Source organism: Pseudoalteromonas sp. GW168-MNA-CIBAN-0100, assembly GCF_040309225.1.
Taxonomy (GTDB): domain Bacteria; phylum Pseudomonadota; class Gammaproteobacteria; order Enterobacterales; family Alteromonadaceae; genus Pseudoalteromonas; species Pseudoalteromonas arctica.
Genome location: NZ_JBEOOL010000030.1, coordinates 1 through 53,364, shown reverse-complemented (window position 1 = coordinate 53,364; position 53,364 = coordinate 1). Strand labels below are relative to the sequence as shown.

Sequence of the window (53,364 nt, the reverse complement as noted above, 5' to 3'; positions counted from 1 at the left end):
CGCCTGCAAAATTGATGCAGGATCACTTGGCGGCTAAAGCCGCCTAAACGTTATGCACTTCAGATTTGAATCCGCGTAATAAAAAGTAGTTATAAACAACTAAAAAAAATAAAACCAAATTATAGGCAATAAAAAACCCGCAACATGTGCGGGTTTTTTTAAAGAGTTAAAGAGCTAATTACTTAGCAGCTTTTTTCTCTTTTTCTGCAGCGATTACTGTATCAGCAACGTTTTGCGGACATGCAGCGTAGTGTGAGAACTCCATAGAGAACTGACCACGACCAGATGTCATTGTACGTAGTGTACCGATGTAACCGAACATTTCTGATAACGGTACGTCAGCTTTAATACGGCTGCCTGTTAAACCAGCTTCTTGGTCTTTCATCATACCACGACGACGGTTAAGGTCACCGATTACGTCACCAACGTGATCTTCTGGAGTGAACACGTCAACATTCATGATTGGCTCAAGAAGTTGTGCGCCCGCTTTAGGGATCGATTGACGGAAAGCGCCTTTAGCAGCGATTTCGAACGCGATTGCAGATGAATCCACGGCATGGAAACCACCGTCGAAAAGTTCAATTTCAACGTCAAGTACAGGGAAGCCAGCTAGAACACCAGTACCCATCATTGACTTGAAGCCTTTCTCAACTGCAGGCCAGAATTCTTTAGGTACGTTACCACCAACAACTGATGATTTAAACGTGAAACCTGAAGCAACTTCGCCTGGCTTGATGCGGTAGTCGATTTTACCGAACTGACCAGAACCACCAGATTGTTTCTTATGCGTGTAGCTATCTTCAATTTCTTTAGTGATAGTTTCACGGTAAGCAACTTGTGGTTGACCAACAATAAGGTCTACGCCGTAAGTACGCTTAAGAATATCTACTTTGATATCTAAGTGAAGCTCACCCATACCTTTAAGGATAGTCTCGCCTGAATCTTCATCAGTCTCAACTTGGAAAGATGGATCTTCTGCAACCATTTTACCGATAGCAACACCCATTTTCTCATTACCGCCTTTATCTTTAGGCTGTACAGCAATCGAGATTACTGGAGTTGGGAATACCATTGGCTCAAGTGTTACTGGGTGCTTAGGATCACATAGAGTGTGACCAGTTTGCACGTTTTTCATACCTACGATAGCAATGATGTCACCAGCTTGTGCGCTAGTTAATTCGTTACGATCATCTGCTTGCATCTCAACCATACGGCCAACACGCTCAGTTTTACCAGTAAACGAGTTAAGGATAGTGTCACCCTTGTTTAGTTTACCTGAGTAAATACGTACGAATGTTAATGCACCAAAACGGTCATCCATTATTTTGAATGCTAACGCTTTGAAAGGTTCGTCAGTAGATACTACTGCGAACTCGCCATTTTCGTTACCTTCTTCATCCATAAGAGGTTGAGGATCAACTTCTGTAGGACATGGTAAGTAATCAACAACAGCGTCAAGAATAAGCTGCATACCTTTGTTCTTAAACGCAGAACCACAGTATGTTGGGAAGAAAGCAAGGTCACGAGTACCTTTACGGATACAACGTTTGATGTCTTCTAAAGAAGGTGCTTCACCTTCCATGTAAGCTTCAAGTAGTGCATCGTCTTGCTCAAGGGCAGTTTCAACAAGCATTTCATAATACTCGTCAGTTTTATCTACCATGTCTGCAGGAATGTCTGTGATTTCGTAGTTTTCAGGAAGACCAGTGTCATCCCAAACGTATGCTTTTTTAGTTAAAACATCTACAACACCAACAAACTCATCTTCAATACCAATTGGTAAAGTCATGATTAGTGGAGTTGCGCCAAGTACTTTACGTACTTGCTCAGTTACACGGTAAAAATCAGCACCCATACGGTCTAATTTATTTACGAAGATAATACGTGCAACTTCTGAATCATTAGCATAACGCCAGTTAGTTTCTGATTGTGGTTCAACACCACCAGAACCACAGAACACACCGATGCCGCCATCTAGTACTTTAAGTGAACGGTAAACTTCAACTGTGAAGTCAACGTGTCCAGGAGTATCGATAACGTTAAAGCGGTGATCTTTCCAGAAACAGCTTACAGCCGCAGACTGAATAGTAATACCGCGCTCAGCTTCTTGTTCCATGAAGTCAGTAGTAGATTCACCATCATGAACCTCACCAGTTTTATGGATTTGACCAGTAAGCTTTAGGATACGCTCAGTAGTCGTGGTCTTACCCGCATCAACGTGCGCGAAAATACCAATGTTTCTGTACTTCGATAAATCTGCCATTAATTTTGCTCTTAATAAAGTCGATAAATTATTCCGCAGGAGTATAACATCACTTAAAGCGAACATCACCATACAAGCCGCTTAAAATGCAATCAATTCAACATATTTTTTTTATCGTCAGTATCTATTAAATATCAAACATAACAAAAAAAACGTAAGGCACTGAAATAAATAGCATTTAATATTTTAGCATCAGGTACACAAAGTTACTTCGCTATTTTATAGCAACGTTCAGGGCGGCCAATACTGCCATAACTTTGATCCGCTGTTAACTTACCTGATTCAAGCAAATACTCCAAGTAACGGCGTGCTGTAGAGCGACTAACACCAACCAAATCGCCCATTTGCTGAGCGGTAAATGCAGTGGTTGCGTGCTCTACAAAAGCATCATGTATTTTTTGCAGGGTAAGTTGATCGACCCCTTTTGGTAAACGAACAGACGTGTTGGTTTGCTGCTTTGAACCAAATAACGTATCAACCATTGACTGCGTTACTTCACTTGCATCAGAAAAACATTGTTGACGTGATTCAAAACGTGCAAGTGCTTGATCAAGTCGGTTTAACATTAATGGTTTTACTAAAAAGTCGCATGCACCTAACTGCATTGCTTTTTCAAGGGTTTCGACCTCTTTTGCAGCAGTGAGCAGCATAACTTCACTTTTAATCGTTCGACGTCGTAAGTCGGTCAATAAATCAAGTCCGTTACCATCAGGTAAATGTATATCGAGTAAAATCAAATCGGGTTCAATTGCATGCAGTAAGGCTGTTGCCGTGCTTAAATTACCTGCAATGCCCACTACCTGATACTGTGCTTGCCTTAAACTTTGCTTTGGCGTTTGACTACCTGCGACACCATTTGGTAATAACAAGTACTGCGCTAATAGCTGTGCTACCTCTACTTCGTCTTCAATTATTACTACTGAATACGTCATGTTTAATGCTCTTATTATTTTGGAATGTAAACACTTAGTCTTGCACCAAGTAGGCCTGACTCACCAATTTCTAACGTGCCACCGCATGAGTCTAAATTTGTTTTTACTAAATATAAACCAATACCATGCTCTGCTCCTGATTTAGAGCTGTACTGAGGGGTAAAAATAACATCATGGTCAGAACCTAACCCAAAGCCTGTATCTTCTACATCAAATAAGAGAGTTTGGCTGGTTTCATCAACGGTTACCCGTACTTTTGCAGAGCGAGAGTTCGATGACCTAATAGCAGCCTCAATCGCATTATCTATAAGGTTACCTAAAATAGATACAACTCGCTCGAGCATATCTTTACGTGCAATAACACCAGGTAGGCTGTCGGGGTTAAGCTCAAGCGCAACATTTAATTCTCTTGCTTTATGATATTTACCCACCAACAAACCAGCAAGCACAGGGTCTTGTATGCGCTCTAACAAGTTATGAATTTGTGCCTGAGAGCCCTGGCTTTCTTGCCCTATTATTTCTATAGCTTGTTCGTTTTTGCCCATTTGCACTAACGCACCAATTAAGTTGAGCTTATTAGAATAGTCATGAGTTTGTACCCTTAAAAGCTCTGCAAAAGCCTGAACTTTAGTAAGTTGTTGGCTTAAATACTCAAGTTCATCAGAGGGGCGCATACTCAGTAAAATACCATCCGCCTGCCCTTGCACTTGCAAAGAAAATCTCGATAATATAAGGCGTTTATCGGCGGCAAATAATTCAAAACCCACTATTTTACGTCGCTGATTACGCAATAAAAATTCTGCATGTTCAGGTAATAAATCGTTTAAGGTGAGGTTCTGATTAATAATTGAAGTTGGTTTATCTAATATTTCGCAGGCGCGTTGATTGAGTTTTCGTACTTTTCCGTCCGGGTCGAGTGCAATAATACCGCTGCGTACCGTATTTAAAATTGCATCTTGTTCTGAAAACAAACGTGCAATTTCATCTGGCTGCAGGCCAAAAATAGCATTTCTGACACGCTGTCCAATATAAATAGCCGCCAGTATACTTAAACCTACAAGTATTAAGCCCCATATTAAAATTTCACTACTGCGAGAGAGAATAAGCGGATCGATTGATTGTACTAAAAAACCAACCGATACAACGCCTACTATTTCATTATTACCTGCGTACACCGGCACTTTGCCACGAATTGATTCACCTAAGCTACCATGGGCCACCGAAATATAGCGTTCTCCTTTTAATGCAGCTTGGCTATCGCCTCCGACCATTTTTTTGCCAATTTTATCTTCATCTGGATGCACAATACGAAGCGCATTTTCATCGCCAACAACAATAAAATCAGCACCTACAAGCTGTCGTAAATCTTCAATTTGCATGTTAATAGCGGTTAAGTCACTAGGTATTTTCAGTGTATTAATTACATCAGCACGTGTGGCAATACTGCTTGCCACAGCTAATGCTTTATCACCAATATGGTTATGTAAGCTTTGCGCTGTAAGTTGATACACCAACGCGCCAAATAATAAAGCCTGCAATACACACAATCCTGTTACCCAAATAATTAATCGTGTTTCTAATCGCTTAGGTTTTGTGACCATGTTTTGCAATGGATTTAGCTTGTTGGTGTTTTTCATTTCATTCTCAATTATGCATTTGCTTTGTCTGCACGGCGTTGCATTAAATAATCTTTTAACGGAAACAACAGCACTAAAATTGAAATTATAAATATGCTCAATGTTAGCGGACGATCCCATAAAAAGCTTAATGAGCCATCAGAAATCATCATTGAACGACGGAAGTTTCGCTCAATCATATCCCCTAATATAAAACCTAATAATAATGGTGCCATAGGAAACGACAGTAATCGCAATACTAGCGCAACCACCGCAAATCCTACCATCATAAATAAGTCGAAGGTATTGAAGGACACTAAGTAAACGCCAATTAAGCTAAAGAACAATATCATCACGGTGAGTACCGACTTAGGCATTGCTAATACTTTTGCAAAGTAAGGAATCAGCGGCAAATTTAAAATAAGCAGCACAATATTACCAAAGTACATACTTACAATAACCGCCCAAAATACACTTGGGTTTTCTTGCATAAGCATTGGACCTGGTTGAATGCCGTAAGCAATCAAAGCACCTAGCATAATTGCCGTAGTACCTGAGCCCGGAATACCAAGCGTTAACAGTGGAACAAACGATCCTGTACACGCCGCATTATTTGCCGACTCTGGTGCAGCTAAACCACGTAATGAGCCTTTACCAAACTTTTCTTTTAAACCTTTTGGCGCTAAATTTCGCTCTGTTGCATAAGCCATAAAGCTCGCAATAGTTGCACCAGCACCCGGTAACACTCCTACTATAAAACCTAAAATAGACGAGCGACCAATCACTGGTGCTATCTCTTTAATCTCGGCTTTGCTTAACTTGGTTGAACCTATTTGCGGTGTGTCTGAGTCATTAATGTTTTTAGCATCTTTTTTCTCTGGTTTTACAACATTTACAAGCGCCTCGGCTAATGCAAATGTTGCCATAGCAACCAGTAAAAAGCTTATTCCATCGAGTAAATCAGGTTGCCCGAAGGTAAATCGGTCAGTCCCTGATGATGGATCAATTCCAACCGTTGCTAGCATCAAGCCAAACACAGTCATCATCATTGCTTTTAAAAATTGCCCTTTATTTGAAAATGCTGCAATAGCTGTTAAGCCTAAAAACATCAACACAACATAATCAGGGGATTGAAAACTCAATGACACTTTTGCTAATAAAGGTGCAGCTACCATTAATAATATGGCGCCAATCGTTCCGCCTATAAAGGAGGAATAAGCAGCAATTGCCAATGCTTTACCTGCGTGCCCTTGTTTAGCAAGCGGGTAGCCATCAAAGGAGGAAGCTACCGTACCCGCCACGCCAGGCGCATTAATTAAAATAGATGACGTAGAGCCACCAAAAATAGCGCCGTAATAAACACCCGCCATTAAAATCATGCCCGAATCGGCGCCAATGCTGTAAGTAATTGGGATCATCAAGGCAATTGCGGTAATTGGCCCCAATCCTGGTAACATACCTATAAAAGTACCTACCAAGCAGCCAGCTATAACGTACATTAAATTATTAAAGTCGAGCACGGTCGACAAACCAAGCATAATTCCATCAAACATAACTTAACTCCACAAATCGCCCGGAACCAAGTAAATACCTAATACTTGAGTCATCAAAAACCAAAAAACCACCGCAACCGGTATCGATGCAAATAGCAAAATTCCCTTACGTCTTTCGCCCATCACAAAAAAGCCCGCAAGCAAAAACGCACTAGTAGAAATTAAAAAACCAATTGGCTCCAGTGCCGCGCTATAAATTACCATTAATATTAATAAACCAAAGGTGCGCAGTACGTGTGACTTTTCAAGAACATCATCAGTATTAGTTTTCTCTCTTGGTTTAAGCAATGTTGAACCAATAGAAAGTAAGCACACCACAATACCAAACCCGGCATATACTTTAGGAAGTGTCGCTGAGGTAACCGTTTCGTATTCTTCAAACGGTAGTAGCGGAATTTGCCATGCAACCACAGCGTATAAAGTAAATAGCGCCAAGAATAAACTTGGCCCTATTAATTCTCGATTCGTCATTTTAAAACCTCGATTACGGCAATGTGCGGATAAAGCCAAGCTCTTCCATTACAGCTCTAAGCTGCACTTCTTGTGCTTCTAGTGACTTAATAAACTCATCTTTTTCTTGAAAAAGATTTAGCCAACCGTTACGAGCTCGTACAGCTTCCCACTCAGGTGTACTTTGCAACTCACGTAGTTTTTTTGTGTACTGTGCTAACTTTTCAGCGGGTAAATTAGGCGCAGCAAAAAGACCACGCCAATTAACAAATTCCATATCGTAACCTAGTGACTTAAGTGTGGGTATTTTTGGGTAATCAGGTAAGGGCTCACCCGATGTAACCGCTAAAATACGTGCTTGACCACCGTTAGCTACTTCAAGCGCTTCACTTAAGCCAGTAGAAAGTAAATTCACTTCGCCTGAAAGCAACCCAGCCTTAGCTTTACCGCCTGCATCGTAAGGAATATAACGTAGGCGTCGACCATCTATACCCGCAGCTTTAACTGCTTGAGCCGCCACTAAGTGATCCATACTGCCGCGAGCAGAACCGCCCGCTACTTTTACCGAACTTGGATCTTCTTTTATTGATTTAATAACATCCTCCCAAGTTTTAAATGGAGAATCGTTACGCACTACAAACGCGCCATAATCTGCAATCATACTGGCTACAGGTGTTAAATCGCGATAGCTATAAGGAATTCGGCCACTTAACGCGCGCAATACGATAGGCGTTGAGTTAACCATTAAAATATCGCCCTTTTTAGTGCCCGACTCAATTAAATACGCAATAGCACGACCGCCTCCACCACCAGACATATTTTGAAAAGATGCATTATTTTCAATGCCTGACTTAACTAAACCTTCGCCTATACCACGGGCTGTTGTATCCCAACCACCACCAGGTCCGCCAGGGATTAAAAAGTGAGTGTCGGCCATTGCCATTGGGCTGCTAAGTACTAACGATGCTGCAAGTATGGTCGTTTGTAATGATTTAAATAATTTCATTGTGTGTCCCTTTAAAATAAATACTGCATACGTGCACTAAAGCCCATACCAGAGTCTTCGTCGCCAACCAGCGCAGTAGTACCGGCACCTTCTACATCGCTGTAAATTAGATTACCCATAAACTTAATATCACTACTTACGTAATAAGATGTACCTAATGTATAAGTTGTCGCTTTTGTGCCTTGTAAGCTACTTGTAGCATCTACTTCTGAAACACGTGCCACCAACTCCCATGCATCTTTAATATTTTTAGGTTGTACAAATAATGCAGAGCTCGCTTTGTATTGGCGCTGTTCTCCACCTAAAAAGTAACTTGCCGATACATGAAAACCATCAAAGCGCTCGCCATCTAAAAAATCAGCACTATTAGCGGCATCAAGTGAGCGGCTTGCATATTCAGCCTCAAGTGTTAAAGAATCCGCCTGATAAGCAAACTCAAGACCGGTTTGCGATAAACTATCAAGTGGGCTTGTTACACCACCAGCAGCATAATCAACAAGGCGAGTATTAGTCTCGCGCACTTCACCACGCGCAAAACGTGCGCCTAATTCATTGCCACTCATATCGCGATATGAATGCCACACGCCTAAATGAATTACATCGCCAGGTGATGTACTCGACCATGTAGCACGCCCAGTAATAGCAAGAGTAAGCTTATCGTTTTCATCGCTACCTGTTGCACCAAATGCATCATTTTTATAAACGCCTATCGCGTAACGAAAGCCAGAGTCTTTAAAATATTGATAGGCAGAAGCGCCCCAACGAAAAAATGGGGAGAAAGTATTGGCAAGCGAACTACGCTCAATTGTATTAATGTGCTTTGAACTGGTTAATGCATTTAGCGATATATCTTCGCGAATTTTACCTGCTTTAACTTTAAGTCCGTTATCAAACGCATAACGAACACGCGCCATCACTATTTCAGCAGTGCCTTCGGCAAACTCGAGTAACAACTTGTGATCCCAATTTCCGTGCTCACTTTCAACGTAAGTACGAATACGACGAGGGAAAAAATTGCTCCCGCCAGAGCCCTCGTTATCAGCATTGTAAGCACCATCAAAATAGTTGTAGTCGAGCTGAACCCGTCCACCAAACTCTAAATTAAAACCACTGGTTGTTTTTAATGCACTTACTTCTTTTTGTAACGCATCTAATTGCTCTTGTAGTTTTTGCGTATCGTTATCGGCTAAAACGGATGTACTTGCTAATGCTGCAGCAACTGCCAAAGCGAGTTGTGTGTTACTTGCTTTCATTATTTTCTCCACGCTTGTGTATGTATTTATTGTCAGGTAGATAAGCGACGACAAACTGCTATCTAACTCGCAGCTTATTGTTAACGTGAAATTAACTAAATATTTAGAAGGTAAGGTGCATTGATGATCGTTATATGCTTTTTGCTCATAAAGTTCATGAACAAAAAGAGCAAAAACAGTTACTGTTATATTTTGATTTATAAACACTTTTAAAGGTTTGAATGATTACCGTACGAATAAATAGATAGGATTTTTGCAGCTCTAATAAAGCCCACAATAAAGCAGGCTTAGCTAATTATGATTTAGCAATACAACTAAAAAATCATTTTAGGAACATTTGAGGGGGGTTAAGCGTTTCGCACTTACCATAGCAGTTTATTTATATACTATTAATTAACTGCTCAACAATGAATTTGTTAACATCACATTGTCAAAAAAGCCTGAATTTGGTACATTATTCCTTCAATAGTATTTATAAAAACAACTATAAGACCCTACAATGAAATGGAACTTCCTTCGACTCAGCTCTTGGCTAATTGCACTTACCTTATTAATTTTCTCTCATAATATTTTTGCGCAGCAATATAAAATAGATAAACCAGCTAATTGGGTTAATACACATATTATTGAGCAACCCAAGCATTCCGACATAACCAAGGTACGTGACGGCACACTTTATTTGTTACTCGATAACCAATCCTATATACCGAGCAGACAAAAACAGCAACGCTATACGCGTTTGGTTATGAAAGCTTTAAATCAAAGTGGTGTTGATTATATAAGCCAGCTTAATCTTGATTTTGATCCAAGTTACGAGTCGCTAACACTAAATAGCTTAACGATTATTAGAAATAATGAGCGTATTGATAAGCTTGGTAGCGCGAGAATGACGGTTATACAAGGTGAATCTGAATTAGCTGATCGTATTTATAATGGTAGCTTATCACTCAATATTATTATTGATGATACGCGCAGTGGCGACATACTTGATTACAGCTACACAGTGGCAGGTAGCAACCCTATATATGCTAATAAATTTAGTACAAGACGCACGCTAAACTGGTCGGTACCCGTAGTGCAACAAAATATGCGTGTACTTTGGGGTAAACAAACGCCTTTACATATTAATACAATAAACGGCACAGCAGATATTCAAGAAACGCTTAACAAATATGGCAAAGATTATTCTATAACTCTTTTTGAAGAACCCTTACTCGAGCAAAATTCTCAAACCCCAACGTGGTACGACCCATATACACAAGTTTACTTTTCTGAGTTTGACGATTGGGGTCAGGTAGTTAACTGGGCATATCCACTTTATCAATCAGCCATAGAAACCCCAAACAGCATTTTGGATGTAGCTGAAGAAATAAAAGCAAAACACACAAAAACATCAGACAAAATTGTAGCAGCACTGCGCTTTAGCCAAGACGAAGTTCGATATTTAGGGCTTGAAATGGGCACTAACTCGCATCAACCAACGTCAGCTTCAGAAACGCTTTCGCTACGATATGGCGATTGCAAAGATAAAACAGTACTGCTTATCTCGTTATTAAAAGCGATGGATATAGAGGCCTTCCCTGCGCTAGTTGATACAGAGGAAACCAAACGTTTAAAAGAACTTCCACCTTCTGCAAGTGTATTTAATCACGTAATTGTTACGCTTAAACAAAACGGAAAACGCTACTGGCTCGATCCTACGGTTAGCTACCAACGTGGTACTCTCGAATATTTAGCACAGCCTGATTATGGCTATGCCCTAATTATTGATAAAGGTGAAACCACTTTAACTTCAATGGCGCAAAAACCTGTACATACAAATGTATCTGTAGAAGATAACTTTTTTATTGCTGAAAAAGTATCTGAGCCATCACGTTTTGAAACCCAGTACACTTATGCTGAATTTGAAGCTATTAACCGAAGAAGCAATATAGCCAGCAGTGGTCTAAATAGCGTTGCTAAATCTTATTTCGAGTATTACCAAGGCTTTTTAAATGGTCTATCAATCAATGAAGCAATGACTATTAGTGAACAAGAACAAACGGGTAAACTAATAACCAAAGAATCGTATTTAATTAGTGAATTTTGGGAAAAAACAGACGAAGGCTACGAAGCTAGTTTTTACGCGAATGAAATACAAAATAGCGTTTACGAACCAAAGCAGGTAAATCGCACCGACCCACTCTACTTTGGCTACCCCAATATAATTAACACCACAATAAAACTGCATTTTGCAGAAAAAGGTTGGGGATTTGATAGCGATCAACAAGAAATTGATAACGACTACTTCAACCTAAAAACAACGACTGAATTTAATGATAATGTTTTAACACTGAGTTATGACTATTACGCAAAACAAGATCATATTAAAGCCGCTCAAATAGATGATTATTTAGCACAGCGTAAAAAGTTAATATCAGCAACCCATTACCCTATTCTAAAATACGCGGAAACGACCGAAACACCTCAAACAGCAGCTGATGTGCTAGATAGCTTTGGTTATAGTTGGCTTAAATATGTGTTGGCTGGCTATATTTTAGTACTCATATTCTTTTTTGCCGATTGGCGATTAGAGTCAGCAAAAAAAGTGAAATTTGAAGATAGTCCATTTTATGCAGTATCTGTAAGTAAGTTTATTATTTACAGTATTTTAAGTTTAGGCATATTTGTTAATTATTGGAGTTATCGTAACTTTAAAGCCATTAAAGAGCGCGATAACTCAAGTATTATGCCTATTGCTCGAGGTATATTTGCGTTTTTATGGTATTACCCTTTGTATCTCGCACTTGCAGAGCACAGCCAACAACAGTTAAACAAAAATAGAGTAATGCCTAACTGGACTGCCTTAACACTCTGGCTAATGATACTCGCCAGCGTCTTTGCTTATCGTATGGACGAATACGCAACCATAGTGATTTGTATAATGCCATTTTTATGGTTGCCTCTAGTTAGTTACATTGAACAAACCGATACAAGTAAAGAAGCCCTACATTACAACTCGTACTGGCGAATTAGACAGTATTTAATCTCGCTTGCGTTTGCACCTCTATTATTTTTAGGCGTACTTCAAGAAGTAAATATTTTACCCAATGCCGCAATTATAAAAGGCGATAGTTTATGGTCTTACCAAGTACACTTTTTAAAACGTAATCGCCTAACACCTGAAAACGAAGAAATACTTTATTTTTATAGCGATGCAGTATTTGATTACCGAGAAGACGGTAACGGAATAACCGAGAACTATATTTTTAGTTACTACAAAAACGATGACGGCAGGCTTGAATCGGATCTTAGTCACTTTAAAGACATAGAAAAAATAGAAACCACATACGGTAAAACCAAACTTGATAATACAAGTATTAAAGTAATAAAAACTGACGGTAGTGATTTTTTGCTTATTGTAGGACGTTTTAACAAACAAGATAAAGTACTCGTAAAGCAAATTAATTTACGTATAACAGCCAATAAATTACAGTAATTTGACTAAGCTTAATTTAATGCATATTATTGTTTTGTTCATAAAACAAACAGCCGTGAGCGATATTGGATATAATCATCGAGGGAAATAATATGATCAAATTAATAGCTAAATCTATAATACTGAGTACGTTGCTGTCAGCCCCGTGCTTTGCTGAAAGTAGCAATACAACAAATTCTTTAAACAGTAAGAATCAAGTGACTGCTAATTTTGCAGTTGACTACTCTCAATACAATACTGTTTTAGAAGCCTCTGTTCTTGAATTGGCTCGTTCAGATAGATCGTACATTTCCTATGATGAAAATGAGCAAGGTCCTAACCTCGGAAGTAACCGAGCGACTGATGCAGAAGCAAACCGCTTTTATTATGAGCAATTTATTGATGATCCAGAATTAACAAAATCAATTGCAGCTATACAAAGTAATCTTCTTAGTTATTTAGCAAATAACCAACTTAGTAAATTAAGTAATGAAGAACAAACTGCATTTTGGCTGAATCTACATAATGTAGCAGTAATAAATGAATTAGCTCAGCGCTACCCAAAAGACACAAATAGTTTATCTTATGACGTGGCTGATAAAAGCAGCTTCTTTTACAAAAAGCTATTCACATATAACGGACAAGAACTTAGTTTAGATGACATTGAATACAAAATATTAATGCCATTAAATAAAAATAACCTTCTTGTAATGTATGGCTTATATAAAGGCTATATCGGTTCACCAAATATTAGAACTCAGGCATACACCGCTAATAACTTAATGCCTTCATTAATTGATAACGCTCAAGAATTTATTAATTCAAATAGAGGCACTAATTACAGCAGTAACCTTCTTAATGTATCGACCATGTATAAAGATAAAAAAGCATATTTTAATGACTTTAATAATGATTTACTTGCTCACCTGAGTTTGTATGCAGATAACGATTTACTCAATAAGTTAAAAAATAAAAAAACAGCTCTTTTTACCATCGATAATTATGACATTACTGATGTAACAGGTCCTAAGCACCGAGACTCTTACGATATTATTATTAGTAATTGGGATAAAGCATTACTGATCCCTCAGCATAGCTTTCCTCGCTTAAACAATCTTAATATTCCAGCTAAGCGAATCGTTATTCTTAGAGAGTTACAAAGAAAAAATGATTTGTTAAAAACAAACGTAAGTGGTGAAAACGCCTACTACGCTAATAACCAATAGTATAATACCAATTAAAAATGCGCAGTAAATGAAGTAACCCCAATAGTTGGACCTACCAATTACTGGGTTTTTTTTATGTCTAAACATTATAGAGCATTCACATTAAAGCTCGCTAAACTTTTCCAAAGACACAGCCTTAAGACTCTAAGCTTAAAATACAAACGAAAACCTCTCTCCTGCATTAATCGATTAGCTCTAATAAATAAAAATCACTATTAGATATATCGAATTAAAGCTCTACTGATTAGTCAAACAGCTTAGATTATTATTCTTTTTCATACTTAACATTAGCTTACAAAACAAACAAAGAGATAATAGGAATTATTTGCATTTAGGTGTTGACAGACAGTTAGATCTAACTGATAATCAATATCAACAAGACGGATTGCATACCACTTGTTAAGGAATGAATTGATTTGTTTCTCGACCCTGAAACAACGTGTGGCGCACGTAAACAGCTATGGTTACTTGTTATGAACCGCAACGCCCCTTGATGTTGATGATGAGTAACCGCCCTACTATTTTACTTGCTACATTGCTCATATCGGTGACGGTAGATATGAAACTAAAAAAGCCCTTACGGGCTTTTTTTATGTCTGTAATTTAGTAAAACTAAATCTCTTTAATTAAATAACCTGAACTCTGGTTAAATATTAACGACGGTTTTTACGAGCTCGCGCTCGGCGTTGAAGCTTTTCTTCTTCTTTAGCTGCTTTTTTAGCTTCTGCAGCGGCGCGTAAACCAGCAACCATTACTTCTTCTTCCTCACGCATTTGCGGAGTTTCCATAGTAATACGGCCAATAATACCGTCGCGTAATTCGTTGATTAGTATTTCAGACATTTTATATGTGTCTATTTGGTTACCACCACGAATACAACCGCGTTTTTTACCTGCCATTTCAACAAATTCCCAATCACTTTCTGGTAATTCGTCTATTTTATAACGCGCTTTTAAAAGCTCAGGGTATGCACGCAATAAGTACTCAGCTGTGTAACTTGCTACTTCTTCATACTCAAGCGCCGTATCACGAATGGCACCGGTAGCGCCTAAACGATAACCTGAGTTTTCATTCTCTACTTTTGGCCAAAGCATACCTGGCGTATCGTAAAGCATAATACCGTCTTCAAGCTTAATGCGTTGTTGTGCTTTGGTTACCGCAGGTTCATTACCTGTTTTTGCAACTATACGTCCAGCCAGTACATTAATTAACGTAGATTTACCCACGTTAGGAATACCCATTATCATGGCTTTAATTTGCTTATCTGCACCCACTTTATGCGGCACTAACTTTTTACAAAGCTCATTTATACGACTTACTTCAGCTGCTTTATCATGTCCAAAAGAAATCGCTTTAACACCATTTTCTTGCTCAAAATAATCTTTCCAGATTTGAGTCATTTTAGGATCAGCTAAATCAGCTTTGTTCAAAATTTTGATGACCGGCTTACCTTCACGCAAGGTTGCCACCATCGGGTTTTCACTACTGTAGGGAATGCGCGCATCAAGCACTTCAATGATCACATCCATTTGTGGCATTATTTCTTTAATTTCATTGCGGGCTTTATTCATATGCCCAGGGAACCACTGGATAGCCATTTTTAACTCCTAACGTATAATTAACCGCTATTTTAACTGGCAATTCATTTAATTGCGCTATACTGACGCAAATTTTTTCAGATTAGTTGTTATGGCTCTTAAATCCACCATTATGAAAGTGCAGTTATCGCTTAGCGATATGGACCGCCACGTTTATCAAGATTTTAATTTAACCTTGGCTCAACACCCATCAGAGACCGATCAACGGTTGATGATTCGCTTACTCGCTTTTGCGCTAAATAGCTGTGATGGTTTAGAATTTACTAAAGGATTAAGCGCTGATGATGAGCCTGAACTTTGGCATGTAAGCTATAGTGAAGAAATAGAACTATGGATTGAACTTGGCTTACCAGATGAAAAACGCCTTAAAAAAGCCTGTAATAAATCTAAAAAAGTGGTGCTATATACTTACGGTGAAAACAATCAAGCAATTTGGTGGCAAAAACACCAACCTAAATTGTATGAATTTAAAAATCTAAGTATTTTTAGCCTTGATTATGCAGCAACACAAGCACTTGCTGCTTTGGTTGATCGTGGAATTAAGCTCGCCATTACCATTCAAGATGGTGAAGTATGGGTAAATACCGATACAACCAATATTGAAATAAAACCGCTACAGTTAATGTAATTACGGTAGTTATACCAATTGCATTAAATTAGTTATCTATTATAGCGACAAATAAATAAGTCGATAACAAGGCGAAAATTATGACATATAGTTGTTCTATATAAATAATTTTTAACGCAGGTAGCGGATTATTTAATACGCTAGAATGATCATGTTTTTAATAAAATTGGTATTAGGGAGCATATGAAAGTTAAACACGTTATTGTTTTACATGGCTTGTATATGTCTGGCTTTGTTATGCGCCCACTTTGTTCACGACTTGAAGAATCGGGGATGACGGTATTAAACATTACCTATAATACGCTCGACCCTCACCGCGATACCATATTTGCACAAATTGATGAGTGTATTTCTAACGAACCTGCAGCGCTTGTATGCCACTCAATGGGAGGGCTTATTGCACGTGCTTACCTAGAGGCAAACTCCCCTGCTAGCCAGAATGTTACGAAGGTAATTACACTGGGTACTCCACATAAAGGCAGCCATATAGCGCAAAAAATGAAACAAAAAGGGTTTGAATCATTTTTAAAAAATAGTGTTGAATTTTTACTCACTAAAAATGGTAATTGGCCTTTTAAAGCTAAGCTTTACAGTATTGCGGGCGATTTACCTATTGGGCTTATGCCCTTAATAGTCAAAGGTAGCCAGTCAGATGGCACTGTATTACTAGATGAAACCAAACTTAAAGGTATGGCCGAACATAAAGTGTTTCATTTAAGCCATACCAGTATGATTTACTCGCGCCAAGTACTCGATTACATTTTAAAGTGCTTAAACGAGAAAGATTAATCCTCAGCATTGGCTGCTATTTTATAACTAATTAAAAATACCACTGCCAATATAAGCGGAATCGGCGCCGCAATGTAGCCAAAAAAATCTGAGTTCGCAAAGCTTGCACCCGCTAAGTGCGCTACTAACCCAAGTACAAATGCGATGACTGCAATTCCTACCACTATTAACTCTGCTTTATTTTGTTTCGCTGTTTTTGCATGCATGTTATCTCTCCTAATTATTTCGACAACATTATTATGCGCCGTTAGGGTGAATGATTTTTGACCTGCATCAATAAAAAAATAGCTAAGTTATTACCTTGAATAAAGTTTGTTTTAGATCATGATTTATATACTTTTGAGGTTTATTTACTTTTGAGGGGTAGTATTTTTATTAATCAGACCCACTTCTATTAATAGTCTAAAGTGAATATAGGTATCAAAAACAGCTAATAGGTTAAAACTATTAACTAGATACATTTAAACGATTTTACTAATTTATCGAAATTAGTAATACTTATCACAAGTTCACAAACAAACGGTTATTCAGGAGCAAGTTATGTCACATGTAAACGCAATTGGTCTAAACAGCGCAAAAAGCGAAGACATCATAAAGTCACTCAATACATTATTGAGTAGCTACCAGATTCAATACATGAACGCGCGTGGCTTTCACTGGAATATTAAAGGCCGTAACTTTTTTGAACTACACGTTAAGTTTGAAGAAATTTATAACTTACTACTTCTAAAAGTAGATGAAGTTGCAGAACGTATTTTAACGTTAGATGGCGCACCTCTACATGCATTTTCTGATTACCTTGAAGTAAGTAAAATTAAAGAAGCTAAAGGTATTAGTGATGGCGTTACAGCCGTAGAAAACCTACTTGCTGGTTACAGCACATTAATTCACATGCAGCGTGATATTTTAAGCCAAGCTGGTGATGCAGACGATGAAGGTACAGCCTCACTAATGAGCGATTACATCTCAGAGCAAGAAAAATTGGTTTGGATGCTAAAGGCTTACTTAGACTAAACCAGCAAAAAAAAGCCCTCAATGAAGAGGGCCACAAATAGGGATAAATCGTTAAATAATCAAGCGATTCGGTTACTATATTAGTCTCCTCCCAATACTAAACAACGCCCCTGTTACCAGTGGCGTTGTTTTTGGTTTAAGTGGGCACAATGCTCATATATTGGGATAAACAATGTATAAGCATTACTGCTCTTATTATTTTTTCCAATAAAAAAGCCCCAGCGATACTGAGGCTTTGTGAACGTAACTAATTAAGTAACTATATTAGTGTCGTTATTGTTGGTTAGAATTTACTTCTAAAACCTATGTAGAATGATTGACCAATTGGGTCGTACGTACCAGCATCAGTTTCAGTACCAGTACTTGAACCGCTCACACCCGATAAAATGCGTGGTGGCTCTTTATCAAATAAGTTACTTGCACCAGCGTAAAGCTCTGTTGAATCGCTGATATGGTAACTTGCTTGAACATCATGATACGTTACTGAACCAATCCCTACTCCACCTGGAGCAATACCAAAACCACTTAAGAATTGATCATCAAAGTCTGCAGCGCCAATGTAAGTTAAGCTCCAGTTAAAATCAAAGTCGTTAAGTTTATAACCAAAGTTCCAGTTAGCTTTATGCTCTGATGCACCAATTTCTCCAGCAAACTCATCTTTATCAGCGCCTGGAAGTGGAATGCTATAACCATCGATTAGGTAAGTATAAGCAAGACGAGTTCTAAACGCACCAGGACCAATATCAGCAGAGTACGTTAGTGTTAAATCAACACCTTCTGTACCTAAACCACCACTGTTAGATACACCACTGTCGATAAATTCTAGTGAACCAGCACTATTATTACCTGATGGCGCACTACGACGAGTTACAAAGTCACAAAAGCTTGTATCGCCGCCGCCATAACATTGGTCAAGAATAAACTGACGAGGTGTTGATACTATTGCATCTGTAATTTCGATATCAAAGTAATCAAGCGTAATATCTAGTCCTGATATTAGGTTTTCTGGTGTAAATACTAAACCTACTGTTACAGAGTCACCAACTTCTTCTTTTAAATCTTGGTTACCACGGTTAAAGCCACTAATGCCTTGTAAGTCAGACTGGTTAAGCGTGAACTCACCATTTGAAGCGATATTAGTTGTAACACCACCATCTGTTCGACAAGCATCACCAGCAGCACCACCGCCACTATTAGTAACACCTAAACATGGATCGTTTAAGCCACTTGGGAAAGTTTGTGAAGGCGGAGAAAATAGTTCATCGATATTTGGAGCACGTGTTGAACGAGCACGAGTAGCACGTAAACGTAAGCTATCCATTACTTCCCAATCAACACCCACATTCCAACTTTCAGTGCTACCTACAGTTGAATAGTCAGATAAACGAACAGCTGCGTTCATTGTTACAGTATCAAGCACAGGGATATTTGCTTCTACATAATACTCAGTTACATCAAACGAGCCTTCTGTTGCTGGGATTGCATTACCCGCATTAAGACCTGCTTGCTGTAGTGCATCAAATTCACTGCGTGAAAATTCTTCGCGGTATTCAAAACCAGCTGCAATACCTACCGTACCTGCTGGTAAATCAAATAAATCACCTGAAATATTACCACCAATGATTTCTTGCTCAACCGACGTTGAAAGCGAACTAGGTGCACTTACAAAATCAATAGCACCTTGCGATAACGAATTAAAACCATAAATGTCTACTGGTGCACAATTAAAGCCACGTGCTGTCGCATCGATACAGATAGCCTCATCAGTAATACCATCACCATCTAAATCTTGGCTATCGATCACAGCTTCTAAACCTTGACGGAAGCTTTGTACATTAACTAGACCGCCTGAAACTTGTTGCTCTTTTGTTTTACCGTATACATAGTAAGTATCGTAAAACCAACCATCGGCTATTTCACCTTGAAAACCAAGTGCTAAACGGAATGTATCACGCTCTGCTCGTGCTCCACGATTACCGATATCACTTAAACGTTTTGCAAAGAAGATATCTCGTGCGCCATCACCGTCGGTATCGGTTGCTGCGTTATATATATCGTCTGGAACAAACGCGTTACGTAAAAGCTCACCATTTACATTAAATTCAATTGGTACCTGGCCATTTGCATAAATGTCGTCAGAGGCAAAAGGAAATGGCTCTAATTCAGAAACGGTTGTTGTTGCAGCGTAAGTGCCTTCATAAAAAAAGCTATGCTTGTCGCTTAACTCGTAGCTACCATTTGAGGCAAATAAGTAACGTTCTGTAGGTATTGCTATTGTACGTACACCGCTTCGGTTAAAACCATTTGCAGCTACGCCATCGCCGCCATTAGTACTAAATGAGTTTTGTAGGTTGTTTGCATCATTAAACGTAAATGTTTCATCCCCAGCGCTAAAACGACCTTGTGGTGGAAATGAAGATAAAAACGGGCTTACTGCATCAAATACAGAACCTGGATTTGCTACTGGATCATCTTCGAAGAAAATACCTGAAAATTGGTCTACCGCTGAGCGATCACGGTCACGTGAGAAAACAGCGCCTTGATCAGAGTAACCAAGGTGAAACATTGCGTGTCCTTTACCATCTGAGCTTGATAAGCCTGAGGTAAAGTTAAATTGGCGTGACTCATCATCACCTTCACTCGATTCACCGTACTGACCATCAAACTCAACGCCTTCAAAGTCATCTTTTAAAACAAAGTTAACTACACCAGCAACAGCGTCAGAGCCATAAACAGATGAAGCACCACCTGTCATAATTTCAACACGTTCAATAAATTGGCTCGGAATAGTGTTTAAATCGACAGCAGAGCTACCTGGTACACCTGATACATAACGACGACCGTTAACTAATACCAATGTACGGTTAGAACCTAAATTACGTAAATCTACAGTCGCAACACCTGCACTAGCTGTACTAAAGTTTGAGTTAGTACGACTGATTGCCGGTGAACCAAATGCTGGATTATCTAGTAGTAAATCTTGAATATTTAATGAACCAGATGCGTCGATTGCTGTGCTATCTACAACTTGAATAGGCGCTGATGACATCGCCTCAGCTGAACGAATGCGAGAGCCTGTAACTTGTACACGTTCTATTTTAGTAATTTCGTCATCTTCTGCAGCCACACCTTGAAATGAAATGCTTGCAAGTATAGCGCTGCTTAGCGCAACTGTTAACGACGATTTTTTAAATAATCGCGCGCTACCTTTGTTAGTTAATGTCATATAATTCCCCTGAATTGTTATTTTTGTAACTAAATAGTTACTTCGCGGATTACAGTAAGGGGATTTATTTAAACACTCTACGTACGTTATTTATTAGGCGTAATCTTTGGTATGAATAGCTAGTTTGATGGGACGAATTAGTACGTCACAATTATTTTATAAATATATTGTACTTTTCATAACAGTTTTTCCGCTAAGCACGGTCTTTATTATTATATACAGCAAGAGAAATAAAATAATGGTCGCTTCTTTTCATGCATTAACTTTTGTTAGTAACACTAAGTTTGCAACATTTTTAACAAAGCGCGTGCAAGAGCACCGACACTTTGAATCTCAATCTTTTATTCAGGCAAACAGATTAGATCAGATAGATACAGATCAATACAACGTACTGTTTTACGAACTAACTAATCTGGCTGACCCTATGCAAATAGTGCATTTAACAGAGCTAGCTAAAAAGCTTAAGTTAGTCATTATTGCCCAGTCGGGTCATTTTGCGAGTTTTGCTTTTGAAGTTGGCGCTGTTGATTTTTTAATAGTAGATTCAACTGCACCACGTATCGATAAATGCTTTGATAAACTGATTCACCTTTGCCCGATTGCAAGCGCGGCCGAACGTCAATATCAACAAAGCACACAAACCGAAAAACCATCATCACATATCGTAGTTAAAGATGTAGGTAAGGTAAGGCTAATTGATATAAAAGATATTATTTGGATTAATGGTGCGGGCAATTATGTAGAGCTGCATTTTACCCAAGGTAGTACACCGGTATTACACCGCGAAACCATGAAAAATATTGAACAGCAGCTAGAGCCAGAAGGGTTTATTCGTATTCATCGCTCAACGCTGGTAAGAAAACAAGCTATCTGCGAACTGATGCCTACTGACAGTGGCGATTATAAAGTCAGACTTAAAAACGATATGTGCTTAAACCTTTCAAGGCGCTATAAAGGGTGTTTAGAGAGTATTATAAGCCCTCTTCAGTAGCGGTTTATAATACTCATATTAATTACCAGTTCTGTTTTATATAACTATCACTTGGATGCACTAATAAATAGCTTTCAGTATCTTTATAAAAATTAACTTCTACATCGCTATTTTTCCATACTTTTTCAAACATGTTTTTAGCTATGATATTAATGTTTATATAGTCAACTCGTTGATAGCCACGTTCTTTTACACCCGCAAAATAGGCCTCTAACGAATCAAGACTATCTAAAGTTAACAGTTCAAACTCTTTTAAGTTAACAATCACAAACTTAATCGTATTTTCAGGGTGAGTGCTCAATTCTTGAATAACACCATTAGTTAATGATGTTATACCTTCATTGTTAAAGCTCCCCTTCAATTTTAAATACATATGAGGGGGCTGTGAACAAATCTGAAATTCGCCATGTGCTCCAAACATAAATTACCTTATATATATCAACGTCTATATATAGAGTAATACAATTTTCCGATTTTGCAGTTAATTTAACAGCGCAATAAAAAAGGTCATTTCGAGGGCTTTTTCTTCTAAGCTTTTAAAACGACCTGATGCACCGCCATGACCTGCATCCATATCGGTTTTAAATACTAAAATATTACTGTCTGTTTTAAGTTCACGCATTTTTGCAACCCACTTCATAGGCTCCCAATACTGTACTTGTGAGTCATGAAGACCGGTAGTAACGAGTATGTTCGGGTAGTTTTGTGCGCTAATATTGTCATAAGGCGAGTAAGCTTCTATCACATCATAAAATTGAGGCTCATTTGGATTACCCCATTCATCGTATTCATTTGTTGTGAGTGGAATACTTTCATCAAGCATTGTGGTTAATACGTCTAAAAATGGTACATGACAGCCAACACCGCAATATAACTCTGGTGCCTGGTTTACAACCGCCCCCATTAATAGGCCACCGGCACTGCCGCCTGAGGCAAACACCTTATTGCTATCACAATAACCTTGATCAACAAGCGCTTTTGTCACATCAATAAAGTCACTAAAGCTATTTTGTTTATGCTCTTTTTTACCTTGCTCATACCATTCGCGACCTAGCATTTCAGAGCCTCGAACATGCGCAATAACATAAACAAAGCCACGATCGAGCAAGCTCAGTGACGAACTAGAAAAACTAGGATCAATCGTATAGCCATAGGCGCCATAGCCGTATTGAAATAACGGATTTGTGCCATCTTTTTTAAAGCTGTCTTTTCGATAAACAACAGATACAGGTACTTTAACTCCGTCGCGAGCAGTTACCATTAATCGCTCCGACTGATAGTCATCGGCATTAAAACTACCGAGTACTTTTTGCTGTTTAAGTAGTGTTTTTTCGCCAGTTGCTAAATCAACATCATATAAAGAGCCTGGTGTTGTTAAACTTGAGTAATAAATACGCGCAGTGCGAGTGTCTGGCTCTGGGTTCATTGCTATTGCAGCATAATAACAAGGATCGGCAAACTCAAGTGCCATACGATCCCCTAACCTATTAACAACTACGAATCGAGCTTGCCCTTGCTCGCGTTCACTCAATACCAAAAAGTCATTAAATAACTCAACACCTTCAAGCAGTACATTTTCTCTGTGAGCTGTATGCTCAAACCATTGTGTTTTATCAGCAATCGTTTCGTTTGTTGCCGTCATTAATCTAAAGTTTTTAGCTTGCCAGTTAGTCACAATATAAAATGTGTCACCTAGCTTATCTACGTCAAACTCGTGGCCATCTTCACGCGGCATTAATGCTTTAAATTCATCAGTGGGCTTATTAGCATCAAGCACCCATGTATCGTTGGTCTCTGTCGATGCTAAATCAATAATAATTAGGCCTTCGTCGCGGCTTTTACCAAGCCCCATAAAAAAGCTGCTGTCTTGCTCTTCGTAAACCATTACATCTTGGCTTTGCTCGCTGCCAAGCTCATGCCTAAATACTTGGTATCCTAGTAGCGTTTTTAAATCTTTTTTTACATAAAAAACAGTTTTATTGTCGTTAGCCCAAACAACCTGCCCTTCTGTATTTTCAAGTACATCAGGTAGCATTTCACCGGTCGTTAAGCTTTTAAAGCGAACATTATAAATACGACGACCTTCAGTATCTTCAGAGTAAGCCATAAGCTGCTCGCATGGGCTTAGTGCGACTTCTCCTAGCTCAAAAAACTCAAATCCCTCAGCTAATATATTCACATCGAGTAAAAGCTCTTTATCATCAGCCTTTATGCTCGTGCTTCTATAATGGCGAGAGTACTCATCATCACCACGAACTTCTGAGTGATACCAGTATTTCCCGTCTTTAACGGGTACCGAGTTATCGTCTTTTACAATGCGTGCTTTTAACTCTTCAAAAAGTGTATTTTGGAGTGGCTTCATTGCAGCTAACTGTTCATCACAATATGCATTTTCAGCATGTAAATGTGCAAGTACTTGCTCATCCTGACGATCGTCATCACGCATCCAATAGTAATTATCAGTGCGTATTTTATTATGAGTACTTAATGTATGGGCTTGCTGTTTAGCAATCGGGAAATTAGGTAATAAACTTAAAGAGTAGTCAGGACGAGACACAACAAAACCAATTAAAAAAATAACGTGATTTACAGTTTATCATAAAAATAAAAAAGCCCATCCAATAGTTGGATGGGCTAAAACGGTAAACGCTTCATTACTAAAACCGCTATACCTTTGGGAAGATAATTCACTAACAGCCTTATATTTGCTGCCAAGCCATAGCCCAACTTTGTCCAATACCGGGCTCGAACATAAACTTTTTATCGTCACTCGCGCGGCAAAACTCATTAAATGGCCAAGGCCTACATTGATAAACATGCCCTGTTTTTGGCTGCAATACCTTTGTACCCGCATTATAGTTTTCACAATTTTCAGGGTACACGTAATCATAAGTATCAAGGTTATTAACAACACGCTCATCGCATTTTGCAATACAATGAAAATCGACATGCGCTTTACATATACCACTGCTTTGCAAAGCAAAAATTTCATTGTTTCTATAGGCTACAATTAAACCTTGTTCGGTCATTTTACCTGCGCTAACAAGGGGTACATGAACGTTAATATGCTCGGCAACTAAACGTGGCCATGCGTGAGGTTCACCTTGTTCAAGCGAGGTGATTTTGTAATCAAATGATAAACTAACTAGCTCTCCTTGCATGTCATAAAAGGTTACACTCACCACATCGCCAATAAACAATTGGGTATGATGATTTAAGCAACCTATTGTTGACCACTTTCCACAGGCCAACGACGTATGCATAAACACGGCAACACCTTAAGAGTTACAAAATCTTATCCATACACTATGGATACACAAAAAATACACTGAGGGCAAGTGATACATAACAACACGTTATGCAGTAGTCCCGCTACCATAGCTTTATAAAAAGCCTTAGACCGGAAACTTTGCGCCCTAATCTTTCGATTAGTTTGCCAGCAATGCGGCGATTATAATTCGGCCCCGCATAACAATCAAACAAAAGAATGTAACCAAAAATAAAAACCAACCCTTTAAGGTTGGTTTAATGTGTTTTTAACTAAATAAATAAGTTAAAGGTTCTTTTGCCCACGTAAATATCAGCAACACCAATAAAGATATAAATATTAGCCACGCAGGCCAAGACGCTTTTGTTACTTTAGCCTCAGAGTCATCCGCTTTTAACTCTTTTGAGCCTGTGATCATCGCCTTAACTAGCGGCTTACCTTTTATTCTATAAACAATAATAGCTAATACATGTAGACCAATAGCATAAAGTAAAATGTCAAAATTCAGCTCATGTAGCCAATTTGCAAAATCAATCGTATCGCTAGACACATATTGAGCAAGCGGGCCGTCAGTTAAAATGCCATCACTACTCATTAACCCGGTAATAAGCTGCGTAATTATAATTATAAAAAATACCATTACCATACAACTGCCAGGTGCTGAATGACCTAGCGAGTCGCTTGGTGTCTTTAGTGCCTTTAAAATAGCACGAGGAGAGTGCAGCAACCCACTTAATCTCGCGGTTTCACTTCCGATAATGCCCCATATTAAACGCGTTACGATGAGTGCTAAAGTAAAGAACCCAGCAACAAAATGAAGCTCAATCATGCCCTCTTCAATACTAAAATAAAGCACCGCAATACTTACAACCAAAAACCAATGAAAGCATCTAATAAACCCATCCCACACTTTTAACGTCGTCATTGCGCCTATCCTTAAAAAAACAGTATTATCTAATTCGTTAACTACTTTAACATCATAATATTAAGGTATCCTTATGAGCCATTCTACAAGCCGTGCGAGTAAATATCATGCAACCAGTTAAAAAAGCTATTTTAAAAGGCTTTTTAGATATGCTACCACTGTGTTTAGCTGTTGTTCCTTGGGGCATTTTATGTGGTTCTTTAGCGATTCAAAATGGCTTTAGTGCACTAGAAACCCAAGCAATGTCGTTATTAGTCTTTGCAGGCTCTGCACAGCTTGTTGCGATTGAACTTATGGCGGGCAACACACCATTGCTCACAATTTTATTCACAACATTTATTATTAGCTCTCGGCACTTTTTATACGGTTTAGCTGTGCGTCATAAGGTAATTGACCAACCTATGCGTTGGCGCTTACCAGTAAGTTTTGTATTAACCGATGAGCTATTTGCATTTTCTCACCATAGAAAAGCGTACAGAACAAAAACACGTTTAATATACGCATTGAGCGCTGGTTTTAGCTTTTATATTGCATGGAATATTTGGACGTTAATTGGCATTGTAGCAGGCACAATGCTGCCCGACTTAACTAATTTAGGGCTCGACTTTGCCATTGCTGCCACGTTTATAGCTTTGGTTATTCCGGGCATTAAAAATTTGGCCTCACTCGTTACGGTAATTGTAGCAGGCATTAGCGCAACGCTTTTAAAAAGCACAGGATTTGAGTTATGGCTTGTTTGCTCAGCGCTGCTGGCAATGGCCGCAGGTTACAGCACAGCAAGACTAACCACTAAAAAGGAAGTAACGCCATGATGACGACTATTTTACTCATGGCGTGCATTACATTTTTTACGCGTTATTTATTTTTACACCGTGCTTTGCCGTTTAAAGTAGGCCCTAAAATGCAGCAATTTTTAAGCTTTAGCGCACCAGCAGTGCTTACAGCAATTTGGGTGCCTATCGTGTTTTTGAATGAAGATGGCATTAACTTAAACTGGCAAAACCCTTATTTAAGCGCAGCAATAGTCGCCATTATTGTTGCCTACAAAACACATAATATTTATTACACTACGCTTGCCGGTATGGGGCTATTTCTAATTTTAAATTAGTGCGATCTTTATACTTTATGAAATACTGCACTCAGGTTAAAATGCGGCTAACAACAATAAAAAGACGCCAATATGCACAAATTCCATCAATTAAGCGCAACAAGCTTGCAGGGTCAACCTATCAACTTTAATGATTTTGAAGGGAAGGTTGTGCTTATTGTTAATACCGCAAGTAAATGTGGATTTACCTACCAATACGAGTCGCTTCAAGCTTTGCATAATAAATATGCCAGCCAAGGTTTAGTTATTCTGGGATTTCCGTGCAATCAATTTGGTCAGCAAGAACCCGGCGACGCAACACAAATAGAGCAAGGGTGCTTAATTAATTTTGGTGTGAGCTTTTTAATGGCGGCCAAAGTAGATGTAAACGGTGAGCATGCACATCCTGTATTTCGTCACTTGAAATCGGCTTTACCTGGTTTTTTAACACGTAAAATAAAGTGGAATTTTACTAAATTTTTAATTGCCGCAGATGGTACACCAATTAAACGTTATGCACCTTTTACTAAACCCGAAAAGCTAGAACTTACAATTCAAAAAGCTTTGGCACAGGCTAAAAGCACGCTTTGAAAAGTAATAAAGAGGCGCAAGGCCTCTTTATTGCCAATACTACTGAAACTTAAACATACGCATAACTGCACATTTAAACTCTCAATATTAATTGGTATTTTATTTATACTAGTGAAATTTAATCGGTGTAATCGCTTAAATCGTCTTCGCCTAGATTTTTACGCAAGCGTTTTTGCTCAAGGTAGTCTTCCAACTTCTTTTTAACCTTTTGCTTGTTCTTATCGTGTTGATTACGTCCGAGCATTTCGTACTCGTCTTCAACAAAATCGTCATCTAGCGCATCGTAACTAAATGTCTTACCCACAACCCACTCCATAAAGTGTTTGAGACCAACCAAGGATTTTATTATCGCAATAGCCGGTAAAATTAAAAATGTTTAATGCCAAAGTGCTCTGCAAATTAACATCAAAATAAAGCCACGCGACTACTGTAAATAGTCTTCATGTCAGTAATGTGAATAAATAGCGCTAAATTTGAATTGAGGAAAGTGAGAGTTTTTTATCGTATCGATAAATAAAATTTATTAATTTTTATTAGTTAGCCAATTTGACTAAAAAATAGCTATTTATTAATTTTTTTGACTTGCTAAAAAATGAAGAAAAACACTTAATCAATTGTTTTTTATGGAAAAATAAAACTGGCATCAAACTTGTTATTAATTAATCGTCATCAACAAAAAGTAGAGAACAAACATGAAAAAATTACTATTAGTTAGCGCATTAATTTGTACGCCAGCCGCTATGGCTCATAACGACAACGATTCTGCAATTTCATTTAGTAACGATGAATGTAACGTCGAATTTAAAAACGATGTACGTATTAAACCAAACGAATTAGAAATTTTTACTGCCAATAATAAAACTATGCAATTTAATACCCATGGTGACTTAACCGTAAATGGCGAGCTTGTAGCGCTTAATAGCTCACAACGCGAAGCACTGAATAAGTACTCTGACAGCTTACGCACTCAATTACCTGAAGTAGCTAATATAGCGTTAGAGGGTGTTAAAATTGCCGGTGTAGCATTAGAAGAAGTAGGCAATGCATTTAATATTGACGGTCTTGATAATATGTCTGAGCTTATGGACGACATTAAAATTGAGGTAGAAAATACATTTTACCAGCAAGGTACATTTGTAATGGGCCAACAAAGTTTTAATCAATTTGGCGAAAACTTTGAACAACAATTTGAGCAGCAGATAGAAACAGCGGTTGAATCAGCAGTAATGCAATCAATGGGCAGCATTTTAGTGGCTTTAGGTTCTGAGTTACTTGGTTCAGGCGGCGATATGGATGCCTTTGAACAACGCATGGAAAATATGGGTGCACAAATAGAAGAAAAAGTAGAGCTACATGCAAGCGCACTTGAAGAGAGAGCTAACTCTTTATGTGAAAACTTTGCTGATATTGCAAAACAAGAAGAGCAATTAGTAATGCAAGTGCCAGAGCTTAAAGGTTACCAGTTATTTAGCTTTAAACAGAATTAGTACAGCAAACGTTATTTAACATCCCTTTGGCAGCACTTAAGTTTACTTAAATGCTGCTTTTTTGTGTTTCCCAAAGTTATACCAACCTGCATAAATCTTTGATCAATTTAACGAATTAAATTGCACTATAACTTCGTTAAAAATTTTTTATTTAGAACAACTAGATACAAAAACTTTTGCCTAGTTCTAGCGTAATTTTCTTAACGTTAAATAGACCCCATATATAAGCAGATTGGTATTACTTTTTAGCTAATAAAGTAAGCTTGCCCAATGTAACTATTGCTTGCTCTATCTGCTCGCTCCACGGCACACCATAACTTAACCTTACGCAGCTTTTATACTTATTAGAGGCTGAAAAAATAAGCCCAGGGGTAATACTAATACCAACCTCAAGAGCAAGTAAAAATAATTTTTGACTATCGTATTCGCCTCCTAAATCTAGCCACATTACACAGCCTCCTTTTGGATCGCTTATACGTGTATTTTTTGGCATAGCTTGTTGTAAACACCATCGCATACGCTCTTTGTTATCGCGCAGGCGCTGCCTGAGTACCTTTAAGTTACGGTCGTACTCGCCGCTGGCAATAAATTCTGATAACGCCCATTGGTTTATTAACGAAGCGGAGCAACTTAGTGCTCGTTTATATCGCCGTGCTTGTGTTGCAAATTTACCGGCAACGACCCAACCCACACGATAGCTAGGCGCTGCGGTTTTAGAAAAAGATGAGCAACTGATCACTAATCCTTTTTTAGAGTACGCTAAAGCAGGTGTGCCTCGTTTTGCCGTAAAATATAAATCGCCGTATACGTCATCTTCAATAAGCACTACGTCGTGGCTTTCGAGTAACTCCACCAGCTGCTGCCTGTTTGTATCTGGCATAAAGCTGCCCACAGGGTTGCTAATTGCTGTCGAGAATAAACACGCTTTTATGTCATGCTCATTCAAAGCGCGATCCAAATCGCTTAACCAAATGCCATTATCTGGGCACAGTGGTATTTCGAGCGCTTTAAGCCCTAAGCTTTCTATTAGCTCTATAATCCCGTGATAACAAGGTGTCTCAATAGCCACTACATCGCCAGGCTTTGTCACGCACTTAAGCGCAATAGCCATGGCCTCTTGCGCACCATTGGTGATAACAAGCTCGTCCATATCAATGCCAATACCAAAATCTAAATAGCGATGCACTAATTGCTTTTTCAGCGGTACAAACCCATCTGTTGGGCCATAGTTTATGGCTTTACTGCCCGCAATTGTCATTACGCGGCGCATGTTTCTGGCGAGTGCTTTATCGGTAGGTGCTGCGGCAATTGGGTTAGCGATACCAAAAGGGACTACGTTCGCTTGATGAATCGCGCTGTACACCTGCTCTATTAAGGCTTGTTTATTTACCACAACAGGTTCGCGACTTAATTTAACTCGCTTAGGTAAATTATGCGCCATGCTAACGACTTTTAAAAAATATCCTGATTTTTCACGCGCCTCTACTAACCCTTGATCTTCAAGTGACTGGTAAGCCTGTTTTACAGTGGGGATACTTATGCTTAAGTTATCTGCCATTTTACGCAGTGATGGAAGTTTTTCGCCGGGGAGTAAAACTTGTTGAGCGCTCATATCTCTAATCAACTGAATAACTTGCTGATATAAAAACTCATGCCCTTGGCTATTTTTTTGTCTTATCATCACACACCAAATCTGTATAGGTTACATTTTTACTTTTCTGTATATGGTAAGTATACAGATAGGTCTTAAAATAGCCATTCAACCGGGCTTTGGAGACTAACCATGAAAAGTGCAGCGCTATACATTACAACCGTTTTAATTTGGGGCTCAACTTGGTTAGCCATAGAGTTTCAGTTAGGTGATATTGCGGTAGAGTTATCGTTATTTTATCGCTTTGCTATTGCAGCGCTTTTAATGTGGTTATATGTAGCGTACAAAAAACCCGACATGCGATTTAAGTTACTGGATCATGGCTTTTTTGTTTTATTAGCCATTTGTAATTTTGGATTAAATTATTTAATGCTTTACTGGGCACAAAATCACCTTACCTCAGCCATGACCTCTATTGCCTTTTCAATGCTGCTGGTTATGAACATAGTCAATACTCGGTTATTTTTTGGTAAGCCAATCTCAAAACGAATTTATACAGGTGCTGTACTCGCTGTATTAGGTATTACGTGTCTGTTTTGGCCACAGTTACAGCAGTTCGACTTGAGTAATGGTGCATTGGTCGGGTTACTACTTGCCCTTGGTGGCACCTTTGTGGCTTCATTAGGAAATATGGTAAGCGTTCGTAATTCTCGTAAACAAATTGGTGTATTGCAAGGCAATGCATGGGGTATGTTATACAGCGCTATAGGCTTGGCTTTATACGTATTAATGAACGATGTGCAATTTAGTTTAAACGCTCCACCAAGTTACTGGTTATCACTACTTTATCTATCAATATTTGGCACTGTAATCGCTTTTGGTTGCTACTTTGCTCTACTTAGAAATATAGGCCCTGAAAAAGCCAGCTACGTTATTGTTTTATTCCCATTAGTGGCAGTAACACTGAGTAGCTTTTTTGAAGGCTTTGAATGGCACGCAAATACCTTTGCAGGATTTAGCCTAGTGCTATTAGGTAACGCCATTGTGCTTACCCCAACAAAACGAATTAACGCCTTTTTAGCTAATAGAGCAATGGCTAAAAGTGGCTCCGTCCCCAGTTAGACGCGTTATTAACGCAACTAACGTAAAAGCGCCTACCCTACTTTAGGCGCTTTTTTATTGGCATATGAAAAAGTAAAACCTGCCCATGCACACTAATAACGGCAGGAGTTTTACCTACCAGTTCACCATCTGCTTCAATCAATAACCCTTCAGTTTTTATAGAAGCTGTATTTAAGCGACTGTAGTTAAGGTTTTTTATATGCTGATGGCGCTTAAAAAACAACTTCATAAAGCTTATTACATTATAAAAAAGCCCACCCGATCGCATTTGATAACACTCAAGCAGCCCATCAGTTAAATCTGCTTTTGGCGCTATTTCTAGACCACCACCAAAGTACTTATGATTAGCAAATACGGTAATTAAATTTTTATACTGCCGAACATCGTTATTAAACGTACCTTGTAACTGCTGAGCTTGATAATAAAATAGCTCTTTAATGCTCGTCCAACTGTAATCAAAAGATGAAAAACTAGCTTTAGCATTAATCGCTTTAACTACATGAGCATCAAACCCTACCCCTGCAATATTAATAAAATAGCGACTATTAATTTTTCCTACATCAATTGCTGTCGGTGTATTAAATAATGCCTTTCGCCAATCATCTTCTTTGCAACTAAACCCTCTCGAGAAATCATTACCTGTACCGCAAGGCAATAATGCTAACGTACAGCTACTCCCTATTAACGCATTAACCGCCAAGCTCAATGTACCGTCTCCGCCAAGTACAACTACTTTGGTAAATTTACTCAGTAGCAACCTTATTTGAGCACAGTCATCGTTAAAGTTTCCCGTTGTAGTAAACATACAATAAGAAAAACTGCGTTTTTTACAGATGCTTTTAAGCCACATTAGTGATTTTTCACTCTGTTTTTTTGTACTTGGTTTAATAATTATTAGTAGTGACAAGCTTTTGTTTCCAACAATGTATTTAAGAACGAATAAAAAAGAGTTTAATTGAGTTTTTTTAATCTGAATAACTAGTCAAAAAGTTTGTTTAAAATGCATATAAATAAATAAAAAAACACACAAACACCAGTATTGGCGAGAGTAAAGACGATTTTATTTTAACTATTTATGCAAAAACTATAATAAAAAACACTGAACCGCACGTTAATAAAATCAATAAGGATTAGTTTAACTAATCCGTCAGGCTCAATTTTTATCGTTGTCTTTTTAATCAAACAACGTGCAAAATGCACGCGATTTCAACATATACAACCCGGAGCAAAATAATGAAACCAATTAACACATTAAATCAAACAGCAGCAGCTCAAGTAGCAGTTAAACCAACTAACCGTAAAGCAAGAATGTTAGCTAGACTTAACACTATTGGTAAAAGACTAGCACTTAGCGGCGCAGCTCAATATAAATAATCACCCAACCATGATTATTTTTCGGTGCAGCGAACACTCAACCACTAAATGAAGTCACTTATTTAGCTCCCCCTTGTTTGCTGCAACCTATTTATTTTATTAAAAATTGCCTTAATTTCCCCTTATTTACAAAAAAAACCTCATTTACGTACGTTTTTTAGGCAAACAGTCATTTTGCTATTTACACAGCGGTATCACCTAAGTATTATTCTGCGTCACGGAGAGATGGCAGAGTGGTCGAATGCACCGGTCTTGAAAACCGGCATGGGTTTATAGCCCATCTAGGGTTCAAATCCCTATCTCTCCACCATATTTTAATTGGTGGCTTTTTTTACTTCCATCAATACAAACGGTTATGCGTTGGAGAGGTGTCCGAGTGGCCGAAGGAGCTCCCCTGCTAAGGGAGTATAGAGTTTGTAGCTCTATCGAGGGTTCGAATCCCTCCCTCTCCACCATACTTAATTTAAACCACTTAATTGTGGTTTTTTTGTGCCTAAATTTTAACACCAATACTAAATTGGGAGGGTGAGAACCCTCGACAGGGTTCGACAAAATGTCTGGAACATTTTAGGCCGCTGCAAGCGTCGCGCAGCGATTGATTACATGGATGTAAGCAAGTCTATCCCTCCCTCTCCACCATACTTAATTTAAACCACTTGATTGTGGTTTTTTTGTGCCTAAAATTTAACACCGATACTAAATTGGGAGGGTGAGAACCCTCGACAGGGTTCGACAAAATGTCTGGAACATTTTGGGCCGCTGCAAGCGTCGCGCAGCGATTGATTACATGGATGTAAGCAAGTCTATTCCTCCCTCTGGACCATACTTAATTTAAACCACTTAATTGTGGTTTTTTTGTACCTAAAAATTATAAAAACTAAACAAATTGTGCCTAGTAATAACTTAGGGCATTATTAACATAACTTTAGCCACTTTTAGGTTTAGCTATGATCCGGTTCATATTGCTATCAGTTTGCGCGGCAGCACCATTTTTTACCTTGGCACAAAGTACAACAGTGTATAAGTGTGTAATTAAGGGCGTTCCTACCTTTAGCCAAACGCCTTGCGCTAAAGATGCACAAGTTATTACTCTTAAAGATATAAACGTAATTGAAGCATACAAAAGCTCTACGCCCGGTAAAGGTATTACCGACACCTCTGTGGATGACTACTTAGAAGTTCAACAAATAGAACGAGAAATAAAGCGCCTTGAGCTATCTATTGCACAAAGCCAAAAAGAATACGCAGCTAAAAAACAGCAGATAGATTACATGACTCAAGATAAAGCCAATCGTTTAGGCGCTTCGTCTATTGCTGATGCTATCGCAACTAAAACAAATTCGTTAAAGCAAGCTTACGACGCATCAATTAATCAAACGCAGCAAAAAATAGAGTCATTAAAAAAAAGAAAGCAGCAGCTTAGCCAAAACCCTTAAGCGCTCGTTTTACTATCGAAATAAACTGCTCAACGTCTTCTTGAGTATTATAAATATGTGGCGATACTCGTATCCCAAATTTACGAGCATCTACACTGACTTTCGCTTTATTAAGCCCTGTAAGTACATGGTCTTGCTGCTTGTTAAAAAACAAAATAACAGTCCCGCTGCATTTATCACTACTCATAGGTGATGCAACATATTTGCCTAGTTGCTCATGAATAAGCGTAAGCATAGCTAAATTATGATCCCTTACCTTGTGAGCAGTTAGCTCTGCAAAGTAAGCAATGCTATTTGCGGCAATAATATAAGGCGCTACAGAGGGAGTGCCCCCCCAAAATTTGAGCGCACTGGCGTTATATTCAAAGTGGTTTATATTGAACTCAAATGGATTTTGATGCGAAAACCAACCCACATCTTTAGGCTCACAATACTCTATTTGGTTTTTGTTAACCCATAAATAAGCTGCACCTGGGCCACCACATAACCATTTAACGCTCGAGCCAATCATAAAGTCAGCATCGAGTACGCTTAAATCAAGGGGTATAACACCCGCTGATTGAGCAACATCAATTATTGACAAGCTATTGGTTAATTTACTTATAGCTACAATATCGTATACAGGCGCCTGTACACCTGTATTTGAATACACATGGCTTATAAAAACTAAATCGATATCACAAGTTATATAACGCTGCCAAACACTAATATCAGTTAGGTTTTCGTGCTCTGGTATAAACATAATTTGTGCGCACTCTGGTAATGCTTTTTGCATTGCAAAACCCATGCTCGGAAAATCACTTTGCGCCATAAGCACTTTACAATTTTTTTGCTGTAGCCGTGGATGCGACATAAGCAACTTTGTTAAGCCGCTTGATAAATTAACCTGAGGACAAAACTGCGAACTAGGCGCATTAAATAACTTACCAAGCGCGGTAGTAAATTGCTCAACTGCGGGCAGCCATTGTTGCCAAGGTTCTTGATTTGAGCTCTCCCACGGTAAAAAATAGTGCTGTGCTAAATATTGCTGCGTATTTTTAAGAGGACGCCCTACCGAGTGGTTTAGTAAATAACAGCCATCAGCCATACAAAAATCATTTTTAAGCATGCTATTTAACCCATTTTTTAAGTGTATTTAGATCGTCAAAACGTGTTTTTATATCGTCGCGTTTTGCGCTGGCTCGCCTATCTCTTAATTTTTCGAGCGAATCAAGCAACACATGAAGCGGCGGACCACTTGCTGTTACCTTGCTCATATGCTGCTGTTGCATATTTTTTGAAGGCTGAGCAATAAACTTTTCAACCAGTTGATTATGATGACCGACTGCGGTGTCACCATGTAATTTACACACTTGGATAAATAACGTTGCGTGGCTTTTAAACCAATCTGTATTTTTATATTGCTCTGCTTGTAAAAAGTCATCCATAAAGCTTTGCATACGCATGGCTTCTCGCAGGATTTGTTGATCCTCTGGCATCATATATAAAAACTTATCCACCAGCATTTGCGAGTAACTAGGCTCATTTGCGCTACAAAGCCCTAGTAACATATCAATCACGTTAATACCTGCAAAGTCACCAGCATTTGCACCTCTGTAAACCTCTTTACCTACACGGTACGGTTTATAATAAGGGCGAACACAGTTAAAAAAGCGATCTGTATCGAGCTCAGAATAAAGTGCATTGTTTGACTCAATTACATCTATAAGTGCCTGTTTAGCTACTTTTAATAACTCACCACATAAAGGATGCGAAATCCCCAGTGGTAATATTTTTAATAATGCATCACTTGCCCGTTTGTAGGCCAAAATGCCTTGAGTGTTATAATCAAGAAATAGCTTTTCGTCGGGTAAATTGGTAAATCGTTTATAAATACCGTTAAGTGCTTTGTTATGAGTAGTTAAGTGGGCGGTAGCAAAACGAGGGGTTACGCCAATGGATGCGCCTATATGCATAGCAAGCGCTGAGGCTTCTATTAGTGGGGAAGTAGTTTCTCTGCTTGGCTCAGTAATTTCATGGCGCCTACACGCCGCCATAAACAATCCTACGTTACCGAGTAAGTCAAAAGCGCTATCAAAGCCTTGATCTGTGTTTCCCTCGGCTAATAAATTGCTAATTAATGCGTTGCCTTCTTTTTCTAATTGTTGCTTTAAGGCCTCACCTATTCCTTCTACATTTGCTTTATCGGTTTGCTGCCAATAAAGCTGCTCTAATTCACTATTTAAAGTGACAAACTCTGTTCGTATCCAGTGATCGAAAATAGCGGTATGTGTGTTCATTGGTGTGCTCTATTATTTTTATAGTTAAATGCTAACAGAGTTCAACGAGGGTAAAACGCCAAAAAAATTAGTAAAAACTGCAATACTTAGCAATAATCACTACAAATATAAAAATAATTAATAAAAGCCGACAACTATGTTAGATAAAAAAGATCAGCAATTACTCATTGCACTGCAAAGCCAAGCTCGTATGTCGGTTTCAGACTTGGCCAGCAGTATTAACCTATCGGATACACCTTGCCTAAGGCGTATAAAAAAGTTAGAGCAAGAAAACATTATTACCGGCTACCACGCCGCCATAAATCCTAAAGCACTTAACCTTAATGTGTTGGTATATGCATTCGTACGATTAAGCCAAAACTCGGTAAGTGCTGCAGAGCAATTTGAGCAACATGTAGAAAAGTTACCACATGTATTAGAGTGTTGTGTAATATCAGGAAGCTATGATTATTTATTAAAAATCATTGCACATGATCTTGAGAGCTACGAAACATTTGTAAAACATCAGCTAGGTAGTTTAAGTTGTATTGCAAATATAGAATCAACAGTCGTGTTAAAGCAGTCATTTAGCAAAAAACAGTTACCATTATAAAAATAACCAAAATAACTTACTGTTAGCTATACTGATATTTCAAAACGATAATAATAATTGCTTGGACCTTATGTGAAAAATTTTAACTCTAAAAATCATTCCATTATTTTTTACATCATGTTTGCTTTAGCATATTTTTTAGTCGGCATAGCACTCACTAAACTTGCTTTTAACTCGCAAATAATTCCAATTTGGTTACCTGCCGGCATAGCTCTAGTCGGTTGTTATATTTGGTGGTGGCGCTTTATCCCGCCTTTATTTATAGCTGCAATTGCCTTTAACCTTAATATTTTTGATAGTTCAGCTCATGAGTTAGTCCTGGTCGGTAACTCATTTAACGAGGCTATGTATATCGCCTTTGGTGTTGTTATACAGGCAATGGTCGGCGCAGCTCTTTTAAAGTATTGGCTTGGTCACCCGCTGCGCTTTAAAAAGCGCAAGAATATAATTTACTTTATTCTTGTCATAGCCATATTGGTCAGCTTAATTTCAGCTAACTTTGGCGTATTCGCACTGAGTCAATTTAACTCGATTTACAGTATTGATAATCATTGGAATAATGTTATTTACTGGTGGCTTGGCGATACATTAGGGGTATTAATTGCGACTCCGTTTTTACTTTCTTTATTACCACAAAAGTCTAATCAACATACTATATCGGCATTTCCGACAATTGCAGTATGCTCAGTTTTATTTTTATCAGTCGCGGTAACAACACAATTATACGATCAGGAAAATCGTATAAGCACTATTAAAATTGCCGAACGTGAAGTCCACGTTATAGAAAACAGCCTTTATAGATATACAAATCGCAGTATTATTGCAGTGCAGAGCTTAGCAAGTCAGGTTCAATCATCTCCCATGCTGAGCCAGCAAGATTTTTATTCTTATGCTAGTCAGTTACTAACTCAATACGAGTTTATTAACGCTTTATCGTGGAATGCAAAAATACCTCAAGATCAACGCGAAGTCTTTGCTCAAGAAATATCAAACATTTACCATTTAGATATTGATATAGTCGGTGAGCCTCTTGAAATTAACGATCCCCTTGTTATAGTAAAATACATAGCTCCTTTTAATGGTAATCAAAAAGCGATTGGCTTTAATGTATTTTCAAACCCTGATCGAAAAAACTCTCTGCTTAACCCCGCTATAAAGTACATGCCAGTCGGAACTAAAATAATTCAGTTGGTGCAAACCAAACAACCTAAACCAGCCTATTTATTATTTGCCCCTGTGTACTCTCAATATAACGATGAAAAAACAATTAAAGGCTATGCCACTGGTATATTTTTAGTGCGTAGTATTATTGAGCAGGCCATTTCTAAAGAACAGTCTGATATGTTTTCGATTGGTATATACGAAGATACAAACACACCGCCGTTTTATAGTAATTACTCTCAAGATGTTCAGCAAGCCAAAGGTAGCCGTTTAATGTCGTTTGACGTGGACTTTGCAGGGCAAAAATGGATTGTAAAACTAGCCCTTAAAGAAAGCTTTTTAACACAACATAATAGCCAACTAACTCTATTATTGCTCATACTTCAAGTTGTCGTATGTTCTTTAATTTTAATGGTTTTACTGCTGTTTAATCAGCAACAAATTGCACTTACACGTCAAGTTGCAGAGCGTACACACTCACTCGCACAAGCAAAGCAGCAGTCTGATTTAGCTAATCAGGCTAAAAGCCAATTTTTAGCGAATATGAGCCACGAAATACGTACACCATTAAACGCCGTTATTGGTTTTTCTTCACTTGCTCGAGAAACAGACAGTGCAAGTACACTCATTGGCTATTTAGATAAAATAAACTCATCATCTAAAAGTTTATTAAACTTAATTAATGACATTCTTGATATATCAAAAATAGAATCCCAAAAGTTAGTTATTGAATCTATTGCATTCGACTTAGGTGCCTTAATAACACGCATAGACAATATGTTTGAACAAAGCGCAGTTAACAAAGGTATTAACTGGCAAGTTAACTCAAAGCTACCTTTAAATACCTGGTTTATCGGTGATCCTATGCGAATTGAGCAGGTATTACTTAATTTATGTAGTAACGCGATTAAATTTACAAGCCAAGGCAGCGTTACTTTAAACATAGAAACAGAGTTTACTGCCGCCAATAAAGTACAGCTTGTTATAAACGTTAGTGATACCGGAATAGGTATAAAACCAAGCCAGCATAAAAAATTATTTAACGCATTTACCCAAGCTGATAGTTCTACCTCAAGGCAGTTTGGCGGTACAGGACTTGGCTTAACAATAGCAAAAGAGCTAAGCCAATTAATGGGGGGAGAAATAGCCCTTAAAAGTGAAATAGATAAAGGCTCTACTTTTACATTTTCAATGCGATTAGAAACAACAGAGCCTAAAAAAGAACATGTTATTACATTTGATAATACTAATATTACTTCGCTAGACATTTTGGTCGCAGAGGATAACCCTGTAAATCAAATGGTTATTAAAGCGATGCTTGGCTCGTTAGGGATTGTGCCGTATATGGTAGAAAACGGTGAGTTGGCGGTCGATATAGTGAAAAAGCAGCATTTTGACTTAGTGCTTATGGATTGCCAAATGCCTGTAATGGATGGCTATAGAGCAACGGCACTGATCCGCCAGTTTAAAACCGAGCAAGAACTCCCTATTATTGCTTTAACTGCCGACGTAATGCCAGAGGATAAAGCACATGCACAAGCAGTTGGATTTAATCAACATCTTGCAAAACCGCTTGAACTCATTAAGCTAACCGAGTGTCTTGTCCAATATGCAGAAGTTAATGAACAATAGTGGTTTAATTTTAAGAATAGTTTCAAGAGTATTTTTAAGAGTAGCTTTTGGTTTTGTTTTAAGTGTTTTTTCTCATACAGCTGTCGCTCAAAACTGTATATCGCAGGCGAGCGACTTTAAATTTATAACAAAAAGTAAGCAACAAGGCTTATTACGCTTTGAAAATGAGCACAACCACCAGCGCTTTAATTACCACGCCCTTTTGCCATTTAACGATTACTTAGATTTTGCATATAAACATATAAATAAAGCCAATCCACGTGCAAATATGCCATGCCCTGTTATTACACAAACCTATCAGCAATTAGTAACACAAGGTACGCGAAAACCTGACCCTACTATTGCAGATATTATTGCTCCTTTTGAGCTCACGCATCCAAACAGTAATAAAGTTGCACTACTAATCCACGGGCTAACTGATTCACCCTTTACGTATCACGATTTAGCACAAGTGTATTATCAGCAAGGCTATACTGTGCGTACTATTTTATTACCAGGACATGGAAGCGCCGCAAGTGCTTTACTCAATGTAGACGTTAGCCAATGGCAACAAGCAATAAAATACGGTATTGAACGCTCGGTGCAAGACTTTGATGAGGTGATACTCGCAGGTTACTCTACCGGTGCAGCGTTACTTATTGATTACGCAACCAAACACACTGTATCCCCTAAAATTAAAGCGCTTATGCTTTATTCGCCCGGCTCTGAGCCACATAATAAGTACGGCTGGATAGCAAAGTGGATTGATGCCATACCCTTTGTTAATTGGATTGATAAAGACGCCGATGTAGACTTTGCTAAGTATGAGTCATTTCCTTTAAATGCAGCTGCCGCTTCGTACGATGCAATGTCACTTGCAAGCGTAAGTAGCTTAAACAAACGCCCTGCACTTAAATTACCTATTTTTAGTGTACTTAGCGATATTGATACCACGATAGATACGCGTGCCACGCTAAAATTATTAAGTGCATTACACCAAGGTAATTCAATCAAATATAAGCCGCTCGATACTTTAGTACTTTATGGAAGCACTGATATTTTACCGCCAGACTTTGCTAGTGACTACACAGTAAATAATCCGCAATGCACAACACGTCAATGTAAAAAGGTTCATGGTATGTCGCATATTGCTGTTGTTAACTCACCGCAAAATCCACATTATGGAATTAACGCAACTTATCGCAATTGTGGCAGCTTTATTAACGACGAGTCCCTATATAAAACATGTAAAACAACTAAAAACCCACAACTAGGAGAGCGTACAAGCGCCAACTTAAAACACTATCCGGCTTTACAGCGCTTAACTTATAATCCTCATTTTACCGAGCTTAAAATGCAAATTAGTACGTTTATTAAAAACGTAGAACAGCTTAGAACAACTACAAGGTAAGTAGTCATGGGAACGTTTTCGCACCAATGGTTTAGCAGTATTAATGAGATTGATCAGGCGCAGTGGCAACGTTTATTTGGTGATGAACCATTTACTCAACATGCTTTTTTATATGCCCTTGAACAAAGCCAATGCGTAACACAAAAAAGTGGTTGGCAGCCCCATCACCTCGCTATTTTTGAAAGTGATACGCTCGTTGCACTTGCACCTGGGTATTTAAAAAGTCATTCATACGGCGAGTATGTATTTGACTGGGCCTGGGCTGAGGCATACGAAAAACACGGTTTAGAATATTATCCCAAGTGGCTATCTGGCATTCCTTTTAGCCCTATTGAAGGCAAGCGCATTGCTATCGAGCACGCTAATCCAAATGCGGTATATCAATACATTACAGAGCAACTTAGCTTACACAGTGCTCAGCAAGGATGGTCGGGATGGCATGTTAATTTTTGCGACCAAGCCCAAGCCACCTCATTAACTGAGCAACACGCCATGTTAAGAGTGGGTGTGCAATTTCAGTGGTTTAATAAAGGTTATGAATCTTTTGACGACTTTTTGCAGATGCTTAGCTCACGAAAACGTAAGTCACTTAAAAAAGAGCGAGCTAAAATAGCGCAACAGAACATTGATATTGAATGGCTGCAAGGAACGCAAATTACGCCCGAGATAATGCAATTGTTTTGTGAGTTTTATCAGCGTACCTACTTAAAGCGCTCTGGTCATTTGGGCTATTTAAATATGGAGTTTTTTACGCTTTTACATGCCTTAATGGCTAACAGTCTCGTTATTATGCTGGCCAAAAAAGACGATAACGTGATTGCTGCAACACTTAGTTTAGTAGGTAAAAATACGCTTTATGGGCGCTACTGGGGAGCAAGTGAGGAAGTAGATTCGCTGCACTTTGAATTGTGTTATTACCAAGGTATTGAGTTTGCAATAAAGCATAAACTCAACTGTTTTCATTCGGGTGCACAAGGTGAGCACAAAATAGCACGCGGATTTGAACCCGTGCTTACCTACTCTGCTCACCATATTGTTGATGGCGACTTTAGTAATGCAATAAGCGACTACTTAAAGCGTGAACGCGGCCATATTGATATATATAAAGAGCAATGTAGCTCATTACTGCCGTTTAAAAACGAGTAACTGATTATTTGCAGGCATGGCTGTATCGCTAATAAGCGTAAGCCCTGCTTGCTTAGCTAGTTGTTCAACTGCTTCAAAATCTCTTATTCCACTTAACGGATCGCGCTCTGTTAAAAAGGCACTAAAGTCATCATTACTTGGGCTGGTAAATTCACCTTGGTATTTGAATGGCCCATAAATACACAACATACCGTCGCTATTTAAGTGGCGTTTAACACCGTCAAAAAAACGCTCAACTAATTGCCAACTTACAATATGAAATGTGTTTGCAGTATAAATAGCGTCAACTTTATCTATTGGCCACTCATTATTTAAATCAAGCTCAAGTGGTGCATGCAAATTAGTTAAATTAGCTTCGCGGTGCCATAAGTTAATCCCTTCGTGGTTTATAGCGCGATCACTTGTATGCCATTGTAAATTTGGTAATTGCTCTGCAAAAAAAACACTATGCTGGCCGGTTCCTGAGCCAACTTCGAGTACTGTTTTAGTATTTTTTAATACAACTTTTAATTGCTCTAAAATAGGGGTTTTATTGTTTTCACAGGCTTGTGAAAATGGCTTTGTCATTACTGTGCACCAAAATTGTAGATTAATGCACAACAGTAAAGCAAATTTAGCTTATTTTGTCGTGATGAAAAAAAGGTAATTTTTAAATACTATAACTATCATATGGTTGAGCCGGCTCATTATGGTTGGTACGTAATATGCTTTATATTGTTAACCCACTAAAGGGTTTAACTTATATTAAATTTCAAAGGATAAAATTATGCATATACCCCCTTATACCGCTGTAGACGCGGCCATTGCTATAACCGAAAAAACCACCGACGATCATAGTTACGCCGTTGATATGAGAGCTACAGTAATCGATTTACTTTCGCACCCTAAACATAATCAACAGGCGATGACCAAACATGAAACAGATCAGATATTTATTCTTGGCTACAATTAATACTCAAATTAATATCACAAATAATTTTTATAATAACTGTTTACACTGAAACCGATTAAATGTAATGATAACTATTATCGTTAAATTGAGTCGGTTTTTTTATGTCTTCAAATTATGCCCAGCATCGTTACCATCAAGAACTCTCTTGTCATTGCTTAAGACCTGGCCTGCATGCACCCATGCTCGTTGCCGATTACATAGAAACCGCCCTTAACGTCGCCAAAAAATTTGAGCAACAACATAATCCCTTGCTTCAAGAGTTTTATCTTAGACGCACACACCATGAAATTATGAACAAAATGTGCGACCCTCTTATACATAATGCTATTCGTAAACAATGTTTAGAGCAGTTATACAAACCTTTATTAGCACTAAAACGGTTTTATAAAGTGCATAACAATACTGCACAATTTTTAATACTTGAGCGTGAAGCTCGTATTCTTAGTCACGAATTCAACCCTTTTTAAGGAGCACACTTATGAGCAACTTTAGAACAGAATCAGACAGCATGGGCGAACTAAAAGTACCTACTGATGCGCTCTATCAAGCGCAAACACAGCGAGCGGTTAATAATTTTGCCATTAGTGGCTTACCTATGCCAAAGCAATTTATAACTGCACTGGCTTATATAAAACAAGCCGCTGCACAAAGTAACTGTGAGCTTGGCCATTTAAGTAAAACTAAAGCCGATGCAATTGAACAAGCTTGTCAAAGTATTATTGATGGCGAACATGTTGAGCATTTTCCCGTTGATATTTTTCAAACAGGCTCCGGCACAAGCTCAAATATGAATGCCAATGAAGTTATTGCAACGCTTGCTAGCCGAATAGGCAGTGAAAGCATTCACCCTAATGATGATGTAAATATGGGGCAAAGTTCTAACGATGTAGTCCCTACCGCTATCGCACTCAGTAGCGCAATAAATGTAGTGTATGAATTACTTCCTTCGCTTGAAAACTTATCGCAAAGCCTAGAAAAGAAAAAAGCTGAAGTAGGCCATATAGTTAAAACGGGCCGTACGCATTTAATGGATGCAATGCCTGTAACGTTTGATCAAACACTAAGTGCATGGCAGTCACAAATTAATCATGCCGCAGCAGGAATTAGACATAGCTTAGAGCGTGTATGCGAACTTGCACAAGGCGGTACAGCCGTTGGAACAGGAATAAATGCAGACCCTAAGTTTGCAGCCAAATTTGCAGAAAATCTGAGTGCCAATGTAGGCATTAGATTTACGCCTAGTAGTAACTTTTTTTATAATATAGGTTCACAAGACGCTATAGTAGCGCTTTCGGGGCAATTAAAAGTACTCGCTGTAGCACAAATGAAAATAGCGAATGACCTACGCTGGATGAACTCAGGACCACTTGCGGGCTTAGGTGAAATAGAGCTTGAAGCACTTCAACCGGGCTCATCTATTATGCCAGGTAAGGTAAACCCAGTAATACCAGAAGCCGCAGCCATGGTAAGCGCACAAGTTATTGGCAACGACGCCACTATTACCGTAGCAGGCCAAGCGGGTAATTTTGAGCTAAACGTTATGCTGCCAGTCATTGCGTATAATATTTTACAAAGCATAGAATTACTTGCCAATAGCGCGCAGGCATTGGGCGATAAAGCCATTGCCAGCTTTAAGGTAAATCAGCCTAATATAGATAAAGCGCTCGCTAAAAATCCAATTTTAGTGACGGCACTTAATCCGGTGATCGGTTATGAAAAAGCAGCAAAAATAGCAAAGCAGGCTTATAAAGAAGCCCGCCCTATTATTGATGTAGCCGAACAAGAAACTGATTTACCACGCAGTGAACTCGAAAAACTACTTAACCCCACCAAACTAACGCAGGGTGGACTTTAACAAAACTGTATTTTTCACGGCTTTAATTACTTGATAATATAGTTTTTATTGCCGTAAAAAATGCACCGTGTATGATAGTGATGAATATTTCATCACTATCAAGGTTTGTTATGCGTACCCCATTGTTAGTCATACTTTTACCACTGTGTTTAACTGCATGCTTAGATAAAGCACCCACTGAAACGCAGCAAGTAACAATCACCTCAGAAGCTGAAGCACCAAAGCAAGAGCTACAAAAGCTAAAAGAAAACACTCAATTACAAGAAAATACTAAAAAGAACGTAGTTGCTGAAAAAATACCAAAAGCTGATTTAAAAAACGTTTCAATAGACGATATAAAAACAGCTAAAACCGAATTAAATACGCTAATTACAGATAAGCAATGTGATACCAGCACCCAATGTAGAGTAAGTGCAGTAGGCAGTCGCGCATGTGGTGGGCCAAGCAGCTTTGTTGTGTACTCAACAAACGCAGCATCTGAGGAACAAGTAGCAGCCCTTAGCGATAAAATTACTAAGCTTGAAAGTAGTTATAATTCACAAAAAGGGATGATGAGCATTTGTCAGCATTTAACAACGCCAAGCACGCAGTGTGTTGAAAATAAATGTGTTAAACTTGAAGGCTCAGCGGTAAGTGCATTTTAAGGATAACGTTATGAGTTGTTTACCATCGGCAATTAAACTATCAATTTTAAGCATTGCTAGCAGCATTTTATTACTAAGTGGTTGTGCTAGTACTGTGACGTCAAATGAGCAAAGTAAAAACTTATCTGACTTAAACTATGATCTGAATAACATGGTGAGTAATAACAGCTGCACTGCAAGCTTTCAGTGCAAAGTACTTGAAGTGGGCGCCCGCGCATGCGGCGGACCGAGTAAATATGCTGTTTATTCAACGCTAAACACATCTCAAGAAGAAGCAGAACAGCTTGCTCAACAAATAACAAAACAAGAAAAAATACAAAATAAAACACAAGGCTTAACTGATTGTTCTCCTGTACTTGAAGTGCAATCGCTGTGTATTAACCACCAATGCCAGTCGTTTGATATAAAATAAAAACGGCCGCGTATAAGCTAATTTCAGCGTTAACTTAAATACGGAATTAACGCTGAAATTACTACCACCAGTACCACGCAAATCCCCGCTTTAATAATGTATTTCATGGGCATTGTTTTAAGCACCCAATACGCATAAATAAAACGCACAAAATAACTCGCCGCAGTACCAAACAACGCAAAAATAATTAAGTAAGCAATTAAAACAATATTCATAAAAACCTAATTAAATTATTTCACTTTTTTATTTTTAGTGTGAGCTATTAATAAATCAGCTACTTGTTGCTTTACGGCTCGCTTATCATCGCTTTGTACATCAAAGCGACTGGCTAGTTGCGCTATTTCATCATCATTTAAGTTAAACGATAAACGTTGACGCGTTTTTTTAGACTTTACGTCTAAGCCAAGTATTTTTCGGATCATATCTGACGGCGTTAGCTCTTGATCAATTGCCTGCTTTTTTATCAGCTTTTGAACTTCGCTGCTTAGATCGAATGCCATTTGTGTGGCACGTACAGCTTGTTCCTGACGTAACCACTTATCTTTAGCATCACTCACTTAGCATCTCCGGGAAACAAGTCTACAATGTCTGACATTGGACGCATGAGCGTTAGCGATACTTCGGTTTCGCCGCCATCCCAAATTTCGATATTTAAACCAAAGCCTTCATTATCTGACGCTAAGCAAATCATTTCACATGGCTCGCCACCTTCTTGCTCATAACGAGGTAATGCTTGGTTGCGGTAGTCTTTATTATGGAAATAACACACATAAGGCGACTCGCTTTGTTGGTAGCTTTTAGCTAAAAACTGCATAAAGCGCTCTGGTGTATTTTGCACTGTAATGTGGGTTAACGACTCTTCATCAAAAATACGCGCAAACTCATCAAGGCTAAATATCTCTTCAACTTCGTTTCGCTGAATTTTAATAGAAAAGTTAGCCCACTCTTCGCCGTCATCTTGCTCAATTTGTAAAAATACAACTTGGCCGCTATTTGTCTCAAGTACAAATTCAGTATCACTACTGTGCTGATATTGGTAAGTCTGAATATCAGTAACACGTAACGTTTCACCCTTTAACCATGCAGGATAGGCAAATGAATCAATAACGCTAAACATGTCGCCTTTTTTAAGATCGCTCGGATGATTAAGTTGACGTTCTGGCTCTTTTTTAGATTTGAAAAAATTAAACATAGGAAGGCTGCCTTCTAAGCAAAAAAGGTAACTGAGAAAAACTCGGTTACCTTTTTAAAGTATAAACGTAATGGTTAGCTATTTTGCTTCGCTTTGATGCGAGCTAAAATATCAGCGCTTTTTGGACTTGTGTCGCCAATGCCTGCTTCAGCCATTTTTGCTTTTAAGTCATCGCCATTTACGTCTGACTCAAGTTGCTTTGCAGCACCAAGCTGGTCACTTCGATCTTGTTGGCGCTGTTTAATACGTTCAAGCGATTGACGAGCCGATGTCATAGACGAGCTGTTTGTATTAAGCGTGCTGTTAACAGCCATTGTTGCTTGCTGTACGCTTTCAGTGGTTTTAACCATTGTAAGCTGACGCTGATTCTCTTTAATCGATTTTTCAGCATCTTTAACTTGCTGCTTAAGCGCAACAATGTGATTGCTAAAGCCAGACAATACTTGCTCGTTTTCAGCTTTTTCAGCTTCAAAGTCACCAATTTTTTCTGCAATTTCTAATGCTAATGCTTCGTTGCCCTTTTCAAGAGCTTGGCCTGCATACGCTTCATGTTCAGCGATTGATGCATCTACAGCGCTAATTTTACGCTTAGTTTGCATTTCTTTGGCCATTACTTCAGTAAGGCTTTTTTTAGCACGGTGAAGTGCATTTTGCGCGTCTGCAATTTCTTGCTCAAAAATACGGATGCCATTTTTGTCTACAATTGCTTCGCCTGCTTCACGAGCGCCGCCACGTACTGCTGTAAATAATTTTTTTAAAATACTCATAATCTTAACTCCACTAACTAGCTATTAATCGTTTAAATACAAGGTCACGGCTTCTAGTGCATCGATAGCGTTATCGGCTAATGTCACTAGTTCGTGGGTAACGTCATCCAATGATGAATTTACCGACAGTGCACCAAAAATCGCGTATTTGTTATCGATTTTAGCAAATGCACTCAGTGGAATTGGCACGTTTAAACGTAGTAATGTTTCGTTTAACTCGTTGCGTAATTCACTTTTAACTTCATCTTCGTCAAACAAGTAGCTAATACATAATAACTGCTCTTGCGTTTGCGTAACAAAAATTGGAAGCTCATCATTTCCATCAACAATGACTTGTAAAACATCTTGCTCGCCTGGGTTGGCAATCAAGAAAGACTCAAAGTTAGCGCCTTCAGTTTCAAAAGAAGCTAATTTTATTGAAAGTTCATTTAATTCCATGTCTCTGCCTTTTGTCGTTTGACATATTATGTCTGAGTTAAGATTCTCATGGTCGACATATTATGTCAACCATGTTTTATTAGTTTTTATACAATTCGCTTTCTATTTGCCATGCAGTTCGGTAGTAATCATACAACTGACCAGACCCTAACCTATTGACCTCAATACTTTTAACTTGTTCAAAGTAGTGGTTAGGAAATACAAAACTTGCCAATAAATATTCTTTACTAATCCATCTTGATGGCACAGGCATAGCCGTCGCATCATTAATACGGCCACTGGCCGACTGCCCCATTTTAGTCGCTATAGTCCAGCCCCACTGCCCAAAAGAAGGTATGTTTTGCTGATACTGCTCAACATACTCAAACCCAGCAGCTTTAACTGTTTTAGCAATGCTTAAAAACGCTTTTTTAGCGTGATAAGGTGAGGTTGATTGAACCGCCATTGCGCCATCGGGTGCTAATAACTGCCGTACATGATTATAAAAGTAGTCACTGTACATTTTATTTAGATCAGGATGATTAGGGTCAGGTAAATCAATTAAAATAGTGTCGAACTGCTTAGATTGATCAAGCAGTTTTTCAACTTCTAAAAATGCATCACCCACAATTATGTTGGCTCGCGAATCATGCATCGATTTATTGTTTAGCTGTAGCAATCGCTTATTGATGTGCTCTGGCGGCGTAAAGTCACCGTCTTTATGACCAAATAAATTGAGTAGTTGCGCGTCTAAATCTATTAGCGTTACTTCACTTACAGGCCACTTTAAAACATCTCTAAGTGCAAGCCCGTCACCACCACCAATTATTAATACACGGTCGTGTCTGTTAGAGGCAAGCATTGCAGGGTAAACCAGCATTGAGTGATATATTTGCTCATCAATACTTGAGAACTGTAAACGCCCATTTAAATATAAATCGGTAATTGGCTGAGGTTGGTTTTTGCTTAATCTTTCGGTTAAAACTACGTGTTGGTATTTAGTTGCTTGCGAATAAATTACTTTATCTTTGTATAAAACATTACTTAGATTGTTCATCCAGCTACTGCCAAATACTAAAATAAAGCCAAATAATGCCAGTAATACTATATGGCAAACTAAAAGTGCCTTAGCAAAGCGCACATGGGTATGGTAGCGCCATAAAAACGCGAGTCCTGCGATGATATTAAATAACGCCGTCCACGCTGCAGCTTGCATTATAGGCATTGAGAGCATGATACTTACCCAAATGGCTGCACCAATACCAGCACCAATATAATCGGCACCATAAATAGTCCCTGCGTTGTTTTCTAAAAAACGGCCATAAACGTGCTGACGAATGCGCGCTATAAGCGGTATTTCCATACCAATAAATAAGCCCAGTATTAAACCAAAAACATAAGGTAGAAAACGTGACCACTCTTGTAGCTTTTGAAATACGTAACCATTAAGTACAACATCAGGGGGTAAATTAAAAATGCTCGAAAATAAATGAGGAAGAGAATAACTAACTGCTATTACACCCGCTATCGCTAAAATGCAGCCCATGCCAACCAAAGCAATAATGCTTTCTAACCAAGCAAAAGCGGTAAATGCATCTTTAAACCAACGCGCTAAAAAAGCGCCTAAGCCCATTGCTACAATCATAGTGCCAATCATGGCGTAAATAGCGCTCTCTACTGAGCCAAGTACACGGCCCGCATAATGAGACAGTAAGTATTCATAAATAAGGCCGCACCCAGCAAGCACGGCCATAACAGTAATAAGTAGTATATCGTGCCCAAGTAAGCGAGACTTACTTGGGGGAGTGTTGGTTGATGACACTGATTATGCGCCTAGTAATGTTGCCATAGTGATACCTACAGCAAATGATACTGCTGCAGAAATAGTAGCTACACCTACATTTTTTTGACGATTAACTTCATCGGAAATATCGCAACCAGATAAAATTATTTTAATTGTCACTAAGTGCAAAATAATAAATGCAACAAGGCTCACTACTGCGCTAATAGCCCAGTATAGTAAACTCGCATTAATATTATCAGCCGCGTAAGGTGCAACACCCGTTGCTGCTGTAATAGCTAATGCACTACCTACTAAAAATCCAGCGTAACGAATACCCACAGCTAAGTTACCATCAACAATTGCTTGTTGTAGGCAGTCGCCACTTTTATTTGTACGTTTAAATAACTGCACTCGGTACTGGCTAACAAGTAGTAATACAACACTACCTATAATAAAGGCGGCAATTACAATTGGAAGACCATGCCAGCCGTCAGTAGCCACCCATAAAAGAGCTGAGCGAATAACGATAGCAACACTGACAACATGGCCAAAATCAATTATTGAAGCTGTAACGTTACCTTTAACGATTTCGTCGTGCAGGCTTACTTTACGAAGAGCTACTTTATCTTGAAAAAAGTGACCCAACTTAATCAGTACAATTGCTAATGCGCCATAAGCTAACATTTGTAGTGCTTCTTGTTGCAGTGTTGCAGCAAAAGCTCCGCTACTTACACCCGTTAATACAATCGCCAGTGCCACTAAGCCAGCGGCAAAGCTAATACCAAAAGCAAAGTTATCACGCTCTGTTATTTCATCATTTGCATGTAAGTTTGAAACCCAGCCTTTTATATATTTAAGGCTTACAAATAATAAAACAATAATTGCAAAATCAATCGCCAGCGCTTGCAGTGACCACATAGTTATTCCATTAAATTCATACATATTATTCTAACTCCAACTTTATTCTTTTACTTACCACGGCTCACGCCACGAGAGGTTCTGCTACCGCTATCACGCACCGATCCTGAGCTATTGCTATAACTGCTCGAACGAGAATAACTACTGCGGCTTTTTGCTGGCGTATAACTACTACGGCTTAAACCTGATGCACCTGTTTTTTTACTCGCATAAGGGCTTGTAAACTGCTTACCTTGGCGTTGGTATGTTTGGCGCGTGCGTGTTTCTAGCGCGCTTTGGGTTTTAATTTGTTTAGGGCTTGAATAACGCGAGCGGCCATAGTCATTGTAATAGCTATACTTTCGGCGCTTACTCCAGCTTCCATATTCAACACGATCAAATACATCACCTAAAATACGGTACATTCCGTACCATTGCCAAAAGCTAATACCGTTACTATTTGATTGCCAGTTACCATAGTTAGGGTTACCTACCATTTGGTTACCAACACCCTCACCTTCAGCTTGCTTACTAATTGCGCCTACACGCGCTAAAGTGCCTTTGGACATATCAGCTAGCATATTAATAGGATCGGTTAACGCATCAGAAAATAGCGTAGGTTTAGATGCATCACGCAACAAATCAATGCTATGTAACGTATCTTCGTAAGGAGGAATTAAGTAAGTTCCTTTAATATCTTTAAGTCGCTGTGTTAAGCCACTATAAAGTGCGCCTTGGCGCGTTGCATCAAGGGTAATTACATCAACAACTTTTGTGAGCTCTGGTTGTTGTTTTTTAAGAAGCTCGCCATATTCTTTAAGTAACACAGCATTACGTACACTTCCATTATCGAGTGCAGTACCAAGCTGAGACAGCTCCGTATCTACCTTTTTAATAGACTCTTGAATTGTTTGTTGCAGCTGCTCTTCTTTCGATTGACAACCCATAAGCACTGCGAACAAACAAAACAGGCTTATAAGTTTCCAAGCTTTAATATTCGACATTCATGTCACCTGATTTACTAAATTAACTCAGGTAGTTTTACACAGGTCACTTATTAAACCAAGAATGAAATTGCAACAAAATGAGAAGAAACGTGGGACTCTGTAATCAGGGTCTGATTTATTGAGAATTTAGTGAAAATATTAAGCTATATCGTAAGGTTAGAATTGAAGTTTAAGCGTTATAAGGGGGTACTTACAGTGATTTTAGCGTCAGGAATCGCTGCGCTCGCCCGCCCTACGTGATAGGTGTTAATGTGAGTGTGTATTAATTGCGCGCATTTACTTTTCTGCAGACGTAAAAAAGCCCGAATCGTTAGATTCGGGCTTTCTACAATTTGAAGCCTGGTAATGTCCTACT

50 protein-coding genes, 2 tRNA genes and 1 riboswitch are annotated in these 53,364 nt (G+C 38.6%); of the genes, 24 read left to right on the top strand and 28 right to left on the bottom strand.

Features of this window, described 5'->3' with window-relative positions:
* Positions 1-178: 178 nt before the first annotated feature.
* The 7 genes from fusA to AAEY62_RS16505 all read right to left on the bottom strand — a co-directional run bounded on the left by fusA (position 179) and on the right by AAEY62_RS16505 (position 9,073).
* Complete coding sequence (gene fusA, locus AAEY62_RS16535) at positions 179-2,263, bottom strand: elongation factor G (protein WP_010554859.1); 2,085 nt, start codon at positions 2,261-2,263, stop codon at positions 179-181.
* Positions 2,264-2,469: 206 nt separating this feature from the next.
* Entirely contained in the window at positions 2,470-3,195 is a 726-nt protein-coding gene (locus AAEY62_RS16530; protein WP_024589479.1) for a response regulator, read from the bottom strand.
* A 14-nt stretch (positions 3,196-3,209) separates the two neighbouring features.
* Entirely contained in the window at positions 3,210-4,832 is a 1,623-nt protein-coding gene (locus tag AAEY62_RS16525) for an ATP-binding protein (RefSeq protein WP_350635403.1), read from the bottom strand.
* Between the two features lie 11 nt (positions 4,833-4,843).
* Complete coding sequence (locus AAEY62_RS16520) at positions 4,844-6,364, bottom strand: tripartite tricarboxylate transporter permease (protein ID WP_024609383.1); 1,521 nt, start codon at positions 6,362-6,364, stop codon at positions 4,844-4,846.
* A gap of 3 nt (positions 6,365-6,367) precedes the next feature.
* On the bottom strand, positions 6,368-6,835 hold the full coding sequence (locus AAEY62_RS16515) for a tripartite tricarboxylate transporter TctB family protein (RefSeq protein WP_008136528.1): 468 nt from the start codon (positions 6,833-6,835) through the stop codon (positions 6,368-6,370).
* A gap of 13 nt (positions 6,836-6,848) precedes the next feature.
* The gene (locus AAEY62_RS16510; protein ID WP_008136527.1) at positions 6,849-7,820 is read right to left on the bottom strand and encodes a Bug family tripartite tricarboxylate transporter substrate binding protein; all 972 of its coding nucleotides are present in this window, start codon (positions 7,818-7,820) and stop codon (positions 6,849-6,851) included.
* Positions 7,821-7,831: 11 nt separating this feature from the next.
* Positions 7,832-9,073, bottom strand: a complete 1,242-nt coding sequence (locus tag AAEY62_RS16505) for an OprO/OprP family phosphate-selective porin (RefSeq protein WP_350635401.1) — start codon at positions 9,071-9,073, stop codon at positions 7,832-7,834.
* A gap of 499 nt (positions 9,074-9,572) precedes the next feature.
* Here AAEY62_RS16505 and AAEY62_RS16500 point away from each other — a divergent pair, with 499 nt between their 5' ends.
* Positions 9,573-12,551: a DUF3857 domain-containing transglutaminase family protein gene (locus AAEY62_RS16500; protein ID WP_350635399.1), complete on the top strand. Its 2,979-nt coding sequence runs from the start codon at positions 9,573-9,575 to the stop codon at positions 12,549-12,551.
* A gap of 92 nt (positions 12,552-12,643) precedes the next feature.
* Positions 12,644-13,756, top strand: coding sequence for a DUF547 domain-containing protein (locus AAEY62_RS16495; protein WP_024589484.1), 1,113 nt, complete (start codon positions 12,644-12,646; stop codon positions 13,754-13,756).
* A 653-nt stretch (positions 13,757-14,409) separates the two neighbouring features.
* On the opposite strand, the gene ylqF is transcribed toward AAEY62_RS16495, so the two are convergent.
* Positions 14,410-15,354 (bottom strand): ribosome biogenesis GTPase YlqF, encoded by a 945-nt coding sequence (gene ylqF / locus AAEY62_RS16490; protein WP_024589485.1) that lies wholly within the window; start codon positions 15,352-15,354, stop codon positions 14,410-14,412.
* 91 nt (positions 15,355-15,445) lie between these two features.
* On the opposite strand from ylqF, the gene AAEY62_RS16485 reads away from it, so the two are divergent.
* Positions 15,446-15,982, top strand: a complete 537-nt coding sequence (locus tag AAEY62_RS16485; RefSeq protein WP_024589486.1) for a YaeQ family protein — start codon at positions 15,446-15,448, stop codon at positions 15,980-15,982.
* Positions 15,983-16,165: 183 nt separating this feature from the next.
* Positions 16,166-16,771 (top strand): alpha/beta fold hydrolase, encoded by a 606-nt coding sequence (locus AAEY62_RS16480; protein ID WP_010554854.1) that lies wholly within the window; start codon positions 16,166-16,168, stop codon positions 16,769-16,771.
* Here AAEY62_RS16480 and AAEY62_RS16475 read toward each other — a convergent pair.
* On the bottom strand, positions 16,768-16,977 hold the full coding sequence (locus AAEY62_RS16475) for a hypothetical protein (RefSeq protein ID WP_007579816.1): 210 nt from the start codon (positions 16,975-16,977) through the stop codon (positions 16,768-16,770). The two genes, AAEY62_RS16480 and AAEY62_RS16475, sit on opposite strands and share 4 nt — an antisense overlap.
* Positions 16,978-17,311: 334 nt before the next feature.
* Between AAEY62_RS16475 and AAEY62_RS16470 the strand changes: the two genes are divergently transcribed.
* Positions 17,312-17,785 carry a Dps family protein gene (locus AAEY62_RS16470; protein ID WP_004334993.1) on the top strand — a complete coding sequence of 158 codons (474 nt, stop codon included), beginning with the start codon at positions 17,312-17,314 and terminating at the stop codon, positions 17,783-17,785.
* A gap of 283 nt (positions 17,786-18,068) precedes the next feature.
* Here the strand turns inward: AAEY62_RS16470 and AAEY62_RS16465 are convergent, their stop codons facing one another.
* On the bottom strand, positions 18,069-21,011 hold the full coding sequence (locus tag AAEY62_RS16465) for a TonB-dependent receptor domain-containing protein (protein ID WP_165722827.1): 2,943 nt from the start codon (positions 21,009-21,011) through the stop codon (positions 18,069-18,071).
* Positions 21,012-21,249: 238 nt separating this feature from the next.
* On the opposite strand from AAEY62_RS16465, the gene AAEY62_RS16460 reads away from it, so the two are divergent.
* Positions 21,250-22,002 carry a LytR/AlgR family response regulator transcription factor gene (locus AAEY62_RS16460; protein ID WP_007579810.1) on the top strand — a complete coding sequence of 251 codons (753 nt, stop codon included), beginning with the start codon at positions 21,250-21,252 and terminating at the stop codon, positions 22,000-22,002.
* Positions 22,003-22,024: 22 nt separating this feature from the next.
* Here AAEY62_RS16460 and AAEY62_RS16455 read toward each other — a convergent pair whose 3' ends face one another.
* From AAEY62_RS16455 to AAEY62_RS16440, 4 genes are all read right to left on the bottom strand, one after another.
* The gene (locus tag AAEY62_RS16455; protein ID WP_007579808.1) at positions 22,025-22,423 is read right to left on the bottom strand and encodes a hypothetical protein; all 399 of its coding nucleotides are present in this window, start codon (positions 22,421-22,423) and stop codon (positions 22,025-22,027) included.
* A 60-nt stretch (positions 22,424-22,483) separates the two neighbouring features.
* On the bottom strand, positions 22,484-24,559 hold the full coding sequence (locus AAEY62_RS16450; RefSeq protein ID WP_350635397.1) for a S9 family peptidase: 2,076 nt from the start codon (positions 24,557-24,559) through the stop codon (positions 22,484-22,486).
* 142 nt (positions 24,560-24,701) lie between these two features.
* Positions 24,702-25,265 (bottom strand): hypothetical protein, encoded by a 564-nt coding sequence (locus tag AAEY62_RS16445; RefSeq protein ID WP_024589489.1) that lies wholly within the window; start codon positions 25,263-25,265, stop codon positions 24,702-24,704.
* Between the two features lie 96 nt (positions 25,266-25,361).
* Positions 25,362-25,450: riboswitch (cyclic di-GMP riboswitch) on the bottom strand.
* Positions 25,451-25,538: 88 nt separating this feature from the next.
* A complete protein-coding gene (locus tag AAEY62_RS16440; RefSeq protein WP_350635395.1) occupies positions 25,539-26,195 on the bottom strand; it encodes a cytochrome b/b6 domain-containing protein in 657 nt (218 codons plus the stop codon).
* 107 nt (positions 26,196-26,302) lie between these two features.
* On the opposite strand from AAEY62_RS16440, the gene AAEY62_RS16435 reads away from it, so the two are divergent.
* From AAEY62_RS16435 to AAEY62_RS16425, 3 genes are all read left to right on the top strand, one after another.
* Positions 26,303-27,007 carry an AzlC family ABC transporter permease gene (locus AAEY62_RS16435; RefSeq protein ID WP_024589490.1) on the top strand — a complete coding sequence of 235 codons (705 nt, stop codon included), beginning with the start codon at positions 26,303-26,305 and terminating at the stop codon, positions 27,005-27,007.
* Positions 27,004-27,303 (top strand): AzlD domain-containing protein, encoded by a 300-nt coding sequence (locus AAEY62_RS16430; RefSeq protein WP_004335020.1) that lies wholly within the window; start codon positions 27,004-27,006, stop codon positions 27,301-27,303. Before AAEY62_RS16435 ends, AAEY62_RS16430 begins: the two co-directional genes overlap by 4 nt.
* A 72-nt stretch (positions 27,304-27,375) precedes the next feature.
* Positions 27,376-27,873 (top strand): glutathione peroxidase, encoded by a 498-nt coding sequence (locus tag AAEY62_RS16425; RefSeq protein ID WP_010554845.1) that lies wholly within the window; start codon positions 27,376-27,378, stop codon positions 27,871-27,873.
* A 118-nt stretch (positions 27,874-27,991) separates the two neighbouring features.
* On the opposite strand, the gene AAEY62_RS16420 is transcribed toward AAEY62_RS16425, so the two are convergent.
* Positions 27,992-28,177, bottom strand: a complete 186-nt coding sequence (locus tag AAEY62_RS16420) for a PA3496 family putative envelope integrity protein (RefSeq protein WP_007579801.1) — start codon at positions 28,175-28,177, stop codon at positions 27,992-27,994.
* 388 nt (positions 28,178-28,565) lie between these two features.
* Here AAEY62_RS16420 and AAEY62_RS16415 point away from each other — a divergent pair, with 388 nt between their 5' ends.
* Positions 28,566-29,360 (top strand): YggN family protein, encoded by a 795-nt coding sequence (locus AAEY62_RS16415; RefSeq protein WP_010554844.1) that lies wholly within the window; start codon positions 28,566-28,568, stop codon positions 29,358-29,360.
* Positions 29,361-29,598: 238 nt separating this feature from the next.
* Here the strand turns inward: AAEY62_RS16415 and AAEY62_RS16410 are convergent, their stop codons facing one another.
* Entirely contained in the window at positions 29,599-31,041 is a 1,443-nt protein-coding gene (locus tag AAEY62_RS16410) for an aminotransferase-like domain-containing protein (protein WP_165736358.1), read from the bottom strand.
* A gap of 102 nt (positions 31,042-31,143) precedes the next feature.
* On the opposite strand from AAEY62_RS16410, the gene AAEY62_RS16405 reads away from it, so the two are divergent.
* A complete protein-coding gene (locus AAEY62_RS16405; RefSeq protein WP_007579798.1) occupies positions 31,144-32,073 on the top strand; it encodes a DMT family transporter in 930 nt (309 codons plus the stop codon).
* A 37-nt stretch (positions 32,074-32,110) separates the two neighbouring features.
* Here AAEY62_RS16405 and AAEY62_RS16400 read toward each other — a convergent pair whose 3' ends face one another.
* Positions 32,111-32,980 carry a diacylglycerol/lipid kinase family protein gene (locus AAEY62_RS16400; RefSeq protein WP_024589492.1) on the bottom strand — a complete coding sequence of 290 codons (870 nt, stop codon included), beginning with the start codon at positions 32,978-32,980 and terminating at the stop codon, positions 32,111-32,113.
* Positions 32,981-33,306: 326 nt separating this feature from the next.
* Between AAEY62_RS16400 and AAEY62_RS16395 the strand changes: the two genes are divergently transcribed.
* The 4 genes from AAEY62_RS16395 to AAEY62_RS16380 all read left to right on the top strand — a co-directional run bounded on the left by AAEY62_RS16395 (position 33,307) and on the right by AAEY62_RS16380 (position 34,883).
* Positions 33,307-33,447, top strand: coding sequence for a hypothetical protein (locus tag AAEY62_RS16395; RefSeq protein WP_010554841.1), 141 nt, complete (start codon positions 33,307-33,309; stop codon positions 33,445-33,447).
* A 219-nt stretch (positions 33,448-33,666) separates the two neighbouring features.
* A tRNA-Ser gene (locus AAEY62_RS16390) sits at positions 33,667-33,757 on the top strand.
* 52 nt (positions 33,758-33,809) lie between these two features.
* Positions 33,810-33,902, top strand: a tRNA-Ser gene (locus AAEY62_RS16385).
* A 492-nt stretch (positions 33,903-34,394) separates the two neighbouring features.
* Positions 34,395-34,883, top strand: a complete 489-nt coding sequence (locus AAEY62_RS16380) for an RNA-binding protein (RefSeq protein WP_350635393.1) — start codon at positions 34,395-34,397, stop codon at positions 34,881-34,883.
* On the opposite strand, the gene AAEY62_RS16375 is transcribed toward AAEY62_RS16380, so the two are convergent.
* A complete protein-coding gene (locus tag AAEY62_RS16375) occupies positions 34,867-35,991 on the bottom strand; it encodes an aminotransferase class V-fold PLP-dependent enzyme (protein ID WP_197113834.1) in 1,125 nt (374 codons plus the stop codon). The two genes, AAEY62_RS16380 and AAEY62_RS16375, sit on opposite strands and share 17 nt — an antisense overlap.
* A gap of 1 nt (position 35,992) precedes the next feature.
* Positions 35,993-37,162 (bottom strand): PrnB family protein, encoded by a 1,170-nt coding sequence (locus AAEY62_RS16370; protein ID WP_024589494.1) that lies wholly within the window; start codon positions 37,160-37,162, stop codon positions 35,993-35,995.
* A 136-nt stretch (positions 37,163-37,298) separates the two neighbouring features.
* Here AAEY62_RS16370 and AAEY62_RS16365 point away from each other — a divergent pair, with 136 nt between their 5' ends.
* The 4 genes from AAEY62_RS16365 to AAEY62_RS16350 all read left to right on the top strand — a co-directional run bounded on the left by AAEY62_RS16365 (position 37,299) and on the right by AAEY62_RS16350 (position 43,083).
* Positions 37,299-37,754 (top strand): Lrp/AsnC family transcriptional regulator, encoded by a 456-nt coding sequence (locus AAEY62_RS16365; RefSeq protein WP_007579788.1) that lies wholly within the window; start codon positions 37,299-37,301, stop codon positions 37,752-37,754.
* Positions 37,755-37,826: 72 nt separating this feature from the next.
* Complete coding sequence (locus tag AAEY62_RS16360) at positions 37,827-40,547, top strand: ATP-binding protein (RefSeq protein ID WP_165736355.1); 2,721 nt, start codon at positions 37,827-37,829, stop codon at positions 40,545-40,547.
* Positions 40,537-41,937 carry an alpha/beta hydrolase gene (locus tag AAEY62_RS16355; RefSeq protein ID WP_350635390.1) on the top strand — a complete coding sequence of 467 codons (1,401 nt, stop codon included), beginning with the start codon at positions 40,537-40,539 and terminating at the stop codon, positions 41,935-41,937. Before AAEY62_RS16360 ends, AAEY62_RS16355 begins: the two co-directional genes overlap by 11 nt.
* Positions 41,938-41,943: 6 nt before the next feature.
* Positions 41,944-43,083, top strand: a complete 1,140-nt coding sequence (locus AAEY62_RS16350) for a GNAT family N-acetyltransferase (protein ID WP_350635388.1) — start codon at positions 41,944-41,946, stop codon at positions 43,081-43,083.
* Here AAEY62_RS16350 and AAEY62_RS16345 read toward each other — a convergent pair.
* Positions 43,060-43,650 carry a DUF938 domain-containing protein gene (locus AAEY62_RS16345; RefSeq protein WP_350635387.1) on the bottom strand — a complete coding sequence of 197 codons (591 nt, stop codon included), beginning with the start codon at positions 43,648-43,650 and terminating at the stop codon, positions 43,060-43,062. The genes AAEY62_RS16350 and AAEY62_RS16345 overlap by 24 nt on opposite strands.
* Before the next feature lie 199 nt (positions 43,651-43,849).
* Between AAEY62_RS16345 and AAEY62_RS16340 the strand changes: the two genes are divergently transcribed.
* From AAEY62_RS16340 to AAEY62_RS16320, 5 genes are all read left to right on the top strand, one after another.
* A complete protein-coding gene (locus AAEY62_RS16340) occupies positions 43,850-44,035 on the top strand; it encodes a hypothetical protein (protein ID WP_010554833.1) in 186 nt (61 codons plus the stop codon).
* A gap of 101 nt (positions 44,036-44,136) precedes the next feature.
* Positions 44,137-44,502 (top strand): hypothetical protein, encoded by a 366-nt coding sequence (locus AAEY62_RS16335; protein WP_223231703.1) that lies wholly within the window; start codon positions 44,137-44,139, stop codon positions 44,500-44,502.
* Between the two features lie 11 nt (positions 44,503-44,513).
* On the top strand, positions 44,514-45,890 hold the full coding sequence (locus AAEY62_RS16330) for a class II fumarate hydratase (RefSeq protein WP_350635385.1): 1,377 nt from the start codon (positions 44,514-44,516) through the stop codon (positions 45,888-45,890).
* A gap of 110 nt (positions 45,891-46,000) precedes the next feature.
* On the top strand, positions 46,001-46,534 hold the full coding sequence (locus tag AAEY62_RS16325; RefSeq protein ID WP_350635383.1) for a hypothetical protein: 534 nt from the start codon (positions 46,001-46,003) through the stop codon (positions 46,532-46,534).
* Positions 46,535-46,544: 10 nt separating this feature from the next.
* The gene (locus tag AAEY62_RS16320) at positions 46,545-46,946 is read left to right on the top strand and encodes a hypothetical protein (RefSeq protein ID WP_350635381.1); all 402 of its coding nucleotides are present in this window, start codon (positions 46,545-46,547) and stop codon (positions 46,944-46,946) included.
* 29 nt (positions 46,947-46,975) lie between these two features.
* On the opposite strand, the gene AAEY62_RS16315 is transcribed toward AAEY62_RS16320, so the two are convergent.
* The 8 genes from AAEY62_RS16315 to AAEY62_RS16280 all read right to left on the bottom strand — a co-directional run bounded on the left by AAEY62_RS16315 (position 46,976) and on the right by AAEY62_RS16280 (position 53,006).
* A complete protein-coding gene (locus AAEY62_RS16315) occupies positions 46,976-47,161 on the bottom strand; it encodes a hypothetical protein (protein ID WP_024592231.1) in 186 nt (61 codons plus the stop codon).
* A 15-nt stretch (positions 47,162-47,176) separates the two neighbouring features.
* Complete coding sequence (locus AAEY62_RS16310) at positions 47,177-47,503, bottom strand: hypothetical protein (protein ID WP_010554828.1); 327 nt, start codon at positions 47,501-47,503, stop codon at positions 47,177-47,179.
* Positions 47,500-48,138, bottom strand: a complete 639-nt coding sequence (locus AAEY62_RS16305; RefSeq protein ID WP_010554827.1) for a DUF4178 domain-containing protein — start codon at positions 48,136-48,138, stop codon at positions 47,500-47,502. The genes AAEY62_RS16310 and AAEY62_RS16305 overlap by 4 nt, the downstream gene beginning before the upstream one ends.
* A gap of 74 nt (positions 48,139-48,212) precedes the next feature.
* A complete protein-coding gene (locus AAEY62_RS16300) occupies positions 48,213-48,905 on the bottom strand; it encodes a PspA/IM30 family protein (protein ID WP_004335088.1) in 693 nt (230 codons plus the stop codon).
* Positions 48,906-48,929: 24 nt separating this feature from the next.
* Entirely contained in the window at positions 48,930-49,343 is a 414-nt protein-coding gene (locus tag AAEY62_RS16295; protein WP_004335098.1) for a YjfI family protein, read from the bottom strand.
* 79 nt (positions 49,344-49,422) lie between these two features.
* Complete coding sequence (locus AAEY62_RS16290) at positions 49,423-51,144, bottom strand: polyamine aminopropyltransferase (RefSeq protein WP_024589502.1); 1,722 nt, start codon at positions 51,142-51,144, stop codon at positions 49,423-49,425.
* Between the two features lie 3 nt (positions 51,145-51,147).
* Positions 51,148-52,047, bottom strand: coding sequence for a DUF350 domain-containing protein (locus AAEY62_RS16285; protein WP_024589503.1), 900 nt, complete (start codon positions 52,045-52,047; stop codon positions 51,148-51,150).
* A 26-nt stretch (positions 52,048-52,073) separates the two neighbouring features.
* Positions 52,074-53,006 (bottom strand): hypothetical protein, encoded by a 933-nt coding sequence (locus tag AAEY62_RS16280; RefSeq protein WP_007579759.1) that lies wholly within the window; start codon positions 53,004-53,006, stop codon positions 52,074-52,076.
* Positions 53,007-53,364: the final 358 nt, after the last annotated feature.

Coding starts and splice junctions, on each gene's coding strand:
- AAEY62_RS16430 (WP_004335020.1), top strand. CDS start 27,004: ATGATGACGACTATTTTACTCATGGCGTGCATTACATTTTTTACGCGT.
- AAEY62_RS16405 (WP_007579798.1), top strand. CDS start 31,144: ATGAAAAGTGCAGCGCTATACATTACAACCGTTTTAATTTGGGGCTCA.
- AAEY62_RS16460 (WP_007579810.1), top strand. CDS start 21,250: ATGGTCGCTTCTTTTCATGCATTAACTTTTGTTAGTAACACTAAGTTT.
- AAEY62_RS16380 (WP_350635393.1), top strand. CDS start 34,395: ATGATCCGGTTCATATTGCTATCAGTTTGCGCGGCAGCACCATTTTTT.
- AAEY62_RS16505 (WP_350635401.1), bottom strand. CDS start 9,073: ATGAAAGCAAGTAACACACAACTCGCTTTGGCAGTTGCTGCAGCATTA.
- AAEY62_RS16335 (WP_223231703.1), top strand. CDS start 44,137: ATGTCTTCAAATTATGCCCAGCATCGTTACCATCAAGAACTCTCTTGT.
- AAEY62_RS16330 (WP_350635385.1), top strand. CDS start 44,514: ATGAGCAACTTTAGAACAGAATCAGACAGCATGGGCGAACTAAAAGTA.
- AAEY62_RS16445 (WP_024589489.1), bottom strand. CDS start 25,265: ATGCATACGTCGTTGGCCTGTGGAAAGTGGTCAACAATAGGTTGCTTA.
- AAEY62_RS16500 (WP_350635399.1), top strand. CDS start 9,573: ATGAAATGGAACTTCCTTCGACTCAGCTCTTGGCTAATTGCACTTACC.
- AAEY62_RS16530 (WP_024589479.1), bottom strand. CDS start 3,195: ATGACGTATTCAGTAGTAATAATTGAAGACGAAGTAGAGGTAGCACAG.
- ylqF (WP_024589485.1), bottom strand. CDS start 15,354: ATGGCTATCCAGTGGTTCCCTGGGCATATGAATAAAGCCCGCAATGAA.
- AAEY62_RS16475 (WP_007579816.1), bottom strand. CDS start 16,977: ATGCATGCAAAAACAGCGAAACAAAATAAAGCAGAGTTAATAGTGGTA.
- AAEY62_RS16395 (WP_010554841.1), top strand. CDS start 33,307: ATGAAACCAATTAACACATTAAATCAAACAGCAGCAGCTCAAGTAGCA.
- AAEY62_RS16355 (WP_350635390.1), top strand. CDS start 40,537: ATGAACAATAGTGGTTTAATTTTAAGAATAGTTTCAAGAGTATTTTTA.
- AAEY62_RS16520 (WP_024609383.1), bottom strand. CDS start 6,364: ATGTTTGATGGAATTATGCTTGGTTTGTCGACCGTGCTCGACTTTAAT.
- AAEY62_RS16295 (WP_004335098.1), bottom strand. CDS start 49,343: ATGGAATTAAATGAACTTTCAATAAAATTAGCTTCTTTTGAAACTGAA.
- AAEY62_RS16315 (WP_024592231.1), bottom strand. CDS start 47,161: ATGAATATTGTTTTAATTGCTTACTTAATTATTTTTGCGTTGTTTGGT.
- AAEY62_RS16370 (WP_024589494.1), bottom strand. CDS start 37,162: ATGAACACACATACCGCTATTTTCGATCACTGGATACGAACAGAGTTT.
- AAEY62_RS16470 (WP_004334993.1), top strand. CDS start 17,312: ATGTCACATGTAAACGCAATTGGTCTAAACAGCGCAAAAAGCGAAGAC.
- AAEY62_RS16415 (WP_010554844.1), top strand. CDS start 28,566: ATGAAAAAATTACTATTAGTTAGCGCATTAATTTGTACGCCAGCCGCT.
- AAEY62_RS16345 (WP_350635387.1), bottom strand. CDS start 43,650: ATGACAAAGCCATTTTCACAAGCCTGTGAAAACAATAAAACCCCTATT.
- fusA (WP_010554859.1), bottom strand. CDS start 2,263: ATGGCAGATTTATCGAAGTACAGAAACATTGGTATTTTCGCGCACGTT.
- AAEY62_RS16435 (WP_024589490.1), top strand. CDS start 26,303: ATGCAACCAGTTAAAAAAGCTATTTTAAAAGGCTTTTTAGATATGCTA.
- AAEY62_RS16340 (WP_010554833.1), top strand. CDS start 43,850: ATGCATATACCCCCTTATACCGCTGTAGACGCGGCCATTGCTATAACC.
- AAEY62_RS16305 (WP_010554827.1), bottom strand. CDS start 48,138: ATGTTTAATTTTTTCAAATCTAAAAAAGAGCCAGAACGTCAACTTAAT.
- AAEY62_RS16410 (WP_165736358.1), bottom strand. CDS start 31,041: ATGATAAGACAAAAAAATAGCCAAGGGCATGAGTTTTTATATCAGCAA.
- AAEY62_RS16375 (WP_197113834.1), bottom strand. CDS start 35,991: ATGCTTAAAAATGATTTTTGTATGGCTGATGGCTGTTATTTACTAAAC.
- AAEY62_RS16280 (WP_007579759.1), bottom strand. CDS start 53,006: ATGTCGAATATTAAAGCTTGGAAACTTATAAGCCTGTTTTGTTTGTTC.
- AAEY62_RS16285 (WP_024589503.1), bottom strand. CDS start 52,047: ATGTATGAATTTAATGGAATAACTATGTGGTCACTGCAAGCGCTGGCG.
- AAEY62_RS16455 (WP_007579808.1), bottom strand. CDS start 22,423: ATGTTTGGAGCACATGGCGAATTTCAGATTTGTTCACAGCCCCCTCAT.
- AAEY62_RS16325 (WP_350635383.1), top strand. CDS start 46,001: ATGCGTACCCCATTGTTAGTCATACTTTTACCACTGTGTTTAACTGCA.
- AAEY62_RS16510 (WP_008136527.1), bottom strand. CDS start 7,820: ATGAAATTATTTAAATCATTACAAACGACCATACTTGCAGCATCGTTA.
- AAEY62_RS16485 (WP_024589486.1), top strand. CDS start 15,446: ATGGCTCTTAAATCCACCATTATGAAAGTGCAGTTATCGCTTAGCGAT.
- AAEY62_RS16320 (WP_350635381.1), top strand. CDS start 46,545: ATGAGTTGTTTACCATCGGCAATTAAACTATCAATTTTAAGCATTGCT.
- AAEY62_RS16425 (WP_010554845.1), top strand. CDS start 27,376: ATGCACAAATTCCATCAATTAAGCGCAACAAGCTTGCAGGGTCAACCT.
- AAEY62_RS16365 (WP_007579788.1), top strand. CDS start 37,299: ATGTTAGATAAAAAAGATCAGCAATTACTCATTGCACTGCAAAGCCAA.
- AAEY62_RS16440 (WP_350635395.1), bottom strand. CDS start 26,195: ATGACGACGTTAAAAGTGTGGGATGGGTTTATTAGATGCTTTCATTGG.
- AAEY62_RS16525 (WP_350635403.1), bottom strand. CDS start 4,832: ATGAAAAACACCAACAAGCTAAATCCATTGCAAAACATGGTCACAAAA.
- AAEY62_RS16350 (WP_350635388.1), top strand. CDS start 41,944: ATGGGAACGTTTTCGCACCAATGGTTTAGCAGTATTAATGAGATTGAT.
- AAEY62_RS16465 (WP_165722827.1), bottom strand. CDS start 21,011: ATGACATTAACTAACAAAGGTAGCGCGCGATTATTTAAAAAATCGTCG.
- AAEY62_RS16480 (WP_010554854.1), top strand. CDS start 16,166: ATGAAAGTTAAACACGTTATTGTTTTACATGGCTTGTATATGTCTGGC.
- AAEY62_RS16515 (WP_008136528.1), bottom strand. CDS start 6,835: ATGACGAATCGAGAATTAATAGGGCCAAGTTTATTCTTGGCGCTATTT.
- AAEY62_RS16300 (WP_004335088.1), bottom strand. CDS start 48,905: ATGAGTATTTTAAAAAAATTATTTACAGCAGTACGTGGCGGCGCTCGT.
- AAEY62_RS16495 (WP_024589484.1), top strand. CDS start 12,644: ATGATCAAATTAATAGCTAAATCTATAATACTGAGTACGTTGCTGTCA.